The sequence below is a fragment of the Streptomyces sennicomposti genome, assembly GCF_019890635.1.
Lineage (GTDB): Bacteria > Actinomycetota > Actinomycetes > Streptomycetales > Streptomycetaceae > Streptomyces > Streptomyces sennicomposti.
Window position 1 is genome coordinate 1 of record NZ_JAIOAB010000061.1, and the last position, 45,368, is coordinate 45,368.

45 protein-coding genes, 1 tRNA gene and 1 pseudogene are annotated in these 45,368 nt (G+C 70.5%); 21 read left to right on the top strand and 26 right to left on the bottom strand.

Annotation, left to right across the window (positions count from 1 at the left end; translation table 11 throughout):
* Window positions 1-277: 277 nt before the first annotated feature.
* Window positions 278-2,875, bottom strand: coding sequence for an ATP-dependent chaperone ClpB (gene clpB, locus K7787_RS25950; RefSeq protein ID WP_009189749.1), 2,598 nt, complete (start codon window positions 2,873-2,875; stop codon window positions 278-280).
* 432 nt (window positions 2,876-3,307) lie between these two features.
* Here clpB and K7787_RS25955 point away from each other — a divergent pair, with 432 nt between their 5' ends.
* Window positions 3,308-3,727 carry a pyridoxamine 5'-phosphate oxidase family protein gene (locus K7787_RS25955; protein WP_009189748.1) on the top strand — a complete coding sequence of 140 codons (420 nt, stop codon included), beginning with the start codon at window positions 3,308-3,310 and terminating at the stop codon, window positions 3,725-3,727.
* Between the two features lie 184 nt (window positions 3,728-3,911).
* Here K7787_RS25955 and K7787_RS25960 read toward each other — a convergent pair whose 3' ends face one another.
* Window positions 3,912-4,247: a Rieske (2Fe-2S) protein gene (locus K7787_RS25960; RefSeq protein WP_009189747.1), complete on the bottom strand. Its 336-nt coding sequence runs from the start codon at window positions 4,245-4,247 to the stop codon at window positions 3,912-3,914.
* Window positions 4,248-4,538: 291 nt separating this feature from the next.
* Here K7787_RS25960 and K7787_RS25965 point away from each other — a divergent pair, with 291 nt between their 5' ends.
* From K7787_RS25965 to K7787_RS25975, 3 genes are read left to right on the top strand one after another with little or no spacing between them, the layout of a single operon-like run.
* Window positions 4,539-5,549 (top strand): helix-turn-helix domain-containing protein, encoded by a 1,011-nt coding sequence (locus K7787_RS25965; RefSeq protein WP_009189746.1) that lies wholly within the window; start codon window positions 4,539-4,541, stop codon window positions 5,547-5,549.
* Between the two features lie 19 nt (window positions 5,550-5,568).
* Window positions 5,569-6,558: a helix-turn-helix domain-containing protein gene (locus K7787_RS25970; protein WP_223003134.1), complete on the top strand. Its 990-nt coding sequence runs from the start codon at window positions 5,569-5,571 to the stop codon at window positions 6,556-6,558.
* A gap of 21 nt (window positions 6,559-6,579) precedes the next feature.
* Window positions 6,580-7,566: a helix-turn-helix domain-containing protein gene (locus tag K7787_RS25975; protein ID WP_009189744.1), complete on the top strand. Its 987-nt coding sequence runs from the start codon at window positions 6,580-6,582 to the stop codon at window positions 7,564-7,566.
* Here K7787_RS25975 and K7787_RS25980 read toward each other — a convergent pair.
* The 7 genes from K7787_RS25980 to K7787_RS26010 all read right to left on the bottom strand — a co-directional run bounded on the left by K7787_RS25980 (window position 7,529) and on the right by K7787_RS26010 (window position 15,902).
* A complete protein-coding gene (locus K7787_RS25980) occupies window positions 7,529-8,572 on the bottom strand; it encodes a helix-turn-helix transcriptional regulator (protein ID WP_009189743.1) in 1,044 nt (347 codons plus the stop codon). The two genes, K7787_RS25975 and K7787_RS25980, sit on opposite strands and share 38 nt — an antisense overlap.
* 257 nt (window positions 8,573-8,829) lie before the next feature.
* Window positions 8,830-9,930 carry a sugar ABC transporter substrate-binding protein gene (locus tag K7787_RS25985; RefSeq protein ID WP_043261823.1) on the bottom strand — a complete coding sequence of 367 codons (1,101 nt, stop codon included), beginning with the start codon at window positions 9,928-9,930 and terminating at the stop codon, window positions 8,830-8,832.
* Window positions 9,931-10,204: 274 nt separating this feature from the next.
* Window positions 10,205-10,657, bottom strand: coding sequence for a heat shock protein transcriptional repressor HspR (locus K7787_RS25990; RefSeq protein WP_009189739.1), 453 nt, complete (start codon window positions 10,655-10,657; stop codon window positions 10,205-10,207).
* 4 nt (window positions 10,658-10,661) lie between these two features.
* A complete protein-coding gene (gene dnaJ, locus K7787_RS25995) occupies window positions 10,662-11,837 on the bottom strand; it encodes a molecular chaperone DnaJ (RefSeq protein WP_019983316.1) in 1,176 nt (391 codons plus the stop codon).
* Window positions 11,838-11,876: 39 nt separating this feature from the next.
* Entirely contained in the window at window positions 11,877-12,545 is a 669-nt protein-coding gene (gene grpE / locus K7787_RS26000; RefSeq protein WP_009189736.1) for a nucleotide exchange factor GrpE, read from the bottom strand.
* The gene (dnaK, locus tag K7787_RS26005; RefSeq protein WP_019983315.1) at window positions 12,542-14,389 is read right to left on the bottom strand and encodes a molecular chaperone DnaK; all 1,848 of its coding nucleotides are present in this window, start codon (window positions 14,387-14,389) and stop codon (window positions 12,542-12,544) included. The genes grpE and dnaK overlap by 4 nt, the downstream gene beginning before the upstream one ends.
* A gap of 94 nt (window positions 14,390-14,483) precedes the next feature.
* Window positions 14,484-15,902 (bottom strand): MraY family glycosyltransferase, encoded by a 1,419-nt coding sequence (locus K7787_RS26010; protein ID WP_223003135.1) that lies wholly within the window; start codon window positions 15,900-15,902, stop codon window positions 14,484-14,486.
* A 252-nt stretch (window positions 15,903-16,154) separates the two neighbouring features.
* Here K7787_RS26010 and K7787_RS26015 point away from each other — a divergent pair, with 252 nt between their 5' ends.
* Window positions 16,155-18,428, top strand: a complete 2,274-nt coding sequence (locus K7787_RS26015; RefSeq protein ID WP_009189733.1) for a (Fe-S)-binding protein — start codon at window positions 16,155-16,157, stop codon at window positions 18,426-18,428.
* A gap of 172 nt (window positions 18,429-18,600) precedes the next feature.
* On the opposite strand, the gene K7787_RS26020 is transcribed toward K7787_RS26015, so the two are convergent.
* The gene (locus K7787_RS26020) at window positions 18,601-18,933 is read right to left on the bottom strand and encodes an antibiotic biosynthesis monooxygenase family protein (protein WP_009189732.1); all 333 of its coding nucleotides are present in this window, start codon (window positions 18,931-18,933) and stop codon (window positions 18,601-18,603) included.
* Between the two features lie 130 nt (window positions 18,934-19,063).
* Here K7787_RS26020 and K7787_RS26025 point away from each other — a divergent pair, with 130 nt between their 5' ends.
* Window positions 19,064-20,149, top strand: a complete 1,086-nt coding sequence (locus K7787_RS26025; protein WP_078512066.1) for a Yip1 family protein — start codon at window positions 19,064-19,066, stop codon at window positions 20,147-20,149.
* A 77-nt stretch (window positions 20,150-20,226) separates the two neighbouring features.
* On the opposite strand, the gene K7787_RS26030 is transcribed toward K7787_RS26025, so the two are convergent.
* Together K7787_RS26030 and dcd are read right to left on the bottom strand one after the other, a co-directional pair.
* The gene (locus K7787_RS26030) at window positions 20,227-20,724 is read right to left on the bottom strand and encodes a phosphoribosyltransferase (protein ID WP_009189730.1); all 498 of its coding nucleotides are present in this window, start codon (window positions 20,722-20,724) and stop codon (window positions 20,227-20,229) included.
* A 14-nt stretch (window positions 20,725-20,738) separates the two neighbouring features.
* Complete coding sequence (gene dcd / locus K7787_RS26035) at window positions 20,739-21,314, bottom strand: dCTP deaminase (RefSeq protein WP_019983293.1); 576 nt, start codon at window positions 21,312-21,314, stop codon at window positions 20,739-20,741.
* 543 nt (window positions 21,315-21,857) lie between these two features.
* On the opposite strand from dcd, the gene K7787_RS26040 reads away from it, so the two are divergent.
* A tRNA-Gly gene (locus K7787_RS26040) sits at window positions 21,858-21,928 on the top strand.
* A 119-nt stretch (window positions 21,929-22,047) separates the two neighbouring features.
* Here K7787_RS26040 and K7787_RS26045 read toward each other — a convergent pair.
* Complete coding sequence (locus tag K7787_RS26045; protein ID WP_223003136.1) at window positions 22,048-22,485, bottom strand: ATP-binding protein; 438 nt, start codon at window positions 22,483-22,485, stop codon at window positions 22,048-22,050.
* Between the two features lie 276 nt (window positions 22,486-22,761).
* Entirely contained in the window at window positions 22,762-23,502 is a 741-nt protein-coding gene (locus K7787_RS26050; RefSeq protein WP_223003137.1) for a GntR family transcriptional regulator, read from the bottom strand.
* Window positions 23,503-23,583: 81 nt separating this feature from the next.
* Here K7787_RS26050 and K7787_RS26055 point away from each other — a divergent pair, with 81 nt between their 5' ends.
* The 3 genes from K7787_RS26055 to K7787_RS26065 all read left to right on the top strand — a co-directional run bounded on the left by K7787_RS26055 (window position 23,584) and on the right by K7787_RS26065 (window position 27,332).
* Window positions 23,584-24,678, top strand: coding sequence for a DUF1152 domain-containing protein (locus K7787_RS26055; RefSeq protein ID WP_223003138.1), 1,095 nt, complete (start codon window positions 23,584-23,586; stop codon window positions 24,676-24,678).
* A 455-nt stretch (window positions 24,679-25,133) separates the two neighbouring features.
* Complete coding sequence (locus tag K7787_RS32320; protein ID WP_223003139.1) at window positions 25,134-26,447, top strand: AAA family ATPase; 1,314 nt, start codon at window positions 25,134-25,136, stop codon at window positions 26,445-26,447.
* Between the two features lie 30 nt (window positions 26,448-26,477).
* On the top strand, window positions 26,478-27,332 hold the full coding sequence (locus tag K7787_RS26065) for a DUF4435 domain-containing protein (protein ID WP_223003140.1): 855 nt from the start codon (window positions 26,478-26,480) through the stop codon (window positions 27,330-27,332).
* Window positions 27,333-27,581: 249 nt separating this feature from the next.
* Here K7787_RS26065 and K7787_RS26070 read toward each other — a convergent pair whose 3' ends face one another.
* From K7787_RS26070 to K7787_RS26085, 4 genes are all read right to left on the bottom strand, one after another.
* A complete protein-coding gene (locus K7787_RS26070) occupies window positions 27,582-28,595 on the bottom strand; it encodes an HNH endonuclease family protein (protein WP_308036475.1) in 1,014 nt (337 codons plus the stop codon).
* Window positions 28,592-29,248, bottom strand: a complete 657-nt coding sequence (locus K7787_RS26075; RefSeq protein WP_223003141.1) for a class I SAM-dependent methyltransferase — start codon at window positions 29,246-29,248, stop codon at window positions 28,592-28,594. The genes K7787_RS26070 and K7787_RS26075 overlap by 4 nt, the downstream gene beginning before the upstream one ends.
* 546 nt (window positions 29,249-29,794) lie before the next feature.
* Window positions 29,795-30,238 (bottom strand): PIN domain-containing protein, encoded by a 444-nt coding sequence (locus tag K7787_RS26080; RefSeq protein ID WP_009189725.1) that lies wholly within the window; start codon window positions 30,236-30,238, stop codon window positions 29,795-29,797.
* The gene (locus tag K7787_RS26085) at window positions 30,235-30,501 is read right to left on the bottom strand and encodes a ribbon-helix-helix domain-containing protein (RefSeq protein ID WP_223003142.1); all 267 of its coding nucleotides are present in this window, start codon (window positions 30,499-30,501) and stop codon (window positions 30,235-30,237) included. Before K7787_RS26085 ends, K7787_RS26080 begins: the two co-directional genes overlap by 4 nt.
* 736 nt (window positions 30,502-31,237) lie before the next feature.
* On the opposite strand from K7787_RS26085, the gene K7787_RS26090 reads away from it, so the two are divergent.
* Entirely contained in the window at window positions 31,238-31,615 is a 378-nt protein-coding gene (locus K7787_RS26090; protein ID WP_223003143.1) for a hypothetical protein, read from the top strand.
* On the opposite strand, the gene K7787_RS26095 is transcribed toward K7787_RS26090, so the two are convergent.
* From K7787_RS26095 to K7787_RS26105, 3 genes are all read right to left on the bottom strand, one after another.
* Window positions 31,608-32,612, bottom strand: coding sequence for an alpha/beta fold hydrolase (locus K7787_RS26095; protein WP_308036476.1), 1,005 nt, complete (start codon window positions 32,610-32,612; stop codon window positions 31,608-31,610). The two genes, K7787_RS26090 and K7787_RS26095, sit on opposite strands and share 8 nt — an antisense overlap.
* A gap of 489 nt (window positions 32,613-33,101) precedes the next feature.
* A complete protein-coding gene (locus tag K7787_RS26100) occupies window positions 33,102-33,947 on the bottom strand; it encodes a hypothetical protein (RefSeq protein WP_223003157.1) in 846 nt (281 codons plus the stop codon).
* A gap of 77 nt (window positions 33,948-34,024) precedes the next feature.
* Window positions 34,025-34,672, bottom strand: a complete 648-nt coding sequence (locus tag K7787_RS26105) for an RNA polymerase sigma factor (RefSeq protein ID WP_223003144.1) — start codon at window positions 34,670-34,672, stop codon at window positions 34,025-34,027.
* 232 nt (window positions 34,673-34,904) lie between these two features.
* On the opposite strand from K7787_RS26105, the gene K7787_RS26110 reads away from it, so the two are divergent.
* The 10 genes from K7787_RS26110 to K7787_RS26150 all read left to right on the top strand — a co-directional run bounded on the left by K7787_RS26110 (window position 34,905) and on the right by K7787_RS26150 (window position 40,534).
* Window positions 34,905-35,825 (top strand): sulfotransferase, encoded by a 921-nt coding sequence (locus K7787_RS26110; RefSeq protein ID WP_223003145.1) that lies wholly within the window; start codon window positions 34,905-34,907, stop codon window positions 35,823-35,825.
* 144 nt (window positions 35,826-35,969) lie between these two features.
* Window positions 35,970-36,158 carry a hypothetical protein gene (locus K7787_RS31945; protein WP_308036477.1) on the top strand — a complete coding sequence of 63 codons (189 nt, stop codon included), beginning with the start codon at window positions 35,970-35,972 and terminating at the stop codon, window positions 36,156-36,158.
* Window positions 36,159-36,200: 42 nt separating this feature from the next.
* A complete protein-coding gene (locus K7787_RS26115; protein WP_223003146.1) occupies window positions 36,201-36,389 on the top strand; it encodes an SUKH-3 domain-containing protein in 189 nt (62 codons plus the stop codon).
* Window positions 36,390-36,567: 178 nt separating this feature from the next.
* The gene (locus K7787_RS26120; RefSeq protein WP_223003147.1) at window positions 36,568-36,969 is read left to right on the top strand and encodes a hypothetical protein; all 402 of its coding nucleotides are present in this window, start codon (window positions 36,568-36,570) and stop codon (window positions 36,967-36,969) included.
* Window positions 36,970-36,995: 26 nt separating this feature from the next.
* A complete protein-coding gene (locus K7787_RS26125) occupies window positions 36,996-37,478 on the top strand; it encodes a hypothetical protein (protein WP_223003148.1) in 483 nt (160 codons plus the stop codon).
* Between the two features lie 134 nt (window positions 37,479-37,612).
* Window positions 37,613-38,002 (top strand): hypothetical protein, encoded by a 390-nt coding sequence (locus tag K7787_RS26130; RefSeq protein WP_223003149.1) that lies wholly within the window; start codon window positions 37,613-37,615, stop codon window positions 38,000-38,002.
* 3 nt (window positions 38,003-38,005) lie between these two features.
* Window positions 38,006-38,647, top strand: a complete 642-nt coding sequence (locus tag K7787_RS26135; protein WP_223003150.1) for a class F sortase — start codon at window positions 38,006-38,008, stop codon at window positions 38,645-38,647.
* Between the two features lie 147 nt (window positions 38,648-38,794).
* The gene (locus tag K7787_RS26140) at window positions 38,795-39,292 is read left to right on the top strand and encodes an RNA polymerase sigma factor (RefSeq protein WP_009189714.1); all 498 of its coding nucleotides are present in this window, start codon (window positions 38,795-38,797) and stop codon (window positions 39,290-39,292) included.
* Window positions 39,276-39,725: a hypothetical protein gene (locus tag K7787_RS26145; RefSeq protein ID WP_009189713.1), complete on the top strand. Its 450-nt coding sequence runs from the start codon at window positions 39,276-39,278 to the stop codon at window positions 39,723-39,725. Before K7787_RS26140 ends, K7787_RS26145 begins: the two co-directional genes overlap by 17 nt.
* A gap of 137 nt (window positions 39,726-39,862) precedes the next feature.
* Window positions 39,863-40,534 (top strand): SUKH-4 family immunity protein, encoded by a 672-nt coding sequence (locus tag K7787_RS26150; protein ID WP_223003151.1) that lies wholly within the window; start codon window positions 39,863-39,865, stop codon window positions 40,532-40,534.
* Window positions 40,535-40,568: 34 nt separating this feature from the next.
* Here K7787_RS26150 and K7787_RS26155 read toward each other — a convergent pair whose 3' ends face one another.
* From K7787_RS26155 to K7787_RS26175, 5 genes and pseudogenes are all read right to left on the bottom strand, one after another.
* Window positions 40,569-40,787, bottom strand: a complete 219-nt coding sequence (locus K7787_RS26155) for a DUF4287 domain-containing protein (protein ID WP_223003152.1) — start codon at window positions 40,785-40,787, stop codon at window positions 40,569-40,571.
* 94 nt (window positions 40,788-40,881) lie between these two features.
* Entirely contained in the window at window positions 40,882-41,454 is a 573-nt protein-coding gene (locus K7787_RS26160; RefSeq protein WP_223003153.1) for a dihydrofolate reductase family protein, read from the bottom strand.
* A gap of 141 nt (window positions 41,455-41,595) precedes the next feature.
* Window positions 41,596-42,063, bottom strand: a pseudogene (locus tag K7787_RS26165) (LysR substrate-binding domain-containing protein); the annotation flags it as partial.
* 76 nt (window positions 42,064-42,139) lie between these two features.
* Complete coding sequence (locus K7787_RS26170; RefSeq protein WP_247721293.1) at window positions 42,140-44,377, bottom strand: FG-GAP repeat domain-containing protein; 2,238 nt, start codon at window positions 44,375-44,377, stop codon at window positions 42,140-42,142.
* A 268-nt stretch (window positions 44,378-44,645) separates the two neighbouring features.
* A complete protein-coding gene (locus K7787_RS26175) occupies window positions 44,646-45,122 on the bottom strand; it encodes a hypothetical protein (RefSeq protein WP_223003154.1) in 477 nt (158 codons plus the stop codon).
* Window positions 45,123-45,368 lie beyond the last annotated feature (246 nt).

A 45,368-nucleotide genomic window follows, 5' to 3' on the forward strand; every position in this document is an offset into this window, starting at 1 on the left:
GCCGGGGGCCGGCCCCCCCCGCCCCGTCCCGCGGGGGGGGCGCCCGCGGGGGGGGCGCCCGCCGTACGGGCGACTGCCGTGCAGGTGCCCGGCCCGTACGGGCGGGCGGCTGCCGTACGGGCGGGCGGCTGCCGTACGGCCCGCGCCGTACGGCCACCGCCGTACGGGCGACTGCCGTACGGAGCGCCGCCGTACGGACCACCGCCGTACGAGTGGTGGCGTGCGGCGGTGGGCCGGACGGCGGTGGGTCCGTACGGACACCCACCGCCCGCGTCGGCTACAGCGTCTTGCCCGTCGCCGGCCCCACCAGCAGGCCCTCGCCGAAGCGGTCCACCCGGACCGTGTCGCCGTCCTTGATCTCGCCGGCCAGGATCTCCTTGGCGAGGCGGTCGCCGATGGCCGTCTGGACCAGGCGGCGCAGCGGACGGGCGCCGTAGGCCGGGTCCATGCCCTCGTCGGCGAGCCAGGCCAGCGCCTCCGGAGTGACCTCCAGCGTCAGGCGCCGTTCCGCCAGCCGCTTGGCGAGGCGGTCGATGGCGAGCTTCGCGATCCGGCTCAGTTCCTCCTTGGTGAGGGCCGAGAAGACCACCAGGTCGTCCAGCCGGTTGAGGAACTCCGGCTTGAAGGAGGCCCGGACGACCTCCAGGACCTGTTCCTTCTTCTCCTCCTCGCTGGTGATCGGGTCGATCAGGAACTGGCTGCCGAGGTTGGAGGTGAGGATGAGGATGGTGTTGCGGAAGTCGACCGTGCGGCCCTGGCCGTCGGTGAGCCGGCCGTCGTCCAGCACCTGGAGCAGGATGTCGAAGACCTCCGGGTGCGCCTTCTCCACCTCGTCCAGCAGCACCACGCTGTACGGCCGCCGCCGCACCGCCTCGGTGAGCTGGCCGCCCTCCTCGTAGCCGACGTAGCCGGGCGGGGCGCCGACCAGCCGGGCCACGCTGTGCTTCTCGCTGTACTCCGACATGTCGATGCGGACCATCGCCCGCTCGTCGTCGAACAGGAAGTCCGCGAGCGCCTTGGCCAGCTCCGTCTTGCCCACGCCCGTCGGGCCGAGGAAGAGGAAGGAGCCGGTGGGCCGGTCAGGGTCGGCGATGCCGGCGCGGGAGCGGCGCACCGCGTCGGAGACCGCGCGCACGGCCTCGCCCTGGCCGATCAGCCGCTTGCCGATCTCGTCCTCCATGCGCAGCAGCTTCTGCGTCTCGCCCTCCAGCAGGCGGCCGGCCGGGATGCCGGTCCAGGAGGCGACGACGTCGGCGATGTCGTCGGGGCCGACCTCCTCCTTGACCATGGTGTCCTTGGCGGCCTCCTCCTCGGCGCGCGAGGCGGCCTCCAGTTCCTTCTCCAGGTCCGGGATCTCGCCGTACAGCAGCTTGGAGGCGGTGTCGAAGTCGCCGTCGCGCTGGGCGCGTTCGGCCTGGCCGCGCAGGTCGTCCAGCTTCTCCTTCAGCTCGCCGACCCGGTTGAGGGACTGCTTCTCCTTCTCCCAGCGGGCGGTCAGGCCGCGCAGCTCCTCCTCCTTGTCGGCGAGGTCGCGGCGCAGCTTCTCCAGCCGTTCGCGGGAGGCGGCGTCGGTCTCCTTGTCGAGCGCCAGCTCCTCCATCCGCAGCCGGTCCACCGCGCGCTGGAGTTCGTCGATCTCGACGGGCGAGGAGTCGATCTCCATCCGGAGCCGGGAGGCGGCCTCGTCGACGAGGTCGATCGCCTTGTCGGGCAGGAAACGGGAGGTGATGTAGCGGTCGGACAGGGTCGCGGCGGCCACCAGCGCGGAGTCGTTGATCTGCACCTTGTGGTGGGCCTCGTAGCGGCCCTTGAGCCCGCGCAGGATCGCGATGGAGTCCTCCACGCTGGGCTCGGCGACCAGCACCTGCTGGAAGCGGCGCTCCAGGGCCGGGTCCTTCTCGATCCGCTCGCGGTACTCGTCCAGCGTGGTCGCGCCGACCATGCGCAGCTCGCCGCGGGCCAGCATCGGCTTGAGCATGTTGCCCGCGTCCATCGCGGAGTCGCCGCCGGCGCCCGCGCCGACGACCGTGTGCAGCTCGTCGATGAAGGTGATGATCTGCCCGTCGGACTCCTTGATCTCCGCCAGGACGGTCTTCAGCCGCTCCTCGAACTCGCCGCGGTACTTCGCACCCGCGACCATCGCGCCGAGGTCGAGGGCGACCAGCCGCTTGTCCTTCAGGGACTCGGGCACGTCGCCCTTGACGATCCGCTGGGCGAGCCCCTCCACGACGGCGGTCTTGCCGACGCCGGGCTCACCGATGAGGACCGGGTTGTTCTTGGTGCGCCGCGACAGCACCTGGACGACACGGCGGATCTCCTGGTCCCGGCCGATGACCGGGTCCAGCTTCCCCTCGCGCGCCGCCGCGGTGAAGTCGGTGCCGAACTTCTCCAGGGCCTTGTACTGGCCCTCGGGGTCGGGTGTGGTCACCCGGCGCCCTCCCCTCGCCTTCTGGAACGCCTCTTGCAGCTTCTTCGCACTGGCGCCCTGCCGCTGAAGCACCTCGCCGGCCGCGCCGCCCTTCGCGGCGATGCCGAGGAGCAGGTGCTCGGTGGACAGGTACTCGTCGCCCAGGTCCTTCGCGCGGCTCTGCGCGTCCGCGATCACCGCCAGCAGCTCGCGGTTGGGCTGCGGCGGCGCCACGGTGGAACCGGTCACGCTCGGCAGGGACGCGAGGACGCGCTCGGCGCCCGCGCGGACCGACGCCTGGTCGGCGTCGACGGCGGACAGCAGGTCGATGATGTTCTCGTTGTCCTGCCCCTCCAGCAGCGCGAGGAGCAGGTGGGCCGGGGTCAGGTCGGGGTGCCCCCCGGTCACGGCCCGGTTGCCGGCGGCCTGAATGGCGTCCCGGCTCCTGTTGGTCAGCTCGGCGTCCACGGTCGCTTCTCTCCTCCTCGGCGTCGGCGGTCTGCCAGATCCCGCGTCACGTCTTCCCTCTGCCACGTCTTCCCGTGCTGACTCGGTCAACGTGCACAAAGTTGAGTCTATTCCACTCAAGGTGGTTCCGGGAGGCCTGTTTTCCCGCGGGCGCGCCCGGATCGGCCGGATTCCACGCTCCGGGCCGCCGGGGTCCGCGTTTCGGGTCGGCCGGGTTCCGCGTTTCGGGCCGGGCGCGGTCCACGCCCCGGGTCGGCCGGATTCCACGCTCCAGACCGACCGGATTCCGCGCCCCGGGGTCGGCCGGATTCCGCGCCCCGGGCAAGCCGGGTTCCGCATCCCGGCCCGGGCAAGCTCCACGCTCCGGCCCGGGCAAGCTCCGCCCTCCGGCCCGGTCAAGCCTCCGCGCCTCCGGTTGGCTAAGTTCCGTCCATGGCCACCACCCCGTACGCCCAGGACCCGGGCGACCCCGACGCGCCGTACCTCAGCTTCTGGCGGGAGCGGCACATCTGCACGCTGACCACGCTCCGCCCCGACGGCACCCCGCACGTCGTCCCGGTCGGGGTCACCTACGACCCCGCGGCGCGGCTGGCCAGGGTGATTTCCAGCGGGACGAGTGCGAAGGTGCGCCATGTGCGGGCGGCGGGCGAGGAGGGGGCGCCGGTGGCCGTGTGCCAGGTGGACGGCCGGCGGTGGGCGACGCTGGAGGGACGCGCGTACGTCCGGGACGAGCCGGAGCGCGTGGCGGAGGCGGAGCGCCGTTACACCGAGCGCTACCAAAGGCCCCCGAGGCCGAACCCGGCCCGTGTGGTCATCGAGATCGAACTGACCCGGGCGCTGGGACGCGGCTGAGAAGACCCGGGCGCTGGGGCGCGGCTGAGAAGAACGGCCTGAAAGAGCTGTTTCCGGCCACAGCCCGGGATGGCACATATCCGCGCGAAGGGCACAAACTGCAGCGGCGTCACCGTGTTCAGGTCACGGTGACGCCGCTGCGGGGGGAAGCACCTGAGCGATCTGTTACGACGGGGGAATCGCGTCAGGCACTGCGGGGGGTGGCTGAGATGGTCCTGATGTCGGCGGGTTCCGGCGCCACCTGCCGGTGGTCCCGCTGGTCCAGGTTCACAAAGATCATTCCGTACCGGATGGCACACCGCACGGGCTTCGGCGCCCCGCGGGGCCGGCGCAGGCACCGGAAGGCCCGCACGTCTCCGTCCTCGTCCCGGGTGACGACGACCGGCTCACCGAAGACGGTCACCATCAACGAGTCACCGCTGTGGGGGATGGCGGTGACCAGGTCGATGAAGTGCCATCCGGAGCGGTAGGCGGTGGCCATCTCGCGGCGGAAGGATCGGTCGTCGGGTGGTGTGGTCACGTCAGCTCCCGGTTACGCCCGTCGCGACATCGGCGCCATCGGCGAGCCCGGAACTCGCCGCCACCGCCGGCCAGCTGGTGTTCGCCCGAACATCGCCTTTCGCACCGGAGAGGCCACTCAGCGCACCAAGGGCTGCAACGGCGGAGAAGGCGGCGACAAGCACCGAGCGAAGCAGTCTGTTACGCATAATCGGCTTCGTCCTCACTTGAAGATCCCCTTTTCCCCCGTCAGGTACGACGATGGCTCATTCAGGCACGTCATGGCCACCCAAACGGTGCATCATGTTCCTGCATGTTCAGGAGCCTGGGGGGTGGAGATTTGGCCACGAATCAAACAAATGGGACACACCCCCATTCGTTGAACGAGGTGTGTGAAGAGGGCAGCCGCCTGTACGCGGCCGCTCTGCGGGCGGGACGCATCAGCCGCGCCGACGCCGAGCCGGCCCCGTGCCTGCTGGAATCCGCCCTGCTCCACCCCGATCCGGACGACCCCGGCTGGCTGCGCCCGCTGCCGCCGGCGGTCGCCCTGGCCCGGCGGCTCAACCCCATCGAGCGCGAGATCGCCCAGCGCCGGCGGCTCGCCATGGACATCGCCGACACCTTCGAGCAGTTCCTGGCCTTCAGCGGCGAATCGGCCGCCGGCAGCGACTCCATCACGGTCCTGGAGGGCGGCGAGCGGATCAACGCCGCGCTCAACCTGGCCACGGCCCAGTGCCGGACCGAGGTGCTCACCGTCCAGCCGAGCGACCGCATGTCCGAACGCAGTCTCCTGCTGGGGCTGGAGCGCGACAGGCCGCTGATCGAACGCGGGGTGCGGATCCGGACGCTGTACCAGCACACCGCCCGCTACAGCCAGGAGAAGCTGGCCTACGCCGCGCAGCTGTCCGACGGCAAGGTCGAGTACCGGTCCATCGACGAGCTGGTGGAACGGCTCATCATCTGCGACGAGACGGTCGCCTTCATTCCCACCCGCGACGACCAGCAGGTCGCGCTGGAACTGCGCCACCCGGGACTGGTCCGCTATCTGATCAAGGTCTTCGAGTTCATGTGGAGCCGCGCGGTGCCGCTGAGCGCCGGGGCGCCCTACGAGACCGCCGCCGACGGCATCACGGAGATCCAGCACTCCATCGCCAAGCTCCTGGTGGAGGGCCACGTCGACGAGGCCATCGCCCGCCGCCTGGGCATGAACGTCCGCACCTGCCGGGCGCACATCGCCAAGCTGGCCTCGGCCCTGGGCAGCGGCAGCCGGGCGCAGCTCGGCTATCTCATCGCGCAGTCGGGGATCCTGGAGCAGACGCATTGAGATCCGTGGGACCAGCCGCGTGAGCCCGCCACCGCACCCGGAGCACGACGCGCAGGACCTGTGTCCGGCCGGGACGGCGCTGTACGAGCGCGCCCTGCGGCAGGGCGGCCTGCACGCCGACGAGGCCGCCGAAGCCCCCTGCCTGGCCGCCTGCGGCCTGCTGCGCCCCGCGGACGGCGAGCCGGACCTGCTGACGCCGGCCGCCCCGGCCGCCGTCCTGCACCGGCTGCTGCGCGCCTCCGCGGAGCGCGTCGCGCGGGAGCGGCGCGGCGAGGAACTCCTGACCCGGCGCTTCGCCCCGCTGCTGCGGCTCCACGCCCGAAGCGCCCGGGAGACCGGCCCGTCGTCCGTACGGCTCGTGGCCGGCACCGAGGCCATCAACCAGGCCATCACGGGCTCGATGGCCGCCGCCTCCGGGGAGATGCTCTGCATCCAGCCCCCGGTCCGGCGCGCGGGCATCCGGCGGTCCGAGGCGGGGGAGGCGCGCTCCCTGGTCCGGGACCAGGACCTGCTCGACCGCGGTGGCCGGATCCGCACCCTCTACCAGCACACGCACCGCCATCTCCCCCTCGCCCAGGCCCGGTACGAACAGCTCCGGGGCGACGTGGAGGCCCGCACCCTCGACGAGGTGACCGACCGCCTCATCGTCATCGACCGCGCCGTCGCGTACCTGCCCGCCGACGAGGACAGCACCCTCGCCCTCGAAGTCCGCCAGCCCGCCCTCGTCTCCTACCTGGTCACCGTCTTCGAACGCCTCTGGCCGCTCGCCGTCCCGATGCACCCGAAGCCGCCCCGCCGCCCCGCCCCCGACGGCATCACCCACCGCCAGCACGCCATCGCCGCCCTCCTCGTCGAGGGCCACACCGACGCCGTCATCGCCGACCGCCTCGGCATGAACATCCGCACCGCACGCGAGCACATCGCCAGACTCGCCGCCACCCTCGGCAGCACCAGCCGCGCCCAACTCGGCTACCTCATCGCACGATCCGGCATCCTGAAGCACCGCTGACGCCCGACGGAAGGAACCCCGGTGAGCCCGGCACCGCATACCGAGCACGGCCCGGAAGACCTCTGCGCCGCGGGAGCGGCCCTGTACGAACGCGCCCTGCGCGAGGGGCACGTGAGTGCCCGGGAGGCCGCCGAGGTCCCCTGTCTGCTCGACCACGGCCTCCTGCACCCCGCCGTCCACGACCCGGAGCGGTGCGAGCCGGCGCATCCCGCGGCCGCCCTGCACCGGCTGCTGCGCGCCTCCGGCGAGCGCATCGCCCGGGAGCGGCGGCGCGAGGAGCGGCTGACCGAGACCTTCGGGGCGCTGATCCGGGCGGCGGGCGTCCGGCCGGCGGCGGACGGCTCCGGTCTGCGGCTGCTCGGCGGCGTCCCGCGGATCAACCTGGCCATCACCGAAGCCATGGCCGGCGCATCCAGCGAACTCCTGTGCGTCCAGCCCAACGTCCGCTACGGCAACCAGCGCGACCGTACGGCCTCGGCCGTGGCCATGGAACGCGACCAGGCCCTGCTCGACCGCGGCGGCCGCATCCGCACCCTCTACCAGCACACCCAGCGCCACGCCCTCCTGGTGCTCGCCCGGTACGAGGAACTGCGCGGCGACGTCGAGGCGCGGTCCCTGGACGAGGTGACCGACCGGCTCATCGTCGTCGACCGCGCCGTCGCGTACCTGCCCGCCAACGAGGACAGCAGCCTCGCCCTCGAAGTCCGCCACCCCGCGCTGGTCTCCTTCCTCGCCACCGCCTTCGACCGGCTCTGGCGGCTGGCCACCCCCATGTACCCGCACACCGCCCAGCAGCCCTCACCGCCCGGCATCACCCCCCGCCAGCACGCCATAGCCGCCCTCCTGGTCGAAGGGCACACCGACGCCGTCATCGCCGACCGCCTCGGCATGAACATCCGCACCGCCCGCGAGCACATCGCCAAACTCGCCGCCACCCTCGGCAGCACCAGCCGCGCCCAACTCGGCTACCTCATCGGGCGGTCCGGGATCCTCGACCGGGAGCGCTGACCGCGGACGCGCCGTCGGCGCCCGGCGGGCCGTCCAGGCCCGCCTGCGCGATCCGCACGCCCAGCTGCGTACGGCTGGCCGCGCCGAGCGTCTCCGACAGCCGGGCGATGTGCGCCCGGCAGGTGCGCACGCTGATCCCGAGCCGTTCGGCGATCACCGCGTCCTGGTGGCCCTCGGCCAGCAGCGCCGCGATGGACCGCTCCCGGTGCGAGATGCCCTCGATGCCGGTGTCGGGCAGCGGCGCGGTGAGCGGGATGGCCAGGCGCCAGAGGCGTTCGAAGACCGTCACCAGGTACTCCACCAGCGCCGGGTGGCGCAGCTCCAGCGCCATGGTGCGGTCGGCGTTGGCGGGGACGAAGGCGACCGTGCGGTCGAACAGGATCAGCCGGTCGATCACCTCGTCCAGCGTGCGCGCCTCGACCGCGTCGCCCATCAGCTCCAGATAGTTGAGCAGGCCCTGCCCGTGCCGGGCCACGTGCGTGTACAGGTCGCGCATGCGCACGCCCCGGCCGCGCAGCGCCAGCGCCCGGGGCAGGCCCTCCGACAGCTCGTGCTCGCGCCGGATGCCGCCGGGCTGCACGGTCAGCACCTCGGTGCGGCACGCCTCGGTCGCCTCGTCCATGGCCGCCTGGATGCGGGAGAGGCCGTCCAGGACGCGTATCGCGCTGCCCTCGCCGGTGGCGGCGGGCGCCCGCACCTGGCGGCCGAGGCCGGCGTAGCGCTCGTAGGCGGCCACCGCCGAGCCGACCCGGCGGTGGCTCGCGCTCACCTCGTCGTACATCCCGCGCAGCAGACGGGTCATGACCTCCTGCGGCGCGGTGGGCACCAGGAAGTCCATGTCGTCGGGGTCCGGGTGCAGCAGCGCCAGTTCCAGCAGGCACGGCACCGGCTCGGCGTCCCGGCGCGGCACCCGGCCGCGGCGCACGGCGCGCGAGTACACCCGCTCCCCGGTGTCGCACAGTCGGTCGGCACCGTGCGGGTGCTCCTGGGTCCCGTGCCCGGCCATGGCCCGTCACACCCCCCGGTCTCCGCGTCTTCCGCAGCGCAACTATGCGCGGCCCGGACCGGCTGTGCAACACGGCTCCGCGCGGCCCGGACGCTCGTATGCCCCGGTGTCAGCCGGTATGTACGGGCCTCCGTACGACGCCTTGCAACAACCTGACCAGGAAAACACGGGCGGGCGCCGGCCCGGGCGGAAGGACCGCGGACCGGCGGGGTCCGGGCCGGGCGGAAGGACCGCGGACCGGAGGGGTCCGGGCCGGGCTACTTGAGGCCCGCCGCCGCGCACGCGGAGCGGTACGCCGCCGTGCAGATCTCGGAGGTCTTGTAGATGCCGTCGGCGATCACGGTGTCCTTGATGTTCGACTTGGTCAGGGCGACCACCGGCACCAGCTGGGCCGGGATGTTCTTGGTGGTCGGGCTGGTGACCTTGTCCCGGGTCAGGGAGTCGAACTGGATGTCCTTGCCCTGCACCTTGGCGACGGCCATCTCGGCGGCGTTCTCCGCCTCCGTCGGGTAGGACTTGTACACGCTCATGTACTGCTCGTCGGCGAGGATGCGCTGCACGGCGTCGAGTTCGGCGTCCTGGCCGGTGATCGGCGGCAGCTTGGTGACGCCCGCGGCGTGCAGGGCCTTGATGATGCCGCCCGCCATGCCGTCGTTGGCCGAATAGACGCCGGCGATGTTGCCGAGGCCGATCGCCTTGATCGCCTCGGCCATGTTGGCCTGGGCGTTCTCCGGCTTCCAGTCCTTGGTGTCGTAGGACTTGGCGACCGTCACCTTGCCGGTCAGCTGGGCGAGCGCGCCCTCCTTGAACTGCTTGGCGTTCGGGTCGGTGGGCGAGCCGTTCATCATGACGATCTTGGCGGCGCCCGTGGAGCCCACCGCGTCCAGCAGCGAGCGGCCCTGCACCTCGCCGACCAGCTCGTTGTCGAAGGAGATGTACGCGTCGATCGGGCCCTCGGCGAGCCGGTCGTAGGCGATGACGGGGATGCCCGCGTCCCTGGCCTTCTTCACCTGGTCGGCGATGGCGTGCGAGTCCACGGCGTCCAGCAGGATGACGTCCATCCGGTCGTCGATCATCTTCTGCATCTGCTCGGCCTGCTTGGTCGCGCTCGCCCCGGCGTTGGCGTACTCGACCACGCCCTGCTTGTTGGTCAGCTCGGCGACCTTGCTCTTGATGATCGGCGCGTCGAACTTGTCGTACCGCGTGTTCGCCGTCTCCGGCAGCAGCAGGCCCACCTTGACGTCGTTGCCCTTGGACGGGCTCGCCTGGCTGCTGCTGCCCGACCCGCCGAGCGCCCCGCAGGCGGCCAGCGAGAGGGACAGCGTGGACGCGGCCACGGCTATGGCGATACGACGCATCGAGGTGCTCACTTCTGGTGCCTTCCGGACGAGGACGCAGCATTGCGACCCAGGTGACTGAAAAGCCAACGCGGCAGGCGGTACCGGCGTCAAGCCGTCCCGCTTAACGAGATGACAACGCCCGTTCCGCTTGCCTGTGAAAAACTCGCGAAGCCTTGCGCAATCCCTCTCCAAACACCCTTTACGGGCCCTCCATCAACTCCCGTGCCGCGCCCGGGCGGCACGCCGAAGGGCCGGGAGGCGTACGCCTCCCGGCCCTTGGACATGGCGGGAATCAGTCCGACTGCTGCTGCCGCTTGGGCCGCCACACCACCAGCGCGCTGGTCTGCTGGACCTCCTGGTAGGGGACCAGGTCCCGGCGGTAGGAGGCGTGGACGGCGGCCTCGCGCTGACGCATCGTGGCCGCGGCGCCCTCCAGGGCCGACTGCAGCTCCGCGACGCGGGACTGGAGCGCGGCGACCTGGTTCTCCAGTTCGATGATCCGTTTGATGCCGGCCAGGTTGATGCCCTCGTCCTGCGACAACTGCTGCACCTGGCGGAGCAGTTCGATGTCACGGGCCGAGTAGCGGCGGCCCCGTCCGGCGGTGCGGTCGGGGGACACCAGGCCCAGCCGGTCGTACTGACGGAGGGTCTGCGGGTGCAGTCCGGACAGCTGCGCCGCCACGGAGATGACGTACACCGGTGTGTCTTCCGTCAGTTCGTACGGGTTACGACGGCGGCCGTCCATCTCCTCATGCTCCCTTCGCGGCCTCGAACAGCTCCGCCCGCGGGTCCTCGCCCGCGGTCGCCTCGCGATACGCCTCCAGCGCGTCACGAGCCTTCCCCGACACGTCCTTCGGGACACTCACCTCGACGGTGACCAGCAGATCGCCCCGGGAGCCGTCCTTGCGGACCGCGCCCTTGCCGCGCGCCCGCATCGTCCGGCCGTTCGGCGTGCCGGCGGGCAGCTTCAGCGTCACCGGCGGCCCGCCGAGCGTGGGCACCCGCACCTCGCCGCCGAGCGCGGCCTCGTCGAACGTGACCGGCACGGTGACCGTGAGGTTGTCGCCCTTGCGGCCGAAGACCGGGTGCTCACCGACGTGCACCACCACGTACAGATCGCCCGCCGGGCCGCCGCGCTCGCCCGGCGCGCCCTTGCCGCGCAGCCGGATGCGCTGCCCGTCGGACACCCCGGCCGGGATGCGGACCTGCATCGTCCGGGACGACTTGGCGCGCCCGGAGCCCTTGCAGACCTCGCACGGGTGCTCCGCGATCAGCCCGCGGCCCTTGCAGTCCGGGCACGGGTCGGTCAACGAGAACCCGCCGCCCGAGCCGCGCGCCACCTGCCCGGTGCCGACGCAGGTCGGGCACACGCGCGGCGTGCCGTTCTTGTCGCCGGTGCCCGAACAGGCCTTGCAGGGCTGCTGGCTGGACATCCGCAGCGGGACCGTGGCCCCTTCGATGGCCTCGGTGAAGCTCAGCGTGACCTCGGACTCGATGTCCTGGCCGCGCCGCGGCTGCGTCCGCGTGCCCGCGCCGGCGCCGCCCCGGTTGAACAGGCCCCCGAAGACGTCGCCGAGCCCGCCGCCGAAGCCGCCGCCCTGGCCGCCCCCGCCCTGGGCGCCCCCGAAGAGGTCGCCCAGGTCGAAGTTGAACGAGCCGCCGCCCGGTCCCGGGCGGAAGCCGCCGCTGCCGAACAGGGCGCGCGCCTCGTCGTACTCCTTGCGCTTCTTGGGGTCGCCGAGGACGTCGTTCGCCTCGGAGATCTCCTTGAAACGTTCTTCCGCCTTGGCGTTGCCCTTGTTGGCGTCCGGGTGGAACTCGCGGGCGAGCTTCCGGTACGCCTTCTTGATCTCGGCCTCGGTCGCGTCCTTGGGGACGCCGAGGACCTTGTAGTAGTCCTTCTCGATGAAGTCCTTGGTGCTCATCCCCGACGTCCCTCCTCTCGTGCGTCGCCTGCTATCGCGTCAGCCCTCCTCCGGGCCACCGCTGTCCTTGTCGTCGGCCTGCTCGGCGGCCTTCTCCGAGCCGGCCTCGTCCGCGGACTTGACGGTCTGCGCGCCGGGCTGCGGCTCGGCCACGGCCACCCGCGCGGGGCGGATGGTGCGCTCGCCGATCCGATACCCGGGCTGCAGGATGGCCACGCACGTCGTCTCGGTGACGTCCGGCGCGTAGCTGTGCATCAGCGCCTCGTGGATCGTCGGGTCGAAGGGCTCGCCCTCCTTGCCGAACTGCTGCAGCCCCATCTTGGCGGCCACGGTCTCCAGCGACTCGGCGACGGACTTGAAACCGCCCACCAGTTCGCCGTGTTCCCGGGCGCGCCCGATGTCGTCGAGCACGGGCAGGAGCTCGGTCAGGAGGTTCGCGATGGCGATCTCCTTGACCGCGATCCGGTCCCGCTCGACCCGGCGCCGGTAGTTCTGGTACTCGGCCTGGAGCCGCTGGAGGTCCGCGGTGCGCTCGCTCAGCGCGGTGCGCACCTGGTCCAGCTGCGCCGTCAGACCGGCCTTCTCGCTCGCGTCCCCGGCCGGGGCCGCCGCCTCCTCGGAGGAGGCGGCCTTCGGCTCGGCGTCGTCAGGGGTGGCGCCGGAGGGGACGTCGGGCTTCTCGTCAAAACCCGGGGTCTCCTCCGTCACGCGGCACCGTCCTTGCGCTCGTCGTCGACGATCTCGGCGTCCACCACGTCGTCGTCGGCCTTCGCCTGGCCGGCGCCCGCGTCACCGGCGCCGCCGGCGGCCTGCGCGCCCTGGGCGTCGGCGTACATGGCCTGGCCGAGCTTCTGGGAGACGGCGGCGACCTTCTCCGTGGCGGTGCGGATCTCGGCGCTGTCCTCGCCCTTGAGCTTCTCCTTCAGCTCGGCGACGGCCTCCTCGACCTCGGTCTTCACCTCGCCCGGGACCTTGTCCTCGTTGTCCTTGAGGAACTTCTCGGTCTGGTAGACGAGCTGCTCGCCCTGGTTGCGGGTCTCGGCGGCCTCGCGGCGGCGGTGGTCCTCCTCCGCGTACTGCTCGGCCTCCTGGCGCATGCGGTCGACCTCGTCCTTCGGCAGCGAGGAGCCGCCGGTGACGGTCATCTTCTGCTCCTTGCCCGTGCCCAGGTCCTTCGCGGTCACGTGCATGATGCCGTTGGCGTCGATGTCGAAGGAGACCTCGATCTGCGGGACGCCGCGCGGCGCCGGCGGCAGACCGGTCAGCTCGAACATGCCGAGCTTCTTGTTGTACGCGGCGATCTCGCGCTCACCCTGGTAGACCTGGATCTGCACCGACGGCTGGTTGTCCTCGGCCGTGGTGAAGATCTCCGAGCGCTTGGTCGGGATCGTGGTGTTGCGCTCGATCAGCTTGGTCATGATGCCGCCCTTGGTCTCGATGCCGAGGGACAGCGGGGTGACGTCGAGCAGCAGGACGTCCTTGACCTCGCCCTTGAGGACACCGGCCTGGAGCGAGGCGCCGATGGCGACGACCTCGTCCGGGTTGACGCCCTTGTTGGCCTCCTTGCCGCCGGTCAGCTCCTTGACCAGCTCGGCGACGGCGGGCATACGGGTCGAGCCGCCGACGAGGACGACGTGGTCGATCTCGTTGATCGAGATGCCGGCGTCCTTGATGACGTTGTGGAACGGCGTCTTGCAGCGCTCCAGGAGGTCCGCGGTCAGCTGCTGGAACTGGGCGCGGGTGAGCTTCTCGTCCAGGTGCAGCGGGCCCTCGGCGGACGCCGTGATGTAGGGCAGGTTGATCGAGGTCTCGGTGGACGAGGACAGCTCGATCTTGGCCTTCTCCGCCGCCTCGCGCAGGCGCTGGAGGGCCATCTTGTCCTTGGACAGGTCCACGCCGTGGCCGGACTGGAACTGCTTGACCAGGTAGTCGACGACGCGCTGGTCCCAGTCGTCGCCGCCGAGGTGGTTGTCGCCGTTGGTGGCCTTCACCTCGACGACGCCGTCGCCGATCTCCAGCAGGGACACGTCGAAGGTGCCGCCGCCGAGGTCGAAGACGAGGATCGTCTGGTCGTCCTTGTCGAGGCCGTACGCCAGGGCGGCGGCGGTCGGCTCGTTGACGATGCGCAGTACGTTCAGACCGGCGATCTCGCCGGCCTCCTTGGTGGCCTGGCGCTCGGCGTCGTTGAAGTACGCCGGGACGGTGATGACCGCGTCGGTCACCTTCTCGCCCAGGTAGGCCTCGGCGTCCCGCTTCAGCTTCTGCAGCACGAAGGCGCTGATCTGCTGGGGGTTGAAGTCCTTGCCGTCGAGGTTGATCTTCCAGTCGGTGCCCATGTGGCGCTTGACCGACCGGATGGTCCTGTCGACGTTGGTGACCGCCTGGCGCTTGGCCACCTCGCCGACCAGCACCTCGCCGTTCTTGGCGAAGGCGACGACGGACGGCGTGGTCCTGGCGCCCTCGGCGTTGGTGATGACGGTGGGCTCGCCGCCCTCCAGAACGCTGACGACGGAGTTAGTCGTGCCCAGGTCGATGCCGACCGCACGTGCCATGGTGAATTCCTCCAGCTGACTTGAGTGGAACTGACTCAAGTGTGCCCCACGCCCGGGAACGGGTCAAGAGACCTGAGTGGAGGAGGCTCAACTCTTATCCATCCCTTACACGCAACGACTCCCTGAGCTGCGAGGACGCGGACTGCTGGGGCGGCGGGGCCGGCGCCTGGCCCCGGGAGGCGGGCGGGACGCGCATCCCGCGCGCGTCCGCGCCGGGGCCGCGGGGAGCGCCCAGGGCGCCCGTTCCCCCGGGCGCCCTCCGGCCCTTGGCCGGCGTCTCGTCTCCTGCCCGGCCACGACCGCCGTAAGCCTCGAAAGGGGACATTCTGGCGGACGATCTGTTGCTCGTGGGGGTGGGGGCGGCCGAGGGGGCGGGGAAACCGGTCCCGGTGGTGCGGTGGGCGCCGGTGTCACGGCCGCGGCGGGCGCCGGTGTCGCGCGCGGCGCGCGGGTCGCGGTGGCTTCCGGTGGGGCGGCCGAGGGTGGTGTGGCGGCCGAAGGTGGTGTGGCGGTGGGTGGCCGTGCCCGGCGGGCCGCCGGGGCGGCGCGGGCCGTAGACCCGCACCCGCAGCAGGGCGAGGACGGCGGCCAGCACCGCGCCCGCCGCCCACAGCGCGCCCGTCGGCGCGAGCCACCCCGTGTGCACCAGCACCCCGACCAGCACCGTCGCGAAGGCGGCGACGCCGAGCAGCACGGTCGCGCCCGGCGGGGTCAGGCCGAGGCGGCGCAGCCGGTGCGCGAGGTGGTCGGGGCCGCGCCGCCTGAGCGGCCGCCCGGCCAGCCGCCGGGACAGGACCACGAGCACCGCGTCGGCGCTCGCCAGCGCGGTGAGGCCGAAGAGCACGGCGGCGGTGGGGCCGGCGTCGTACCCCGTGCGGACGAGGACGGCCGAGGCGGCGAGCACGAAGCCGGTGAACAGGGAGCCGCAGGCGCCGAAGGCGATCCGCGCGGGATGCCAGTTGTGCATCAGGAAGCCGGTGAGGGCGGCGGCCAGGATGCTGAGCAGCACCGCGAGGTCGTCCATCATCTCCGCCGCCGCGCAGGCGCCCGCGCCGAACGCGGTCAGCACGCCGACGGTGCCGGCGAGCCCGTCGGCGTGATCGAGCCCGCGGAAGGCGGCGGCGACACAGGCGATCCAGGCCACCGCGGCGAGCCCCGCGGGCAGCCCGGTCTCGTCGTACGGCACCACGAAGGCCGCCGCGACCGCCGTGCCCACCAGCAGGATCCGGTTGCTGAGCCGCCACACGTCGGCGACCAGCCCGAGGACGGCGACCCCGGCCCCGGCGGCGAGCAGCCGGCCCACCCCGTCGCCGAGCGGCGCCGCGCCGGTCCAGCCGCCCGCGGCCGCGACCAGGCAGGTGCTGGCCACCACGGCCACGCCGCCGAGCAGCGGCACCGGCCGCACCCGCCGCCGGTCGACCAGCCCGAGGCGCAGCGCGGGCGCCCGGAACAGGGCCGAGAGCACGGCGGCCAGGAGCAGGGCGGTGGTGGCGGTGGCGATCCCGTAGAGCACGGTTCTTAAATTAGGGGTATATCGGGCGATTGGGTGTGAATAACACGATCGGAACAGAGTTCGATGCGGATTCGTACGCCTTCGCGCGCCCGCGCGCGACGCGGGTCCGGCGGGAGGACGGCACGTCAGGTGACCCTCAGCGACTCAGATCACCCCGCGCCCGGCTACATTGCGACGGAGGATGGGGGTAGTCTCAAACGGACTGCATAAGTTACCGCTTAGTAATTTCGAGGCCGCCTCACAGGAGCCCCAATGCAACTCGCCGCGATCATCGTGTCGCTGGTCCTGATCGTGGTCGGCGTGGCACTGTTCGGCCGCGCCGTCTGGCAGATCTACCGGTATCTGCGGCTCGGCCAGTCCGTGCCCGCCGGCACCCGGACCGACGAACCCGTGCAGCGCACCGTCACCGTGGTCAAGGAGTTCCTCGGCCACACCCGGATGAACCGCTGGGGCGTCGTGGGCGTGGCGCACTGGTTCGTGGCGGTGGGCTTCTTCACCCTGCTACTGACGATCGTCAACGCCATCGGACAGCTGTTCAAGGCCGACTGGATCCTGCCGATCATCGGCGAGTGGGCGCCGTACAACGTCTACGTCGAGTTCATCGGCACGATGACGATCATCGGCATCCTGGTCCTCATCGCGATCCGCCAGCTGAGCCACCCGCGCGTCCCGGGCCGCAAGTCCCGCTTCGCCGGCTCGAACTTCGGCCAGGCCTACTTCGTCGAGACGGTCATCCTCGTCGTCGGCGTCTGCATCTTCATGCTGCACGCCCTGGAGGGCGCCCAGCACCACGTGGACGAGTACGAGGCGTCGTTCTTCCTCTCCTACCCGGTGGTCTCCTGGCTGCGGGGCATGGACGTCTCCACGCTGCAGAACCTCACCTACTTCTTCGCCGGCCTGAAGATCGCGACCTCGTTCATCTGGATGATCACGGTCGCCCTGAAGACCGACATGGGTGTGGCCTGGCACCGCTTCCTGGCCTTCCCGAACATCTGGTTCAAACGCGAGGCGGACGGCGGCACGGCGCTCGGCGCGCTGCAGCCGATGACCTCGGGCGGCAAGGCGATCGACTTCACCGACCCGGGCGAGGACGACGTGTTCGGCGTCTCCCAGGTCGAGCAGTTCTCCTGGAAGGGCCTGCTGGACTTCTCCACCTGCACCGAGTGCGGCCGCTGCCAGTCGCAGTGCCCCGCGTGGAACACCGGCAAGCCGCTCTCCCCCAAGCTCCTGATCATGTCCCTGCGCGACCACGCGCACGCCAAGGCCCCCTACCTGCTGGCCGGCGGCGGCAAGACCATGGAGGGCGAGGAGAAGGCGTCCGAGGAGCAGCTGGCCGGCGTGCCCGCCGCCGCCCTCGCCGAGGCCGAGCGCCCGCTGATCGGCACCGCCGAGGAGAACGGCGTCATCGACCCCGACGTGCTGTGGTCGTGCACGACGTGCGGCGCGTGTGTGGAGCAGTGCCCGGTGGACATCGAGCACGTGGACCACATCGTGGACATGCGCCGCTACCAGGTGATGATCGAGTCGGCGTTCCCGTCCGAGGCGGGCACGATGCTCAAGAACCTGGAGAAGAAGGGCAACCCCTGGGGCCTGGCCAAGAAGCAGCGCCTGGAGTGGACCAAGGAGGTCGACTTCGAGGTCCCGGTCGTCGGCAAGGACATCGAGGACCTCTCCGAGGTCGAGTACCTGTACTGGGTCGGCTGCGCCGGCGCGCTGGAGGACCGGGCGAAGAAGACCACGAAGGCCTTCGCCGAGCTGCTGCACATCGCGGGCGTCAAGTTCGCGATCATGGGCGGCGACGAGAAGTGCACCGGCGACTCCGCCCGCCGCCTGGGCAACGAGCCCCTGTTCCAGGAACTCGGCATGGAGAACGTGGCCGCGCTGAACATGGCGTTCGGCGAGGACGACGAGGACCCGGCGACCAGGAAGCCCAAGTCGGCCAAGAAGATCGTCGCGACCTGCCCGCACTGCCTCAACACCATCGGCAACGAGTACCCGCAGCTCGGCGGCGACTACGAGGTCATCCACCACACCCAGCTGCTCCAGCACCTGGTGGACGAGGGCAAGCTCGTCCCGGTCACCCCGGTCGAGGGCATCATCACCTACCACGACCCCTGCTACCTGGGCCGCCACAACAAGATCTACACCCCGCCGCGGGAGATCATCGGCAAGGTCCCGGGCCTCAGGAACGAGGAGATGCACCGCCACAAGGAACGCGGCTTCTGCTGCGGCGCCGGCGGCGCCCGGATGTGGATGGAGGAGCGGATCGGCAAGCGCATCAACAACGAGCGCGTCGACGAAGCCCTGTCGTTGAACCCGGACATCGTCTCCACCGCCTGCCCGTTCTGCCTGGTCATGCTCACCGACTCCGTCAACGGCAAGAAGAACGACGGCAAGGCCAAGGAGTCCATCCAGGTCGTGGACGTCGCCCAGCTGCTGCTGGACTCCGTCAAGACCCCGGTGGACGAGCCCCCGGCGGGCGAGGCGGACAGCGAGTCCGCCCCGGAGCCGGAGCCGGTGAAGTAACGGCTCCCCGCGCGTGAACGACGCCCCCGGCCCGTAGGACTTCCTACGGGCCGGGGGCGTCTTGGTGCGGACCGGGGGCGTCTTCGTGCGGGCCGGGGATGTCTTCGTGCGCCCGCCGGTAGCGGACGCGTCGGAGGCGAACCCGGCAGCCGGGCGAACCCGGCAGCCGGGGTCAGGCGCCCTTGGGGGCCGCCTGCTGGACCACCTCGAAGGACCAGAGGGTGGAGCCGGTGGCCGCGGGCCGCTGCGGCTGGCCGCCGCCCTCTCCGCCGCCGCCGTGGTGCGCGGCCTTCATCGGCCCCTCCATCCAGGCCTGGAAGGACTCCTCGTCCCGCCAGCGGGTGTAGACGAGGTAGGTGTCGGTGCCCTCGACGGGACGCAGCAGCTCGAACCACTCGAACCCGTCGGAGTTCTCCACGGCGTGCGCACGGGAGGCGAAGCGCTTCTCCAGCGTCTCCCGCTGCTCGGCCGGCACGGTCAGCACATTGATCTTGACTACGCTCATGCTCCCCATCCTGCCCGCTGTCCGCCGCGCTGTCCGGCAGGTACGGGAGTGGCGTAGGGGAGCCGTGGGGGGCGGCGTACGGGAAACATGGGGGGACGTGCGGGAGGTCGTACGGGAGGCCCCTTAGGGGATGTCACAGCTCGGCCGCAAAGCCGGGCGCGAACCCCCGGCCCAGGCACGTCACTCCGCGCGACCGGGTACGTTCGAGGGCGTGGCTGGATTCAGGAACGGACGCGGCGGACGGGACGACCGTGCCCCGCAAGCGCGCCCCCAACAACCCCCGTACGGGCAGCAGAGCCCCCCGGGCTCCCCGCCGTACGGCTATCCGCCGGCGTCGTCGCAGCCGTACCCGCAGCAGCAACCGCAGCACGGCCGGCCGCACTACGCGGGCGGCGGACCGGGCGCGGGCCAGGGCGGCGGCGCGGGCGGCTGGCCCCCGGTGAACGGCGGACCGGCCGGTCCCGGCGGGCACGGCGGCGGATACGGCGGCCAGGGCGGCTACGGCGGTCACGGCGAGCCGGAGTACTTCGGCGACGGCGGCGCGCAGCCGCACGGCGGCGCCGACCCGTACGCGGCCGACAACCCGGGGCACACCCAGGCGTTCGCGATCGGCGAGGACCCGTATTCGCAGGGCGAGACCTACCAGGCGGGCTCGGCCCCGGCCGGCCCGATCGGCCCCCGGCTGCACTGGAAGGACCTGCTGCGCGGCATCGTCCTGTCCCCGCAGCAGACGTTCCTGCAGATGCGCGACTACACGATGTGGGGCCCGGCCCTCATCGTGACGTTCGTCTACGGCCTGCTGGCGGTCTTCGGCTTCGACGGCGCCCGCAAGGACGCGATCAACGCCACCCTGTCCAACGCCATCCCGATCGTGCTGATCACGGCCGTGGCCATGATGATCAGCGCCTTCGTCCTGGGCGTGGTCACCCACACCCTGGCCCGCCAGCTGGGCGGCGACGGCGCCTGGCAGCCCACGGTCGGCCTGTCCATGCTGATCATGTCCCTCACGGACGCGCCGCGCCTGATCGTGGCGATGTTCGCGGGCGGCGACGCGGGCTTCGTCCAGGTGCTCGGCTGGGCCACGTGGGTGGCGGGCGGCGTCCTGCTGACGCTGATGGTGAGCAAGTCGCACGACCTGCCGTGGCCGAAGGCGCTGGGGGCGTCGGCGATCCAGCTGATCGCGCTGCTGTCGATCGTGAAGCTGGGAACGTTCTAGAGATTCCGAGGTTCCATGGACGTGCGGAAGGGGGCCGGCTACAGCCGGCCCCCTCCCGCACGTCAGGCCTCCGCCGCTCAGGCGTCGAGAACCTGCCCCGACCGCTTGACCACGGGCGGCTCGACGGACCACGGGAAGTTGATCCAGTCGTCGGTGCGCTTCCAGACGTACTCGCACTTCACCAGCGAGTGGGACTTCTCGTAGACGACGGCGCTGCGCACCTCGGCGACGGTGTCGAGGCAGAAGTCGCGGACCAGCTTGAGGGTCTTGCCGGTGTCGGCGACGTCGTCGGTGATCAGGACCTTCTTGTCGGAGAAGTCGATCACGTTCGGGACGGGCGCGAGCATGACGGGCATCTCCAGCGTCGTGCCGACGCCGGTGTAGAACTCCACGTTCACCAGGTGGATGTTCTTGCAGTCCAGGGCGTAGGCGAGGCCGCCGGCGACGAAGACGCCGCCGCGCGCGATGCTGAGGACGATGTCGGGCTCGTAGCCGTCGTCGGCGATGGTCTGCGCGAGTTCGCGCACCGCGGCGCCGAACCGCTCGTAGGTGAGGTTCTCTCGTACGTCGCTCATGTCGGTGGTGCCCCTCAGACCTGGGTCCGGTGGAAGTTGAGATAGGACCGCGAGGCGGTGGGCCCGCGCTGCCCCTGGTAACGGGAGCCGTAGCGCTCGCTGCCGTACGGCGCCTCGGCGGGCGAGCTGAGCCGGAACATGCACAGCTGGCCGATCTTCATGCCCGGCCAGAGCTTGATCGGCAGCGTGGCGAGGTTCGACAGCTCCAGGGTGACGTGCCCGGAGAAACCGGGGTCGATGAAGCCGGCGGTGGAGTGCGTGACGAGCCCGAGCCGCCCGAGCGAGCTCTTGCCCTCCAGCCGGGAGGCGAGGTCGTCGGGGAGGGTGATGACCTCGTAGGTGCTGGCGAGGACGAACTCGCCGGGATGCAGGATGAACGGTTCGTCGCCGTCCGGCTCCACGAGCCGGGTGAGGTCCGCCTGCTCGACCGAGGGGTCGATGTGCGGGTAGCGGTGGTTCTCGAACACCCGGAAGTAGCGGTCGAGGCGCACGTCGATGCTGGACGGCTGCACCATGGATTCGTCGAAGGGATCGATCCGTACCCGCCCGGATTCGATCTCGGCCCGGATGTCCTTGTCTGAGAGAAGCACGCCCCGAGGATACGCAAGGCGCGCGGAGCCCCCACAATCAGGACGACTCCACGCGCCGCGATCTGCCGCTGCCGCTGCGGGTGATCTTCCGCTGCCGCTGCTCCCTAGCGCCTCTCGAGGGTCACCGGCACCGCGCTGCGGAGCCGGGCACACCGAGGACACCTCACGAGCCGGCCGGGTCCGAGCCGCTCGGCCTGCTGCATCGGGAACGAAGCGGTGCTGAACACGTGCCCTTCGGCACAACGGACGACGGTGCGCTCCATCAAGCCCTCAAGTCCCTTCCCCAGAACCCCGCCCGGCCTCTGCCGCCGGGCGGCAAAAGCACACAGTACGGGATCAAAGAGACGGTCCTCCAGGCGGCACTCCGCCCCCTGGGCAACGCCCCGCCGACGGCCCACGTTACGCCCCAACTCATCCCGCCCGCACCGCGGATGCCCTCCGGGCGCGCCCCGAAACGCCCCTTGGCCCCACGGCTCGGACACCGGGGGCCAGGGATGAGGTACAGTGAGCGAGCGCCGCAGATCGACTCGGTCGGCGGATGACGCGGGTGTAGTTTAATGGTAGAACATCAGCTTCCCAAGCTGAGAGCGCGAGTTCGATTCTCGTCACCCGCTCTTTTTTGAGGCCCAGGTCATTGACCTGGGCCTTGTTCGTTTCCCGGACTGACCCGGACTGACTGAGGAACGAGGTGTCACATCGGACGCCATTGGCTATTCGATGGTGTGCGCCGCCCTCACTCCCGCCAGGCATGGGCCATCACGAAGGAGACGGCTGTTCCTCCGAAGCGGCTCGGCCCGGAGTCCCAGGACTCGGCGATAGAGTCGACCAGGAGCAGTCCGCGCCCGTGCGCGTCGTCCGCGTCCGGCCGGCGGAGACGCACATTCGCCGGAAATCCGGGGTTGTGCACCTCCACCCGCAGCGAGGTCCCCTCCCGGAACCACTCCACCCGTACGAGCCCCTCCTCGTCCGACCGTCCGTAGCAGATCGCGTTGGTCACCAGCTCCGAGATCATCAGCGTGCAGTCGTCGACCGAGCAGAGCGGGTTGTACGGGGCGATGAACTTGCGGAACCAGCGCCGGGCCCTGGGTACGGACTCCGGCGTCGGCTGCAAGGTCATCGCCCCGAGCCTCGGCGAGTCTTCGCAGGGGTAGAGGTCGATCATGTACGTCATCCGTGCTCACTCCTTGCCGCTGCCGTCGCAGTCGAGGCAGCGCCGTTTCGATGTGGCACGAGTCCGGTCATCGGCCGTGGCCAGAGCCACCGCCGTGCGCGAACCAACGCGTTTCCAGCCGCGCCCCCGGCATCCCCGGCAAGCTAAGCGCGTGCCCTGATCCGGCCGCTGACCCGTCACGCCGTGCCCCCTTCTCCAGAGTGGCCTTAGCCACTTACTGGATGGTGGCATTAGCCACTTTGGCCGCGCAAGCCGTTCGCGCGAAGTGACCTGCAATCAGGTGAGGGGGTAACCCTGCTCGAACGCCCAGCGACGCGGCGGATAGGTGGCCTCGGCGAACTCCAGCGGCCGGTCCTGGAGGTCATAGACCACGTGATGGACGACCAACACGGCCGATCCAGCGCCCAGTTGCAGGTCCGAGGCCTCCTCCTCGGTGGCGCCTCGGGCGCACATACGGTCCTCGGCGTAACTGCCCTTGCGCCCTGTCATCGTCTCGACGTACATCAGGGTCCCCTCCTGGATGCGCTCAGGCTCCATGAGCCTGGGCGCACGCTGACCGACGTCAGGCGCGAACCAGGAAGTGGACAGGGTGATCGGACCGTCCTGATTGTTGGTCACTCGTCGGCGGTGCACCGCCCGACGGTCCCTCGTCAGCCCCAGGGCCTCGGCGACGTGATCGGGCGCGTCCAGCCAGCCGGCAGACGTGATGACCGCGTACTCGCCGGGGGTGTAGATCTTCCCGGTCTGGCGAGCGCGGCCGTACAACTCCCGTGCTCGCCGGTTCACTTCGAGACTGCGCACGTAGGTACCCGAGCCCTGGCGCTTCTCGACGAGCCCCTGATGGCTCAACGCCTCCAGCGACCGGGCCGCCGTGGGCCGGGACACCTTCCAGTCTGCAGCCAGCTGCCGTTCCGAGGGAACTTCGTCCCCTGCCCGTAGGTCGCCTCGAAGGATCTGATCGCGAATGTAGTGGGCGATCTGGAGATACTTCGGTTGAGCCTCCTCGATCTGCGGCATGGGCCCTCCTCGTCCAAGTGGCTATGGCCTCTGGCCACTATAGGGTGAGTGGCTAGGCCCTCAGCCCGTAATGTTGAGCACATGACGCGGTTGATCGTCGCAGCAGGAGGAGGTGGCGACGCAGTCGCCGCCGCAATGCTTCATGCCGCCCTGTACGGCGACGACGACCAGGCGGTGATCCTCACCTACGCCTGGGACCGTCTCCTGATCGACCCGATCCCGGGCCCACGAGGAGCGGACAACTTCTCGGGGCTAGAGCCGGTCACTCGCTCCGTCTGGTCGGTGCCGGCCACGGCCGAGCCGATCGCACCGGCAGGCTCCACACTCCCCCGCCTCGCGGCAGAGCTCCCACACACCGTCGCCCTGCTCGACCCGCACCACGGCGCCGAGGGCGTCACACGCCAGCTCGAAGAGCTCATCGACCATCTGGCCCCCGTGTCGGTCGATCTGCTGGACGTGGGTGGCGACATCCTCGCCCAGGGCGACGAGCCCACTCTCAAGAGCCCGCTCGCCGACGCCCTCACCCTCGCCGCGAGCTGCCAGGTCAACGCCGCGATCCGCTTGCTGGTCGCAGGCCCGGGACTGGACGGTGAAGTCTCACCCCACGACTTGCGCCCCCTCCTCGGCCCTCTCGTCCACAGCTTCACAGGCCGGGACGTGGAGTCGGTCGGCAGTGTTCTGGAGTGGCACCCCTCAGAGGCAACAGCGATGCTCGCGGCGACGGCCCGAGGGGCCCGCGGCATCTGCGAAATCCGGGACGCCGGCTTCGCCGTACCCCTCACCGACGAGGGGCCTACGGTTCACGAAGTCGACTTGGACGACGCCATCAGCCGCAACACCCTGGCCCGCGCCATCATGACGACGGCCACCCTGGACGAGGCCGAGGCGTACAGCCGCGAGATCTTCGGCTTCTCAGAAATCGACTACGAGCGCAACAAGGCGGCATGGCTGACCGAGCAGCCACCGACGAAGCTCGACCCTGACGACGTACTGTCCCGGCTCGACCAGTTCCAGCGTGAGGCGCGAGCCCGCGGAGTCACCCACACGACCTTCCGCCACATCACCGAAGCCCTGAACCTCAGCGGCTCTCACCGCGGTGAACTGCGTCAACTCCTGATCAGCAGCCGCCCAGAGCAGTACGCGGCGCCCTTGTGGCGCATCCCTGCCGACGACTGAGTTACAACCTTCTTTACGGGTTCAAGGCGGCTCGCTCCGCTCACCGCGCGCAGGCCCGGCCCCCGGCCGGGCCTGCGCTCCTGTCTCCGCCCCGCTCCAGCCCGGCCGGCGCCCGTGCCGCGCTCTTGGTGATCAGCCACCTGACGTCAGAGGAGGGGTACGTCGTGGCTGGGGCGGTCGGCTCCACGGCTTTAGGCAGCCACGTTGGCGCGAGCCTCGAAGATCATGGCCCCAACGTCGTGCTTTAGCGGGCAGGTCCACAGACTGCCCGACGCGCCGGAAGCTTACGGGGCCATGATCACTCGCGCCAAAGCAGCTCCAGCCCAAAGCCGCTCCGCCGACCTCGCTGTGCAACACCTTCCCGATCAGGTGGACAACGGTGAGAGCACAGGTGAGAATGTGTGCCATCTCACAGACCGTCAGGGGGAACAGTGAAGACGCCAAAACTGGTCGAGGTGTCCGTCACCAAATTGCTTGGCCGATTCGATCACACCGTCACTTTTCCCCCCGAAGACGAGTTTGTTATTCTCTACGGCCCCAACGGGATCGGGAAAACCCGCTTGCTGGAGTTGATTAGCAACACTTTCTCGTCCCGCATGGGGGCAATAGCGCGAACGCCGTTCGCCAACGCTATTTTCAAGTTCGAGGATGGCACGCGCCTCACCGTAGAGAACCCGCGCACTCTCACGCCCGAGAGCGACGTGCATCAGGAGTACGCCCTTCGCGTTTTTCTGGAGAAAGCGAACGGAGAAAGTGAGGAGTGGCTTTACTCGCGTGAACAACATGCCATGTCGCCAACTCGGTGGGCACGTTTGATCGACCAGTACACTCCAGCCCACTATGCGGGCGGTAATCGCTGGCTTGATCCAGAAACGGGCGAATCAGTCAGCCGCCAAGACATTGTGGACAGATATGCTCACATGATCCCTTCGGAGCTACTGCCTTCTTCGTCATGCCCCGAAGCGATCAGGAATTTTCTACGTAGTTCCGACGTACACCTCATCGAGACTCAACGTCTACTTACACGTACAGCTCCACCTCGCGAGCGAACACGAACAGAACCCTCAAACAAGATCACGGTTCAAGAATTTTCAGACGACTTCTCTCGCAGAATGCGTGAGGCTCTTGCGCAAAACTCCCGGACATCGCAGGAGTTGGACAGGACATTTCCACGCCGTCTACTTTCAGCTGGTTCACCACCGCCTGCGGCGACGGAAGAAGCCATCAGAACTCGCTACGATGAGCAGAGTCGCCTACGTAGCAGGCTAGCTGAGATTTCACTCCTCCAAGGGGCATCAGACCTGCCACTTCCGGATAAAAAGCTTGACCCCTCTCAACGGCTTGTCCTATGGACCTACCTTGATGACTCGGAACGGAAGCTTGCGACATTCGAGGACCTTCTGCGTCGCGTGCAATTGTTTAGAGATATCGTAAATTCTCGCTTCCAATTCAAGCAGTTGCATCTCAATCGAGATGGCTTCAACTTCGTTACCGATCTGGGGCAAGAGATTTCTGCCGAAGCCCTTTCGTCTGGCGAGCAGCATGAATTGGTTTTGGCGTACGATCTCCTTTTCAATGTGGCGGAGAGCGGCCTAGTTTTGATCGACGAGCCCGAAATCTCCCTTCACGTAGCCTGGCAGCAGGAGTTCCTTAACGACATTGCTCGGATCGCAAATACCGCATCGCTTCGGTTCATCGTGGCAACACACTCGCCCCAAATTATTCACAAATGGAGGCGCCGTGCCGTGGCGCTCGGGGCGAACCTTTAACTTCTGACTCTACTGGGGGGAGAGTTTAGAATGCTTGATCTCTTGACGGCGGACGACGTGCTCTCGCACGTCATGATGCTAGCGGCAACCAACGAGCTGTTGTACGTCTTGGTTGAGGGTTCGTCTGACTGTGGCGTCATCGACCCTCACATTAACGCTGAAACTTGCGAGACGCTTCCCGGTGGCGGAAAATCTGTCGTCATGGGAGCGGTAGAACTCGCACGCGAAGAGGGTTTCAATCGGCTTGCAGTGGCAGTAGATCTAGATTGGGCAGACCTCCTCTACCCGAGAACCAGCCACGACGATATCTTCTACACAGACTATTACGACATTGATGCCACCGTATTCTTCAGGGAGCAAAATGTCGTCAGAATTGCGTCGAACTTCGCCGATCGTTCTCAATTGAGAGCTCATGTCGCGAAGTCCGACTGTCGAACTCTGCACGAGATGGTCACGCAAATCGCCTATCCTATAGGCGTGCTTCGCTTCATCTCCGAGAGGGAGCACCTACAATTGCACCTGAGGGAATTCCCTATTTCTGTGGTGCTCAATTCGGCAGGAAGCGGTATCGACTTCAATAGAATGATCGAGCTCGCCATCAAGCGTTCGCCGAGGTGTGTAATAACCAAGGAGGAGCTTGTTCGTCTATACAGAGAAGCAGATGCCGAAATTGGTGAGCCGGCACGCTACTGCTCAGGTCATGATCTGCTCACGGCATTGGCCATAGTCTTGTATCGTCATTGTGGCTCAAAAGCGTCAACGGACGCCATCGCTCGCGCTACAAGGGCCGCTTTCACGTGCTCAGATGTCAAAGAGTCCCCCTTTTTTCAAAGCATGAGCGCATGGGGTGAGCGCGGCGGGAGAGAAATCCTTTCTTGTCTCTAGTCTTGGTTCGGAGTGTCCCAAGGGTAGGGTCGGAACGGAAATCGGTTACCCAGCATCGCGCAGATCGACTTGACTACATCTACGTCTTCACCGCCAAGTCCGAAGAGTGTCGAATGCGTCGATCGACACCCCCAGGCGGCAGCCCCACTGGCAGCCCCGGAAGATCTCTACCGCTTGTTGGCCTATATGACATCCACGGCTGACATCAACGACGCGTCCGTAATTGGCCCAGGACTCCTGCGGTCGGTCTCAGGCTGCTGTCTGAACCGCTCCTAGAAACTCGGTCCACGAGGGCGCCTTTTGGCCGGGCAGGGCGTGGTTCAGGCTGAGTTGCAGTGTGCGGCGCAGGGGATGGGGGGACTGCATGATTGCGTCATTCCGGGCCGCGAGGCGGGCGAGTTCGGCCGGGGTGGGCAGTCGGTCGCTCTTGGCTCCGTTGCAGGTTGCATGCGCGGGGGCAAGGTTCCACAGGGCGTCCAGATCTGGCCCGTGCCAAGAGCCGACGCTGTCGAAGCGATGCATCAGGGAGAACGGGAAGACGTGGTCGACGGCTATGGCTTCCCCCGGGGCCAGAACATCGCCGCAGATCAGACAGCGGCCGTGTTGAAAACCGACCGTGGCGTCAACGATGCCGGTCACCGAGCGGCGTCGGCGTTTGTCGGTGATCTTAAGGGTGTCCCAGTCGACCGTGACACCCTCCTCGACGAGGCTGCGCCCGACGCCGGCAGCGAAGGAGCTCTCCACGATGCTCCAGCGCGCGCCCAACTCCGCGGCCAGGCCTGATGCTTGCTCCGACTGCGCCAGTCGCAGCAGGTCAGGAGTCAGACGCACGACACGCTGCCGTCCCATCCCTGCCAGCTCGTAGAAGGTGTGGGGCACCGCAGTTTCACCGCGGAGATTGTGGAACTTCTGCATCACCATCATCGGCATGGAACGCACTGCGGCTGCCAGCAGACGCTCGGTGGGCCGGCCGGCCTCCAGCGTCGCCGCTCTCTCCTGCTTAGCGACGGTGAGGAAGTCTTTCTCGCCCAGCTCCACCGTCTGCGGCGCCTGCGGGCCCTGGGCCAAATGCTGCACCAGGCCCAGGCTGTAGGCAGCGGCGAGCTCGGCAAGGGAGATCTCCTCTCGCCCGGTCCGCCCGAACTCCAGCAGGGCCTGCCCGAGAGCGAACTTGTAGGTGCGCGAGTTGGCCCCCATCAGCACTGCCAACCGCCACGACGCGCGCGCCGAGGAATCCTGGGCGTAGAACTCGCGCCCGCTCACTCGCCCCCCTTGCGCAGGACAACCGTCTGCCACCACACCTCGGCACGGCCAAGCCGGTCCGCGCCCTTTTCTACCAGTCGCACCAACCGCAACGCCGCTCGCTCCCCGTCCCGCACGATCTCCTCCGCGGGCACATCGAACATCACCCGGTCTGTCGGCGGGACTCCGCGCCGAAGCAAGACGACCAGCAGCCCCGCCGGAGCCAGCAGCGTGGCCAGCCGCTCCATCGCCTGCCCACGCTCGGCCGGCGCCAGGTGCATCCACACAGCCGACAGCAGCACCAGCTCAAAAGGCCCTTGCAGGTGGGACAGTGCGGGCAGCGAGTCCTCGACCCAACGGACGTCCTCCCGCGGGTTGAGGCTCTGCGCGACCTCCCGAAGCTCACGGACCGGCTCCGCCGCCACCACCTGGTAACCGCGCCGTGCGAGTGCCACGGCGTCCCGCCCAGTGCCAGCACCTACGTCCAGCACCTTCGCCGGCGCCCGCGGAAGCAGATCCAAAACCCCGCCATGCACTTCCTCGAAGGTGACGCTCCCGTACCTCTGCCCCAGCAATTCGGCGCGCTGCGCGTAGTAAGGCTGGACGCCCGCAGCGGGCTGGCCCACCGTCGACGACTCCCCGAGGTGAGGGAAGTTCTCGCCTGTACCAACCATGGCCTCAACCTACGGGACCGCACCGACAACGGCCGACGCATGAAGACGAAGGGTGGGTGCGGAGTCATTCGGCACCCCGGCAGACGTGCCAGAACTGTGTCAGGTCGTGCGGAAAGCCACGGGGAACACCGAGGAATGCAAGCCGCGGACGTCAGGCGTGGACACCGTTACGCCGCAGGTCAGCAAGCTTCCCGCCCCGGAAGCACCCAAGCTTCCCAAGCTGAGAGCGCGAGTTCGATTCTCGTCACCCGCTCTTCTTGAAGCCCCAGGTCAGCGGCCTGGGGCTTGTTTTATGGGAGAGCTGTTGCCGCGTTTTGCGAGGACTCCCCGTAACCCGAGATCGGGCACACAGAGGGCACGCGCGCTTTGAGGGGGCGCCCTCATCACGTCGTGGCATGGCTCTGACCCGCGCTTTCGCATAGGTGAGCCGGAAGCGGGCTCTCAGCCTCCTGTCCGGGGGACGCCCGTCCCGCACGCCCTTCGCCGTGGGTGGGGCAGGCACAATTCCCTTGTGGCGATGGGTACTTGGTCACCGGAGGCCCTGTTTCAGAGTGGGAGGTCGTCGGGGAGTACCCGGAACGCCTTGTAGCGGCCCAACGGGCGTACGGCCCGGAAGTCTCGTCGGTCGAGGGTGAGGATCGCGTCCGTGTCGTAGTCGGCGGCGAGCGCCACGTTCACCGCGTCGGCGAGGTCGAGGTCCAGCGCGCGGTAGCGGACACGGACGGACTGGGCCGCGCCCAGGTGGTCCTCCGTGATCTCCGGCATGACGACACGACCCCGCCCCATCCAGCGCCGCAGGTCGTCGACCGCGCTCAGGGCGGCTTCCCTGCCGAGCTCACGCGTCGCCACGTGATCCAGTTCGGCCAGCAGAAGCGGGGACATGACCAGCAGGCCCGCCGCCATGATCGCCTCGTTCGCCGCCCGGTGTTCCGGATGAGCCGAGTCCAGGGCCGCCAGAAGGCCGGACGTATCGGCGATGACGACGATCACCCGGCGGATCCGGAATCCGAGCCGGTCTCACGCCGGACGGCTTCCGCCACCGTGTCGCGGACCTCCGACTTGGACAGGGTGCTGCCCGGTCCCTCGAAGGTACGGGAGAACAGCGGCTCGTCCCAGACCCGGTTCGCCATGGCCGCGAGGTGGATGCCCTGGCGGATGATCTCGGCCTCGCTTATCCCCCGGCGCTTGGCCGCCTCCTTGATGATGGCCAGGTCCTCGGGGTCGGCGTAGACGTTGGTGCGCTTCAGGGACATGTACCAAGTGTAGTCCATGTACCGGATTGGTGTATGCGACGTATCTTCCCCCCGCCCCTTCGCCGAGGACCAGCCGAGCCGACCTCGCAGGCTCCGTCCAGGTGCCGGAATGTTTCCTGGGGAGAGGGGCAGCGTCCGCGTGGTAAGCGCCGTCTCCGCAAGGTCCCCGGCTCAGGCCTTCTCCGCACTCACGCGTGGCTGCTCGGCAGTGAGCAGCCCGACGTCTTCCACGTCCGACGTCGGAATCGTCACCCGGCAGGGTGGTGCCCGGGTCTTCTGAGCGCCTGGTCTGGTTCGCGGGTGAGTGTCTGGCTGTGCGACAAGGCCCGACGCACGGCAGCAGACGATCGCGGACGTCTGTGGGCCGTCACAGCAGGCAGGAGGGCCGCGGGTCAGCAGAGCAGCTGTCGGCAGAAGGCCGGCACCCGTCCCGCACGCCCTTCGCCGTGGGCGGGGCACAATTCCCTTGTGGCGGTGGGTATTTTGCCGCCGAAAGCCCTGCTTCAGAGTGGGAGGGCGTCGGGGAGTGCCCGGAACGCCTTGTGGCGGCCCGATCCCCGGCAACCCCCAGGGCGAGAAGGAGCCCGGGTCCGCCGATGGCCTTCGGGGCCGGGCACGCGCAGGTGGAGGGCGACAACCGATGCGGGACGGTGAACCGGACTATGAGGTGGGTGACATGCTCCGGGTGTCGTGCGCGCCCGCCCCGGCCCGGGTCACCGAGGTGCCAAGGTCCCACGTGTCCATCGAGTGGCCGTGGGGAGACGTCGATCCCGACTCGCGGTACGGCTGGGACGGCCGATTCGCTCTTCCTGTCGAACCCGACGGCCGGGAGTGGTCACTCTTCCGGACGGAACAGGATCCACGGGGTCTGAAGCCGGACGACACATGCCTCGTCGGCATCCCCGAGACGCTGGTGCACGTCGTCGACGTCGGGCGCTACGACCCGCCCATGGACACCGGCCGGCTGCCTCGGCCGCACACCTTGCTGATCGTGCTTCCCGTCGATCGCCCCGGTAGCGCAGTGGGCGGCGAAGACGAGGGGGACACGATCGAGCTGGACTCCGCCGCACCCATCGTGACGGAACGGGTCTCCCCGGCGGATCGGGTCAGCTAGCCCGCCGCCCCGCGAGCGTGTCCAGGACGTCCGCGACCGGGGTGGGGTCCAGAGGGCCGACGTGTGACGCCCCGGGGAAATCGTGCACGCGGAAGCTGTTGCCGGGTGTGGACGCATCGGCTTCCGCGATCATTCTGTCCTGGAGCGCGGTGGCGATCGTACGGTCCCTGCCGAAACGCAGGTACGTGCGGGGAATGCGTCCCCAGTCGCCGGCCCGGCCGACCGCTCGGCCCGCATAGGCGGCGACGGGCTCGTCGGACTGCATGCCGGCCAGTATCCGGCGGAAGTCGGCGTCGGGGTAGTCCGCGCAGATCATCTCCTTCAGGAGGGCCAGCTCACCGCTGACCCCCGTACGGAAGTTCAGCCGCAACACCCCGAGCCGGTCCGGGTCACCCACCGTCAGCTCCACCGGGCTGACGGCGTTCGCGTTCTCGGGCGCCGCCGTGCAGGCGTCCGCCGTGGGCAGGACGCGGCTGGGGCAGAAGGCCGCCATGTAGCAGATGTGGTGAAGCAGGTGCGGGACCGCGTCGCCGACACGGCTCACCGACACGCCCCCCAGGCTATGCCCGACCAGGACCACCGGGCCGTTCCGTGCGGCCTGCCGCACGATGCCCGTGACGCGCGCCTCGTAGTCGTCCAGTCCCAGGCCCTTCAGCGGGGAGGGCTCGACCGCCATCGCTGTGAGGTCCTGCCGCTGGTACGACTCCGCCACGAAGGCCTCCGCGCCGTGCCGCGGCTGGTCCACCATGACGACGCGGTGGCCGCGCAGCACCAGTTCCCGCGCGATCGGCATCCAGAACGCGCCGGCGCTGTGGGTACCGTGCACCAGCACGTAAGTCACGTGAGTTCCGGGCCCGCGACGCGGGGCCGCCGCGGCCGGCGAGGTGCCGAGCCCGGTGGCCAGCGCCATGCCTCCCACCGCGAGTCCCAGCCCGCGCAGCGCCGTCCGGCGGGTGGCGCCTTCTCGTTCTCCGTTCGTGTCATCCATCATGAACACCACGCTAGGAACGGCCCGTTCGGCCCACCAGCGGTCCAGCACCCCGGCAGGGGTGGACCCAGGACCACCCTGCCGTGCGGCTCGCAGGGCCCCGACCCGCGACCCCCGACCCGCGCGCCGTGAGCCGGACCACGCGGACCACGCGGACCGCCCGGCCTGCTCGGACTGCCCTGACCGTCCCGCACGTCCCGCCGCAACCGCAGTCAGCGCGTCGCATCACCCGTCGGGCAACTCGCCGTTGCCCAGTGCGCCGACGACTCCCGGGCGAGGGCGGGGGCGGGGCCGTGCCCGGCCGGGTCGCCGCCAGTCGGTTGTCCGGCCTCCGTCCTGTCCGGCCTCTGCGCTGTCCGGCCTCCGTCCTGCCCGGCCTCCATCCTGCCCGGCCTCCGCGCTGTCAGGTCCCTGTGCGCACGCCGGCGCGTGGCGAACTCCGCGTGTCCGTAATCCCGGTCCCCGCCCCCGCTCCGCCTCCGCCTCCGCCTCCGTCCGTCACCGTTCACTGCTGAACTGCGGGTCCTTCGACTGGTCGTAGATCTCCTTGCCCGAGGCGTCGAAGGCGTGGACGTACGGGCTCGGGCCGTCGTAGTGGGGGCCGGGGGGCGTGTCGGGGGAGAGGGCCGCTCCGTAGGCGAACGCGCCGTCCGACATGGCCGCCGGGTACTGCTTCGGGTCGTCGCCGTAGCTGATGGTGATCTTCGCGACGCCGGGTGCGTAGTGTCCGGCGCCCAGCATGAGGTACTTCCCCTTGCCGGCGGTCGTCATGAAGGAGTCGAAGTACTCGATCACGCGGCCGGTGCCCCACAGGCGGTCGTTGATGAAGGTGGGCGGGGAGTCCTGGCTGCTCCCCTTGTCGCCCTTCGACTGGCACTGGACGTACTGGCCGGCCGAGTTCACGGCGACGACCACGCCGTCCCAGTCCGGGGCGGCGACCGGAGTGCGGACCGCGAGCACGGCGTCGTACCGCGACGCGTCCGCGCCCAGGCAGGAGGAGAGGATCTTGGCGGCGGTCCCCGCTTCGACCGGGGTCGTCCTCGCGTCGGTGATGGTGAACGCGACCGAGGTGGGTGTCGCACGAGCCGCGGACGGCGCCGGGCCGGCTCCGCCCGCCGTGGAGGCGCGGGGTGTGCTCGGGGTCGGTGTCGCGGTCCTCGACGGGTTCCCGCCGGGAAGCGCCTGGTCGGTGACGCCCGGCCCGGCGTCCCCCGTCCCGCCGAGGGCCGTCACGACCGCGACGCTCACCGCCGTCACTCCGACGGCGACGCTCAGCGGCACCCCCCACCCGCGTCGCACCGAGACACCGTCGTCGGCACCGTTGTCCTGCGGACCGATCTTCATCAGCAGTTCCTCTCGCATCCGCCGGTGGTCCGGCAGATCACGATCAGAAGGAGCCGCAGGAACGCCCTGCTTGTCATTCATCGTGCGACTTCCTTCGCGTTGACGGGTTGACCGGAACTGAACGGCGCTGGAACCGCGGCTCCCTCGACGAGGTCGGCCCCCAGTCTCCGGCGCGCCCGGTACAGCCGGGACTTCACGGTTCCGACCGCCACCTTCAGCACTGCCGCGGCCGCCTGCTGGTCCAGGCCCGACCACACGCACAGCTCGATGACCTCGCGTTCGTGGCGGGGCAGCCGGGCGAGCGCCCGGTGGATCTCCGACATGCGCCGCTCGTCGTCCACCAGGCCGGCGACCCGGTCCGCGTGGTCGCCCACCGGCTCGTCGTGGGAGACGAGCCGGCGCAGCAACGCCTCGGCGCGCCGCAGCCGCCGCCTGGTGTTGGACAGCAGACCGTCGGCGATGCCGAGGAGCCACGGCAGGGCCGAGTCACGGTCCAGCACCGTCTCCGATCGCCGGCGCCAGGCGTGCAGGAACACGGTCGACGTGAGGTCTTCGGCCTCGGACCAGTCGGCCGTCCGCCGGAACGCGTAGTTGTAGACGGCCTTCCCGTGACGGTCGAAAAGCTGACCGAACGCCTCGCGGTCACCGTCGACGGCTCTCGCCCACAGCGCTCGGTCCGATGTCCCTCCGTCCGGTGCGGCGGGGGCGGCGTCGTTCAGTTCCATGCCCTGTACGTGTCCGGCACCCGGCCGAAGGTTCCCGCCGGGCCGGTATCGGCCCGGGTTCTCATGAGCCGGGGATCCCGCAGCGGTCGCCGCCCGCCTGAGCGGCGGATTCATCCACAGACCATGAAGAGACAGCGACCTCTAAGGTTTTGCTCATTCTTGGGCCCTACGTTACGCGGGAGGCACATTCGCGGGAGCCGCCGTGGTGCGGGGCGGCACGAGAAGGGCGCGTATGACGGAGAACGAAGGGTCCCCGGGGAACCGGCCCCCGACCCGAGTGACATCCCGGCTGGCCAGGCGCGCGGCGCTGCTGGTACCCCCGATAGGGCATCTCGTCGAGCAGCGCGACCGCCTGCGGACGACCTGCCACCGGCTCCGGGAGGAACGGGACCGGGCCTGCCGGGAGCGGGACACCCTCCGGGCCGAGCGCGACGCGCTGGTGCTGTCGGTCGCGGGGCCGGGCCGGGAGGAGCGGTCGCCGGGCGACGGGAGCGCCGCGGAGGAGGAGCCCGCCCTGGAGTACCTGTTCGTGCTGACATACGGCCGTTCCGGCTCCACCCTGCTGCAGAACCTGCTCAACTCGATCCCCGGAGTGCTGGTCCGGGGAGAGAACCACGGCGTGCTGTACGAGCTGTACCGGTTCCACCACAAGGTCCTGCACCACCGCGACCGCCTCGCCAGGCCGCAGCCGCTGCCGCCCTTCCATCCCTGGTGGGGGATCGACGGCTATCCGGAGGAGGAGGCGCTGGCGGCGATGCGCCGACTCGTGCTGGACACCCTGATCCGCCCCCGGCCCGATTCACGGATCGTGGGTTTCAAGGAGATCACCTGGCCCGACGAGGACCTCGCCGAGTACGTGGCGTTCCTGCGGCGGCTCTTTCCCGGCGCGCGGTTCGTGTTCAACACCCGCGACCTCGCCGATGTGGCGCGCAGCAAGTGGTGGGCGACCATGCCGGACGCCGCGGAGCGGCTGGCACGGACCGAGAAGCGGATGAGCGAGGTCGTCGACGGTCTGGGGGACGCCGCCGTACGGGTGCACTACGACGACTACTGCGCGGACCCCGAGGCCCTGCGCCCGATGCACCGCTGGCTCGGCGGCGAGTTCGACGCGGAGCGCATCCGCACCGTGATGGCGGTCCGCCACTCCTACTGATCCGCCACTCCTACTGACCGGAGTCCGTCAACGGTCCCGCTCGGCGCGCCTCGCCGGTTGGCCGCGGCCCGCGTATGGTCGCGCGGCGGGGACGACTCGCCGAGGGGCGGCACGGGCCGGGTCAGGAACGGGGAGCGGGGGGCCGTGAGCAGGAGGCGCTACGTTGCCAGGGGTGTGCCGGGTGGTTACCGGATCTGGGACAACCGGGGGCGTCGATGGTGGGGCCACCTGTACGAGTTGTGTCCTGACGATCTCGTGACGGAGTTGAACGGCCAGGCGGATCAGGCACGGATCACTGCTCTGATGAAGCGCTACAGGGCGCAGAAGCGATAGGCGCCGGGGACCGGGACCCTTGGCCGGGAGCGGGTGAGGACCGTGACGGTGCTGAAGTCGCCCGCGGTGGTGGATGCCTGGTTGTCGCGCGCCGGTTGGTACGCAGGGCGCCGGTGCGACGGACTGGCCGCTGCCGAGGTGACGAGTGCTGTGGACAGTTTTCGTCGTGACGGCAGCAGGCTCGAGGTCGCCGCGCCCGCTCTCGAGTTCCTGCGCGAACACATCGGATAGTGGCGCCGCGGGACGCTTCTACCGGAGTCGGCCGCGGCGGCGTCCGGCACCGCCGCCCGCCGCCTGGCCGACGATGCCCTGTTCCGACACGTCGGGCGAGCCGAAGTCGGAGAAGCCGCTTTCCGGGCCAGGAACGCGGCGGGCCCCGCTGTCGGACCCGCGCTGTACGGTCCGCTCCATGGCCGAGAGACCGACGACGAACTGGCGCAAGGGCGTGGCCGAGGAGGCCTCGAAGGTTGCCGTCGGCGCCCTGGATCCCGACTGCGCGTGCAGGGGCGAGCTGTTCCCCGCAGAGCTCTTGCTGGAGACCGATGCCGTCCTCGGCGCGTTCGAGGCCGAGTTGCCCACACTCGCCGACGGGGACGACGCGCGCGTCTTCGCCGCGGTGGAGCGCGTCGTCCTCGCCCTGAACGCCGTGAACGAGGCCCACGACGAGTGCGCCTTCGAAACCGAGGAACGCGAGCAGTTGTGCGCCTACATCGATGAGGCGCTCACCGAGCAGGGGATCGACGTCGCGGCCCTCACCGCCAGGAGCGGGCTCGATCGGCACGAACTCACGGACCGGTGGCGGGACTGGTGAGCGGCCTTCGTCAGGAGAGACCGCTCATGGCGTCCACACATCTCTACAAGCGGCGCATCGGACCGTGGGGGCTCGGCGCGCGCGTCACTGTGGACGTGCGGGCCGTGGACGAGTCGCCGTGTGAGGCGTGTGGCGTCGAAGGGGCGCTCGTCCGGTGGGTGCCTCCGCGCGGGCTCGCCCCCGCCGGCGCGCGGTGGATGGCCTTCGGGTTCGGGCTGGTGGCCGGGCAGCTCGGTGCGGTCGGTGGCGGGGAGCATGCCGTGCTCGTGCGGGTGGACGGCTGGGACGTGCCCGTGCCGACCGACTACCAGGAGGAGGTCGCCGCCGCGGCCGTCATCGAGTGCCTGCAACAGGGGTTTGGCATCCGCGGCGTCGACATCGGCCTCTCGTTCGACCGGGAGCGGAACCGGTACGGGTTCATCTGGGACGGGGCTCCCGGCGGGCCCACCGCGCCCCCGGCGCCAGCCCCAGCCCCAGCCCGGACGGGCTCCGTGTCGCCGGCTCAGTGAGCGCCACTGCCCGTCCCTTTGCCATCTCTTTACAACCCCGGTCCCGGCCGCGTCGTCTCTCCCCCCGATTCCGCACCGGAAAGCCGCCCGGCACCCCATGACGGGGCGGCCGGGCCGATCGAGGGAGACTCCTCATGCGTGCACGGTCCTTCTTCGCCGCCCTCGGCTGCGCTGTGGCGCTGGCCACGGCCGGAGCCGGGACGGCTCTCGCCGACAGCGGCGCGTCCACCCCCACCCCGGTGCCGTCGGCCGGCACGGCGAGCCCCACCGAAGCGACCGGCGCCCAGGCGGGAGCCGGCGACGGCTCCGCCACCCCCAGGCCCGTACCGGCCCAGACCGCGGTGGGCGGCGGGAGCAGGGGCCAGGTCAGTGTGGTGCCCTCGGGCGCCCCGGACACCGGCGTGCCGACCGGGGCGGCCGAGACCTCCGGGACGGTGGAGGCGACCGCGGCGGCCGGTGCCGTGGTGCTGGCCCTCGGCGCGGGCACGCTCGTGCTGCGCCGCAGGAACAAGGCCCAGGGCTGACCCGTGCGGGCGTACCGGACGACCGCGCTGCCCGCGGTCATCGCCACCGTCTGCCTGACGGCCGGTGCGGTCACCGGCTGCCGGGCCGAGGCTCCCTCCGTGGCCGCGCCCCCGGCGGCGAGCACGACGGCCGCCGCACCGCCGGGTGCCTCCCCCGAGGCCGTGCCCACCCCGCTCGCCCGGTCGGCACCGGTACGCCTGCGCATCCCGGACATCGGGGTCGACACCCCGCTCATGCAGCTCGGCCTGGCTCCCGACCGGTCGGTCGAGGTCCCGCCGGTGCGGGCGCACTCCCCGGCCGGCTGGTACCGCGGCTCGCCCGCACCGGGGCAGCCCGGACCGGCGGTGATCCTCGGCCATGTGACCGTCGGCCGGTACGGGGACGGCGTCTTCCTGCGGCTGTCGCGGCTGCGGCCGGGGGCGCGCGTCGTCGTCCGGCTCCAGGACGGGACCTCGGCGGCCTTCACGGTGGACGCGGTGCGTACCGTCGCCAAGGACCGTTTCCCCACCCGTGACGTCTACGGCGACACCGACCGCCCGGAGTTGCGCCTCATCACCTGCGGCGGCCCGCGCAGCGGCGACGGCTACCGCGACAACGTCATCGTGTTCGCGAGCCTGACCACCGCCGCACCGCGTACGGCGTGATCCCGGGCCCGGAGCGGACCCGAACCGTGCCCCGGACCCGAACGGGACCCCGACCCGAACGGGTCCCGGACACCCGCCCCGCACCATCCCGCCCGCATCTTCGCCCCCGCGCCCCACCCCCGCCGTCATTCCGCCGCTTGGAGAGAGTTGAGCCGGTCCAAGGACAGGGCAGCCGCCGAACTGTTCGCCGATCTGTACCCCCGTCTCGCCGGCTGGTGCCGTCGCCTGGTGGACGACGACGGCACCGCCCACGAGATCGCGTCCGAGGCGTTCACCCGCCTGTGGACGCGCTGGACCGCCGTCGAGGAACCCCGCGGCTTCCTCTACGTCACCGCGGCCAACCTGGTGCGCGACCACTGGCGCAAGCTGGAGCGCGAACGCCGGGCGGTGCGGCGCGTCCGCACCGAGGCCGCCCTCGCCCGCCCGCAGGAGGGCGCCGAGACATCGGTCCCGGTACGGCTGCTGGTGCAGTCGCTGCCCGAACGGCTGCGTACCGTCGTCCTGCTGTACTACTACGCCGACCTGCCGATCCGGAGGATCGCCCAGCTGACGGAGCGGCGAGAGGGCACCGTCAAGGCCGATCTGCACGCCGCCCGCGAGTATCTGCGCGCCCGCCTGGGAGGACGACTTGATCACATCCGTTGAGCCCTGGGACGAGGACGGCGACGGGGAACTGGCCGCGCTGCTGCGCCAGGAGCCGGCGATGCTGGCGCCGCCGCCCGGCACCTTCGAGGGGATCCGCCGCCGCGCGGCCCGGCGGCGCGGGCTGCGCGCGGCGGCCGCGGGCGGCGCGACCACCGTCGTGATCGCCGCCGCGGCCCTGCTGTGGCCCACCACGGCCACGTCCCGCCCGACGCCCCTGCCCCCGCTGGCCCCGCCGACGACCGCCGCCGCGCCGACCCCCGCACCCACGCCCTCGTCCTCGCCCTCCCAGGCCCCCGCCGTACCGTCCCCGCAGGCCACCCCGTCCGCTCCCACGCCCACGGTGGGCGACGGCACCTCGGGGCGGGCGGTGCCGACGGCGGCCCGGTCGGCGCTCCGTGACTCCGCTGCCGGTCGGGGCGGCGGGCCTCGGTGACCAGGGTCCCGGCGGGGCGCCGACTTCAGGCCGGAGGTCGCCGGGAGCGGCTCGATCCGCGACGCTGTAGGGGCGAGCGTTCCACCCACTGAGAGTCCCACGGCGCCTACGGTGTCGCGGAGTTCGGAGTCCCGGCAGTGCTTTTCGATGTCCGTCGTGGTCGGCTCGTCCGTGTCTTCGGTGAGGGACGGGTTCCGACCGTGCCCGCCGCCGCCTTCCCGCCCGCCGCCGCGGACACCGAGGGCGCACGGCTGCTGCGGACCGTCGGCGTTCCCGACGGGACCGTCCTGCTGCGTCAGCCGGGCGAGGACGAGGGTCTGCTGCCTCTCGTCCAAGACGTCGTCTCCGTCGGCGACTTGGAGGACTCCGAGGGCTTGGAGGACTTGGAGGGCTTGGAGGGCTTGGAGGATGCCGCAGGAGGCGTCGGCGGATGGCCCGTCATCGGGTGGCTGCTCCACGCGCATCTCGTCCTCGACCCCGCGTCCGGCACGGTGTACGCCCTCGACCCCGACGAGGAGATCGTGCGGGGACTCCACACGGACGTCTCCTCTCTCGTCGAGGTCGCCTTCCGGTTCCAGCGCCTGCTGGAGGAGTTCGCCTTCGGCGGCGATCACATCGACGGCGGCGGCGAGGACGCCGGCTTCGAGCGGCTGGAGGGCGAGGTCGAGCGGGTCCGTGAGGAGATCGGCCGTGTCGATCCGCTCCCCTTCCGGGACGAGGAGACCGTCTGGTCGGTGGTGGCCGATGAGATCGCCATGGGCCAGCGCTTCCCGGGCGACAGCCCGGGAGCCCGTTCGCTGTACGGGTGAGCGCCCGCCGGCGCCGCCCACGCATCGCGCGGAATCACTCCCCCTTCGTCTCCGCCAGCGTGTGGGCGACCAGGGCGTTGGCGTGGCCGTGGCCCATCGCGTGGTCCGTCTTGAGCCAGGTGACCAGTTCCATGTGCTTGGTCAGCGGGGAGGTGCGGATCAGGGTCTTCCACTCCTCTATCGAGCGGCCGTACTTCTTCTCGATGGAGGGGAAGTAGCTGGCCGGGCCCTTGGGGGCGGGGGTGGTGGGCATGGGGGTGGCCTTTCCGGTACGAAGTTCGGAGGGGTTCGGAGGGTTCATAGGGATTCGGAGGGGTTCGGAGGGGTTCAGCGGGCTCGGAGCCGGTTCAGTGGGTCCTGTCGAAGACCATCTTCTGGATGCCGTTCGCGTACGTCTCGTGTTCCGTCAGCTTCAGCTTCTGGGCGGGCTTGTCCGTGGTGCTGAACAGGCGCTTGCCGGCGCCGAGGAGAAGGGGGAAGACGAGCAGGTGGTAGCGGTCGATCAGGCCGGCGTCCGCGAGGGAACGGGTCAGGGCGGCGCTGCCGTGGACGATGATCGGGCCGCCGTCCGTCTCCTTCAGCGCGGCCACGTCCTCCAGCGAGCGCAGGATCGTGGTCTCGCCCCAGTCCGGCGCCAGGTCGTCCTCGGTGAGGGTGGTGGAGACCACGTACTTGGGCATCGCCTTGTAGTCCGCGAACTCCTCCATGTCCGGCCATACGGCGCTGAAGGCCTCGTAGCTGACTCTGCCGAGCAGCATCGCCGTGGCCTCCCGCTGCTCCCGGCCCTTGATCTCGTACGCCTCGGGCTGGAAGTCGACCTCCTTGAACGTCCAGCCCGCGTTCCGGTAGCCGGGCTCGCCGCCCGGGGCCTCCACCACGCCGTCGAGCGAGACGAAGGCGGTGCTGATCAGGGTGCGCATCCGGGGTTCCTCGGCATTTCCGTGGTCGCTCACCGGGCGGGTCGGCCGGTGGGGCGGTGGGTGTGCGCCGCCGGTGCTGTCGCGGGCGGTGCGTGTCGGTCGTGGGTAGGACCGCGGCGCCGTCGAAAAGTCATCGGCGCGTCATCGGTCGTCGTCCGACTTTTTCTCCGGGCCGTCGTAGACCACCGTCCAGGGGCGGGGGGCGGCCGGCGGGAAGGGGCGGTGCGGGCCCGCCGTGTGGTCGCGGGACAGGACCTCCGCCGCGCAGGCCGCGAAGTGGCGCGCGGCCGGGTGGGCTCCCCGGCCGGCCGGCCAGGCGCCGCTGATCCGCTGGGCGAGGGGGCGGCCGGCCAAAGGACGCCAGGCGACCCGCGGCTCCTTGCGCGCCGCCGGTCCCCGGTCGAAGGCGACGCCGTGGCCCGCCGTCACCAGGGCCAGCAGGAACTCGGGGTGGGACGCGTGCCGCAGGCGGCCCGGGACGAAGCCCTCCGTGCGGCACACGTCGAGGAGCCGGTCGTACCAGCCCGGCGCCTGCGCCCTCGGGAAGAGCACCAGGTCGTGGCCGGCGAGGTCGGCGAGCCGTACCTCCGGCAGCCGGGCCGGCGGGGCCGTGACGGACCCGTGCCCCCGCGCCGGCGGCCGCGGCGCGGGGGCACGGGGGGGGAGTCACCCGGTGGGGGCGCGCTCAGGCGATGTGGTTGAGCGCGTAGGAGTCGCCGGGTCCGACCCGGTCGGGGGAGACGGACGGCAGCCGGGACGCGAAGGGCGCCCGCCAGTCGCCCGTACCGGAGTAGAAGTACGCCCTGTTGTGGGTCACGTCGTAGGCGAGCAGGTCCGCACGGCCGTCCCGGTTCGCGTCGCCGATGCCGACGAGGTGGCTGTAGGCGTTCCAGCCGCCGCCGATCCGGGTGCGGGCGGCGAAGGTGCCGTCGCCACGGCCGAGGTAGAGCCACAGCACGCCGTCGCGGTCCCGGGCGACCAGGTCACCGGAGGCGGCACCGCCCACGTCCCCCACCGCGGTGATCTCGGCATAGGTGTTCCAGCCGCCGCCGATCTTCACCCGGCGGGCGAACGGCGCCTTGTACTGGCCGGTGCCCTTGTAGAGCCACAGCACCCCGGAGGTGTCGGTGGCCAGGAGGTCGGCCTTGCCGTCGCCGGTGTAGTCGGCGCCGCCGGTGATCTTGTTGTACGTCTGCCAGCCGCCGCCGATCTTCACCCGGGAAGCGAAGGTTCCGTCGCCGCGGCCGAGGTAGAGCCACAGCACACCGCTGCCGTCGCGGGCCACGAGGTCGGCGTGGGCCGCGCCCCCGACATCGCCGACGGTCTCGAGCTGGTTGTAGATCCCCCAGCCCGAGCCGATGAGCTTCGTCCCGTGTCCCGACAACTGGCCCGGGTTGTACGGGTCGTGGTACGTGTCGCTGCTCCACAGGCGTCCGGCGGTGTCCCGGGCGAGCACGTTCGGCGCGCCGTTGTCGTCGAAGTCGTGCGGCTTGACCGTGCGCACGACCGTGAACGAGCCGGTGGAGGTGAGGTCCGGGCCGATGCCGTTGAGCGGCTTGGCGACCAGCGTCCACGTGTAGTCGCCGTTGTACGCGGCGCCCTGCGGCATCGAGCCGAGGCCGCCCTCCCAGTCGAAGCGGACGGTGGCGCCCGGGTCCGTGAAGGTCGCGGTCCGGGTCTGGCCGGTGCGGGTGTGCCGCAGGGTGACCGTCACCTCGGCGTTGCCCCGGGACAACTGCCACTGGAGCGACGCCTTGCCGCCGTTCCGGTCGAGGTCGACGGTGGCGGGCACGCCGTGCCCGGTCAGGGTGATGCGGGTGGGCTCGCCGGTGCTCGCGACGAGGGCGACGGCCGGGGCGCCGTCCTGGCCCGAGACGATCCGGTAGAGGCCCTCGCCCTCGGCGACCGTGCCACCGCGCACGAACAGCGTGCCGTCGGGGGCCGTGGCCGCGGAGGTGAGGTGGTCGAGCAGTTTGCGGGTGGCGCCGGTCTTCAGGTTGTACGCGGTCAGCGCGTTCGAGGAGTACGCGAAGATCGAGGTCAGGCCGCCGCGGTTGCCGTACGTCAGCCAGTCGCCCTGGAAGGCGAGTTCCACGGCGGGGGGCCAGACCTTGCCCACGTGGATGTTCTGGGCCTTGCCCGTGGCCCGTTCGACGACCGTCACCGTGGCGTCGTCCGTACCGTTGTACTGGGTCCAGGCCACGTGCGTGGCGGAGACGGCGACGTTGCTCTTCGTCGCGGCGGCCTTCGAGACCTCGTAGGTCTCCTCCATGACGCCGGTGGCGAGGTCGACGAGACCGAAGAAGTACCGGGTGTCCGCGTCCGTGCCGGTCGTGTAGCCGACCAGGGCCTCGGTGGCGGTGCCGGGCGTGACCTTCACCCCGGCGGCGTCCTGCGGGAAGAGACCGGTCACCGTGCGCGGCGACTGGCCCTTGGTGTGGATCCGCAGCGTCGTGCCGCCCGCGTCGCCGGTCGCCGTGGTGAACAGCGAGGTCCCGGCGGCGCCCGCGTACCGCACGCCGTTGACGGACGGGCCGAGGTCGTAGGCGTAGACGGTCGAGCCGCTCGCCATGTCCGTGATCCGGGCCGTGGAACCGAGGCACGTGGCGACGAGATCGCCGACCCCGGTGGCCTGGACCGCGGCGCTCCACGGCCACTGCGTCGCGGCGCCGCCCCCGGCGGGCAGCCAGCTCTTGGTGGCGCCGTTCTTCTCCCAGGTCAGATAGCCCGATGCGGTGGCGCCGGCGATGTCCTCGCCCTTCGGGAAGGCGGGCGCCGTCCGGTCCCCGGGCACGGCGGGCACGGCGCCGGTGGCGGGCGCGGCCACCGCCGGGACGGTCAGTCCGGCGCCGCCGGCCGTGAGGGCGAGAACGGTGGCGAGGGCCGCGCCGAGGCGCCGCCCGGTGGTTCTGGCAGGAAGCAACGCAGTGTTCCTTCGACTCAGGTGACTCGGACAGGCGTGGGGGGCTGAGGGGCTGGTGCGGGGAGCGGGCGGTGATCGTGCGACGGGCCCGCGCGGGCGGCCGCGCGCGGTCGGACGGACGGGTCCCCGCCGTCCCGCACGACAGACGTGCCAACCCACACCATGATCGCTGGAGGGTATCAACGGCCTCCGACAGGAGTCACCCGGGTATCCCTCCTCCCCCCGCCGTCGGTCTTCCGCCCGTCCCGCCTCCTCGCGGGGGGCGCCGTCAGCTCCTGGGTGCGGGCGGGGCGGTGTCCAGCGCCCGCCGGGCCTCCGTCACGAAGGCCAGCTTCGCCCGGTTCAGGTCGTCCGGCGGCTCGTGGCGCCGCAGGGCGTCGACGAGGCGGGCCGCCGCGGCCGCGACGTCGGACGGCCCCTCCAGCACGACTTCGCCGAGGGCGCGCTGGAGCAGGACGGCGTCGCCCTGGTCTCCGCCCCGGCCCGTCCGCTCGGCGAGGACCCTTGCCTCCGCGACGCCGAGGAACCCCGCGTAGACCTGGCGCCGCACGGCCAGGGCGCGCTGCTCCGCCTCACCGCGCACGGTCATCCGGACCGACTCCAGCAGTGCCTCGGCCTGCCGGTCGCCCGCGTGCCGCGCGGCGTCGGCCTGCCTGATGCCGGCGGACCTGCTGTACCACCCCGTGACGACGCTGCCCGCGATCGCCGCCCCGGCGGCGATCAGCGCGATACCCCACTCGCTCATGCCCCCATCCTCCCGGTCGCGGCTCCGTGGCGTACGGGTCTCGCGCAGGTGCGGCAAGGATCACTCGCGGGTCCGCGCGACGCGGGCGGTACGATCGGCCCATGTCGCCGGACGACGCCGAGAAACCCGCTCCGACCTGCGGAAACCCTTCTCCCCACCGCCCAACTCCCGCTAGGATGGGAGAATTGCGGGCGACGGGCGACGGGCGACGGGCGACGGGCGACGGGCGACGGGCGACGGGCGACG

Bases quoted from the DNA above. Each gene is read 5' to 3' on its own strand.
- K7787_RS26105 (WP_223003144.1), bottom strand. From the start codon at position 34,672: ATGGAACTGAACGACGCCGCCCCCGCCGCACCGGACGGAGGGACATCG.
- K7787_RS26020 (WP_009189732.1), bottom strand. From the start codon at position 18,933: ATGAGCGTAGTCAAGATCAATGTGCTGACCGTGCCGGCCGAGCAGCGG.
- K7787_RS25965 (WP_009189746.1), top strand. From the start codon at position 4,539: ATGTTCAGGAGCCTGGGGGGTGGAGATTTGGCCACGAATCAAACAAAT.
- K7787_RS25990 (WP_009189739.1), bottom strand. From the start codon at position 10,657: ATGGACGGCCGCCGTCGTAACCCGTACGAACTGACGGAAGACACACCG.
- dnaJ (WP_019983316.1), bottom strand. From the start codon at position 11,837: ATGAGCACCAAGGACTTCATCGAGAAGGACTACTACAAGGTCCTCGGC.
- K7787_RS26175 (WP_223003154.1), bottom strand. From the start codon at position 45,122: ATGAGCGAGTGGGGTATCGCGCTGATCGCCGCCGGGGCGGCGATCGCG.
- K7787_RS26015 (WP_009189733.1), top strand. From the start codon at position 16,155: ATGCAACTCGCCGCGATCATCGTGTCGCTGGTCCTGATCGTGGTCGGC.
- K7787_RS26100 (WP_223003157.1), bottom strand. From the start codon at position 33,947: ATGAAGATCGGTCCGCAGGACAACGGTGCCGACGACGGTGTCTCGGTG.
- K7787_RS25985 (WP_043261823.1), bottom strand. From the start codon at position 9,930: ATGCGTCGTATCGCCATAGCCGTGGCCGCGTCCACGCTGTCCCTCTCG.
- K7787_RS26110 (WP_223003145.1), top strand. From the start codon at position 34,905: ATGACGGAGAACGAAGGGTCCCCGGGGAACCGGCCCCCGACCCGAGTG.
- K7787_RS26050 (WP_223003137.1), bottom strand. From the start codon at position 23,502: ATGCCGCAGATCGAGGAGGCTCAACCGAAGTATCTCCAGATCGCCCAC.
- K7787_RS26085 (WP_223003142.1), bottom strand. From the start codon at position 30,501: ATGTCCCTGAAGCGCACCAACGTCTACGCCGACCCCGAGGACCTGGCC.
- K7787_RS26030 (WP_009189730.1), bottom strand. From the start codon at position 20,724: ATGAGCGACGTACGAGAGAACCTCACCTACGAGCGGTTCGGCGCCGCG.
- K7787_RS26065 (WP_223003140.1), top strand. From the start codon at position 26,478: ATGCTTGATCTCTTGACGGCGGACGACGTGCTCTCGCACGTCATGATG.
- K7787_RS26155 (WP_223003152.1), bottom strand. From the start codon at position 40,787: ATGCCCACCACCCCCGCCCCCAAGGGCCCGGCCAGCTACTTCCCCTCC.
- K7787_RS26075 (WP_223003141.1), bottom strand. From the start codon at position 29,248: ATGGTTGGTACAGGCGAGAACTTCCCTCACCTCGGGGAGTCGTCGACG.
- K7787_RS25980 (WP_009189743.1), bottom strand. From the start codon at position 8,572: ATGGCCGGGCACGGGACCCAGGAGCACCCGCACGGTGCCGACCGACTG.
- K7787_RS26160 (WP_223003153.1), bottom strand. From the start codon at position 41,454: ATGCGCACCCTGATCAGCACCGCCTTCGTCTCGCTCGACGGCGTGGTG.
- K7787_RS26025 (WP_078512066.1), top strand. From the start codon at position 19,064: ATGTCACAGCTCGGCCGCAAAGCCGGGCGCGAACCCCCGGCCCAGGCA.
- K7787_RS26045 (WP_223003136.1), bottom strand. From the start codon at position 22,485: ATGACGTACATGATCGACCTCTACCCCTGCGAAGACTCGCCGAGGCTC.
- K7787_RS26130 (WP_223003149.1), top strand. From the start codon at position 37,613: ATGCGTGCACGGTCCTTCTTCGCCGCCCTCGGCTGCGCTGTGGCGCTG.
- K7787_RS25955 (WP_009189748.1), top strand. From the start codon at position 3,308: ATGGCCACCACCCCGTACGCCCAGGACCCGGGCGACCCCGACGCGCCG.
- K7787_RS26120 (WP_223003147.1), top strand. From the start codon at position 36,568: ATGGCCGAGAGACCGACGACGAACTGGCGCAAGGGCGTGGCCGAGGAG.
- dnaK (WP_019983315.1), bottom strand. From the start codon at position 14,389: ATGGCACGTGCGGTCGGCATCGACCTGGGCACGACTAACTCCGTCGTC.
- K7787_RS26125 (WP_223003148.1), top strand. From the start codon at position 36,996: ATGGCGTCCACACATCTCTACAAGCGGCGCATCGGACCGTGGGGGCTC.
- K7787_RS26055 (WP_223003138.1), top strand. From the start codon at position 23,584: ATGACGCGGTTGATCGTCGCAGCAGGAGGAGGTGGCGACGCAGTCGCC.